The sequence below is a fragment of the Streptomyces sp. GQ60 genome, from assembly GCF_059758875.1.
The window spans coordinates 334,954-390,982 of record NZ_JCAXEG010000001.1 but is presented as its reverse complement, the minus strand read 5'-3'; the positions used below and the strand labels follow the sequence as shown (position 1 = coordinate 390,982).

Sequence of the window (56,029 nt, the reverse complement as noted above, 5' to 3'; positions counted from 1 at the left end):
GACACCTCACCGGTGCTGGAGCTCGGGCTGGCCTCCGACGGGTCGGTCCAGGTGCCCTCCGTAACGGACGGGGACAAGATCGGCTGGTACACCAAGGGCGTCACTCCCGGCGAGACCGGCCCGGCCGTGCTGATCGGCCACTTCGACACCGCGCGCGGCCCGGCCGTGCTGCGCAACGTCTCGCGCGTCCGCACCGGCGACGAGATCAGGGTGACCAGGACGGACGGCACCGAAGCCGTCTTCCGCGTGCGCGAGCTGGAGCAGGTGGACAAGAAGGACTTCCCCACCGCGAAGGTCTACGGGGACACCCCGCGCCCCGAGCTGCGCGTGATCACCTGCGGCGGTGAAATCACCGACGGTCACCGCCCCGACAACATCATCCTGTACGCCGATCTCGTGGGGTGAGACGGCTTGAGGCAGAATCTGCCGCATGAGCAGCGATCAGCCCACCGAAGAGCCGGCGTACGACGACCGGGTCTACCGCTCCCCCATGGCCACCGTCACCGGGGTGGTCATGCTCGCGCTCCTCGCGTGGCTCTGCGGGGACGCCGTGGTGCGGGGCTACGGAAACGTTCCGTGGATCGCCCTCGCCGTCGCGCTCTGCCTGGCCCCGCTCATCGTCGCGTTCACGGTCCGCCCGGCCGTCTTCGCCAACGACGACCGGCTGCGCGTGCGCAACCCCTTCCGGATCATCGAGCTGCCCTGGGCCGCCGTCGACACCGTGCGGGCGCGGTTCTCCGCCGAGGTGCTGGCGCAGGGGACGACGTACCAGCTGTGGTCCGTTCCGGTCTCCCTGCGGGAACGCAAGAAGGCCAACCGCCGCCAGGCGAGCCGGCTCGGCACGGCCACCGGCCAGGGCAAGACCCCGGACGAGGAAGTCCGTCGCGCCTCCGCCGACCAGACGGTGGACGAGCTGCGGAAACTGCACGAGCGCGGCGCCTCGCGGGCCGGCGCCCAGGGCCCCGTACAGGTCTCCTGGTCGTACGAGATCATCGCGCCAGCCGTGCTCGGCGCGCTGATCCTGATTGTGCTGCTCGCCACCGGCTGACCGGCGGTTTCCCCGGAACCGCGGGCACCGGAACCCGCGTCTCCACTGGCGTGCACCGTCTCAAGGGCAAGCGTGTCAAGGGCAGCGGCAGCGCCACCGTACAGCTGTGGATCCGGCTTCTCGCCGGGGTCCTGCTGACCGCCCACCTCCTCCTCGTCGGCTGGCTGATGCTGCGCCCGCTGGACGTGCCCTGGGCGGCGGCGGCCAATCTGAGCCCATTGGAGGGCATCAGGGCGGACCTCTCCTACGGGCCTCTGGAGGCCGCCCGCCGGATCGGCGGCGGGCTGGCGCTGCTGGCCCCGCTCGGGGTGCTACTGCCGCTGATCAGCGGTCGTGTGGAGCTTTCGCCGCTGGCCACGTGGTCCTCGCCGGCCCGGACGGCCGCCGCGGGCGTGCTGGTCTCGGTCGGCATCGAGATGCTCCAGACGGCGGTTCCGGGGCAGGTGGTCGACGTGGATTCGGTGCTGTTGAACACCCTCGGCGTGGTGCTCGCGCACCTGGCCGTCGTCCCGGCCCTGCGGGCCCGGCTGCGTCGGTCTCAGGGGGCGACCCCGAGAATTACCAGGGTCGGGCTCGGCCCTTGGACCGACGTTCTGTCCTCTGTTCAGCGGGAGTATTGAGGCATCGCGGGAAAACATCCCGCGGACCGCACGACGACCGAGGAGAGACCATGAGCGCCCTTGCCCGCCCCCGTGACGGACGATGGATCGGCGGAGTCTGTGCCGGTCTTGCGCGCCGGTTCGGAATATCCGCGAACACGATGCGGACCATCTTCGTCGTCTCGTGCCTGCTGCCCGGCCCGCAGTTCCTCCTTTACCTGGCGCTGTGGGTGCTCCTGCCGAACGAGAAGTCGGGCACCGCTTCCGCCGCCACCGGCTGGTAGCCCGCCGGACGGGGAATTCAGCGCGCGGCGCGGACCTTCTGGAGCTGCTTGTCCGTGACCTCGTGCGGGACCTGCGGGGCCTGCCGGCCGCCCGCGACGTTGAGGGCCATGAGGCGCGTGACGGTGTCCCCTTGGCGTACGACGACCAGGTGCACCTGGGCGGTGACGCCTTCGGCGGCCGCCGTCGTGGTCCAGCTGACGGTCTCGTCGCCGGCCGTCTTGTAGTCGGCCGCCTTCACGTCGCGGTACGAGCCGCTCTGCTTCTCGACGGTGGCGGTGAAGCCGCCGGCGCAGGCGGCCACGGCGTTCCTCAGCCGGGCGATCAGCGCCTTGGCGTCGGACTCGGCGTAGGAGCTGACGGAGGAGGAGACGGCCAGGCCCATCTGCTTCTGGGAGCCGACGCCCCGGTTGACGGTCTCGCGCGCCGCCGGGTCGGGCTTGTCGCCCATGATGTCGGCGAGCGGCTGGCAGGCCTTGCGGTCCGCCTGCGGCTGACCGCCGGGGGCGTTCGGGTTCTTGCCGTTCGCGGAGATCTGGTAGCCGGGCAGGTCGCCCTGTGCCAGGGCGGAGCGCTCCAGCCGGCCGGCGCCCTGCCGGGGAGCGCCCGTGCCACCCGCATCACCGGCTCCGCCGGTGCCCGCGGAGCCGGGGGATCCCGCCTCGCCGGACGCGCCGGCCGAGCCCGCCGACGCGGACTGCCCGGGTGCGCTCGCTGAGCCCTTCGGGTCCGGTCCCTTGCCGGAGGCGGGGGTGTTCGTACTGCCGCATCCCACCATCGCGGACAGCAGGGCGGGGAGCAGCACGGCCGTGGCCGTTCGTGCCTTCATTCGCATGATCGAAACCTCATACCCATGGTTTTGGCGGGCAGTTGGCGGTGATCCTGGCACATGCCGCGACGCGGCACACACCTGGTCGAAGAGGTGTGCGCCGCGTGGGCGTGCGTGCGAATCGCGTACGGGTCGCGTACGAATCCGACAGGGGATCCGAAGTGGATCAGGCGCCGAGGCCGCTGGTCGGCAGACCGCCGAGCAGGCCGGTCACCGTGCCCAGCGCGGCGGCCGGGTCGGTCGCCTCGGGGGCCTGCTGACCCTCCTCGGCGGCCACGTGCTGCTGGCTGGTCGCACCCTGGACCGCGCCCGTGACGGTGCCCAGCGCGTCACCGAGGCCGACGGCGGGGACGGCCGAGGCGGTACCGGCGGCGACGGCGGCGAAGGCGGCGCCGAGAGCGGCGACACCGAGGGTCTTGGCAGCTGACTGCTTCATGAGGAATCGTCCTTGCGACGGGGAAATGAGCGGCTCCGCAAACTAGTCACTTCAAACCCCCTCCCGCAAACATCATTAAATACGAGAAAGCGCCCGGGAATTGCCCCTCCCGGGCGCTTTCAGTCCGTCACGCCGTGGCCTAGGCCGAGACGGAACCGCTGGTGGAAGCAGTTTGACGGAACAGCCATTCCGACTTCAGCTCCGCATAACCGGGCTTGATCACGTCGTTGATCATGGCCAGCCGTTCATCGAAAGGAATGAACGCGGACTTCATCGCATTGACGGTGAACCACTGCATGTCCTCAAGCGAGTAGCCGAAGGTGTCGACCAGGTGCTCGAATTCGCGGCTCATGCTGGTACCGCTCATCAGCCGGTTGTCGGTGTTGACGGTCAGCCTGAAGTGCAGTTTCCGCAGCAGGCCGATCGGGTGCTCGGCGTAGGAGAGCGCCGCGCCCGTCTGCAGGTTCGACGTCGGGCACATCTCCAGCGGGATGCGCTTGTCCCGGACGTACGAGGCCAGGCGGCCCAGCGTCACGGAGCCGTCGGCGGCGACCTCGATGTCATCGATGATCTTCACGCCGTGCCCGAGCCGGTCGGCGCCGCACCACTGCAGAGCCTGCCAGATCGACGGCAGACCGAAGGCCTCGCCCGCGTGGATGGTGAAGTGGTTGTTCTCGCGCTTGAGGTACTCGAAGGCGTCGAGGTGGCGGGTGGGAGGGAACCCGGCCTCGGCGCCGGCGATGTCGAAGCCGACGACGCCGTTGTCGCGGTAGCGGTTGGCCAGTTCCGCGATCTCCAGCGCACGGGCCGCGTGCCGCATCGCGGTCAGCAGCGCGCCGACGCGGATCCGGTGGCCGTTGGCCTTCGCGCGGCGCTCGCCCTCGCGGAAGCCCTCGTTGACGGTCTCGACGACCTCTTCGAGGGTCAGGCCGGCTTCCAGGTGCTGCTCGGGCGCGTAGCGGATCTCCGCGTAGACGACGCCGTCCTCGGCGAGGTCTTCGGCACACTCGGCGGCCACCCGGAAGAGGGCCGCCTTCGTCTGCATGACCGCGCAGGTGTGGGCGAACGTCTCCAGGTAGCGCGGGAGGGAACCGGAGTCGGCGGCTTCCCGGAACCAGATGCCGAGCTTGTCGGCGTCGGTCTCGGGAAGGTTCTCGTAACCGACCTCGCGGGCCAGCTCGATGATGGTCCCGGGGCGCAGTCCACCGTCGAGGTGATCGTGCAGGAGCACCTTCGGGGAGCGGCGGATCTGATCCGGGGTGGGCAGGTTGGGGGTCTCGCTCGTCATCTGGGCACTCTAGCTCCTACGCGCGTAGAGCGGTGAGACGGTGTCCACTGCCGATATGTAACAGTGACCGCGCGGACGGGTGGCGTACACCTCGGCGTCTGAGACTGTTCCGTCATGGCACAGCATGCGCCGCCGGCGCGCGGGGCCCGCCTGGGGCGGGCGGCCGGCGCGACCGGCTCGGTCTCAACGGTTAGTGGTGTGGTGCTCCTTCTCCCCGGAGCGTCCAGGTTCTCCCCCGGTCCCGTGCGTCCGCTGGCCCGGGCGCTGGCCCGTGCGGGTGCCGGGGACGGGCTGGTCACGCACCAGGTCATCCACGGCGCGGGCACCCGCGAGGGGGACGCCGAGTGGGCAGCCGACGAGGTGGTCCGGCGGTACGGGGACGTTCCCGTATGCCTGGCCGGGTACGACGCGGGCGGCCGGGCGGCGCTCGCCGCGGCCGGCCACGAAGCCGTCAACTCCGTTCTGGCACTGGCCCCTTCGTTCCCCCGGCAGTCCGACACGGACTCCCCCGAACCGGTGAAGCAGCTCTCGGGCCGCCGGGTCCTGATCGTGCACGGCACCAACGACGCGCGGAGCGATCCGGAGTTGTCGTACCGGCTGGCGGCCCGGGCGAAGAAGGCGAACCGCACGACGTGCCGCTTCGAGGTGCATTCCGACGGGCACGGACTGCGCGATCACCAGGACGAAGTCGTGGCCCTGTCCGTGGACTTCGTCCTCGGCTCCGTGTTCTCGGGGTCCTACTCGCGGCCGGTCACCGACGCGCTGGCGGCTCCCCCGCCGCTGGGCCTGCGGATGCCGCTGGCCTCCGGCTACGGGCGGTCCCTGCGCGGCTGACGGCGCGACGAAGCGGGGCGGCACCGGACGGCGGCGCGGCGCGGCGAAGCGGGGCGGCACCGGACGGCGGCGCGGTGAGGAGCCGCGGGCGGCAAGCGCCCGCGGGTGCGGTGGTCGCGCGGGGCCGTCCGTGCAGGCCGCGCCGTCCCCTCCCGGCCGGATGACACGGGCGGGCCCGGCGCGACCACCTTGAGGCACACGCCCGCGCGAGGGCGCGGTGCCGGTTCGGCGAAGCGCGGACTCAGGATGCCCGCGCCCTCCCCCGAGAACGCCGTGGTACCACTGTGCCGGTTCGGCCTATCCTCACGAAGATCGGAGGGCATCGTCTTGGTGCCTTGCGGGAACACGAGGGGTTTACAGATCGGCACAGGCCGGGACGAATATGTATATGCCATCGGATGAAACGGACCAACTGAGCTCCGTGGCCCGGCGTCTTTACGGGTACGCGGCCGAGCGGCACGCCTTCTCCGAGACGGAGGCCGGCGAGGCGCTCGGCGTGTCCGTCGACGCCGCCGTCGCCGAACTCGCGGCGGCCCACCTGATCCAGCCCCGCCCCCACCCGGCCTCCGCCGCGGACGGAAGCCCCGACGGACCGGCGCCGGCGCACTGGAGCGCCGTGTCCCCGCAGGCCGCCGTGGCCCGGACGCTGGCCCCGCTGGCCCTGCGGGTGCGCGAGACACATGACGAGATGGACCGGCTGCGCGTCCGGCTGGAGGAGTTGCTCCCCGCGTACGAGGCGGGGACCGACCTGCGCGCCCGCGGCGGGGCGAACGCCCTGGAACTGGTCACCGACCCGGCCGCGCTGCAGGACCTGATCGGGGAGCTCGTCGCATCGGCCGGATCCGAGGTGCTCACCTGCCACCCGGGCGGCGGCCGCAGCCCGGAAACCCTGGAGGGGGCGGTGGTCCGGGACGAGGCGATGCTGGCCCGGGGCGTGCGGATGCGCACCCTCTACCAGCACACCGCCCGCTACTCCCGCCCGACGGCCGCCTACGTCGAGCGGGTGACCGCGCTCGGCTCCCAGGTCCGTACCGTCGGCGACGGGCTGATGCGGATGATCCTCGTCGACCGGCACACCGGGCTGATGGAGGTTCAGGGCGACATCAAGGCGGCGCTGGTGGTGCGCGAGCCCAACATCGTCCACTTCATGGCGGAGACCTTCGAGCGCTGCTGGGCGGAGGCCGAGCCGTTCAGCACCACCGTCGGGCCGGACCAGGCCCGTTCCATCTCCGACGAGCTGCGCCAGACCATCGTGCGGCTCCTGGCGGAGGGGCTGGAGGACAAGGTCATCGCCCGGCGCCTCGGCATGTCGGAGCGCACCTGTCAGCGCCACATCGCCGAGATCATGCGGGCGGTGGGGGCCAAGTCCCGTTTCCAGGCCGGGTTCCTGCTGTCCGCGACGGCGGCGGCCGCCTCGGCCGCTTCCGCTGCTTCCGCCGCTTCCGCCGCCTCGGCGGCCTCGGCGGCCTCCCGCGCCCCGATCACGCCTCCGGCTGGAGCTCCGGGATCAGCCGCCCCCGACGGGACAGCAGAAACTTCTTGAACTCCGCCACCGGCGGAGTGTCCGGGTGCCCGTCGAGCCAGGCCACCCCGATCTCGCGGACCGCGCGCGGGGCGGTGACCGTCAGCTCGACGACCCCGGGCCGGGCCACCGCGGGCGGCGGCAGCAGCGCCACGCCGAGACCGGCGGCGACGAGCCCGCGCAGGGTCTCGGCCTCCTCGCCCTCGAAGGCCACCCGCGGCGTGAACCCGGCCGCCGCGCACAGGTCGTCGGTGATGCGCCGCAGCCCGTAACCGGGCTCCAGGGTGACGAAGGTTTCCTCGGCGGCCTCCGCGAGGCGGATCCGCTTGCGCGTGGCGAGCCGGTGGTCGTCCGGGACCACGAGCCGCAGCCGCTGCTCGTCGAGCCGACGGGCCACCAGGTCCGGGGCGTCGGGCAGCGGCGAGGTCAGGCAGAGGTCGAGCTCCCCGGCGCGCAGCTTCTCCAGCATGGCCTCGCCGTAGTTCTGGACCAGGGAGAACCGTACGCCGGGGTGGTCGGCCCGGAAGGCCCGGATCAGGCCGGGCACGGTCTCGGGGCCCAGGGTGTGCAGGAAGCCGAAGGCGACCTTGCCGAAGGACGGGTCGGCGTCCTGCTGGACGGAGCCCGCCGCGCGGGCGATCTCGGCCAGCGAGCGTTCCGCCGAGGCGAGGAAGGTGCGGCCGGCGGTGGTGAGCGCGACCGTACGGCCCTTGCGGGCGAACAGCGTGACGCCCAGGTCCTGTTCGAGGCGGACCATGGCCCGCGACAGGGTGGACTGCGGGACGCCCAGCTCGTGTGCGGCGCGGGTGACGTGCTCGTGCCGGGCGACGGCGGCGAAGTACGCGAGGCGCGGGGCCAGCGCATGTGTCACGGCCATGTCTTCTTCGTAACGACTCATCGATAGGCACCCATCTGACCTGCGCTGATGCATGGATGGATTGATTATCGCGATTTCGTGCATTGGACGCATGAAAAAGACGGATCTACGGTCGTACACATGCCTCCCGCTCATACCGGGGCACCCGTCATCCCGGGTGCCTCCACCGCGTCGTTCCCCGCCTCCGCACCCGAGGCGCACGAGCCCGGCCGTCCCGGCTACCGCCGCCTCAGCCTCGCGCTCTTCGCCGCCGGACTGGCCACCTTCGCCCTCCTCTACTCCACCCAGGCGCTGCTGCCCGCGATCTCCGACGGCTTCGGCGTGACGGCGGGCCAGGCCAGCTGGACGGTCTCCGCGGCCACCGGCGCGCTCGCCCTGTTCGTCCTGCCGCTCAGCGCGCTCTCGGAGCGCTTCGGGCGGACCCGGATGATGGCCTGGTCGATGGTGGTCGCGGTCGGCGTCGGCCTCCTCGTGCCCTTCGCGCCGAACCTGGAGTGGCTGATCGCGCTGCGTGCCGTCCAGGGCGCGGCTATCGCCGGCATCCCGGCCTCCGCGATGGCGTACCTGGCGGAAGAGGTCAAGCCGAAGGCGCTGGTCGCCGCGATCGGCCTGTTCGTGGCGGGCAACTCCATCGGCGGCATGAGCGGCCGCCTCGTCACGGGCTGGGCGGCCCAGGTGTGGGGCTGGCGCGGCGGGCTGCTGACCGTGGGCCTGATGTCGCTGGCCTGCGCGGCGGCGTTCCTGGTCCTCCTCCCCCGGGCCCGGTTCTTCCGGGCGGCCTCGCTGAAGCCGCGCGCGGTGGGACGTACCGTCTCGGGGCACCTGCGCGATCCGCTGCTGATGCGGCTGTACGGGATCGGCGCGCTGTTCATGACGGTGTTCGGGGCGGTGTACACGGTCATCGGCTACCGCCTGGTGGACGAGCCGTTCTCGCTCGGGCAGGGCCTCATCGGCTCGATCTTCCTGGTCTACCTGGTCGGTACGGTCTCCTCGGCGGCGGCCGGGCAGCTGGTGGCCCGGATGGGCCGGCGCGGGGCGCTGTACCTGGCGGTGACCACGACGGCGGTGGGCCTGTTCCTCTCCCTCGCGGAGTCGCTCACGGCGATCCTGCTGGGCCTGATCCTCATCACGGCGGGCTTCTTCGCGGGCCACGCGGTGGCCTCCGCGGCGGTGAGCCGTACGGCGAAGACCGGCCGCGCGCAGGCCTCGGCGCTCTACCAGTCGGCGTACTACGCCGGCTCCAGCGCCGGCGGCACGCTGGGCGCCCTCGCCTACCACTCGGCGGGCTGGGCGGCGACGGTCACGCTCGCGCTCATCGCGGTCGCCGGGGTCGTCACGATCACCCTGTACGGGTCCCACGCGGCCCGGTCGGCCCGGATCGCGGCGGCGACGGCGCGCTGAGGGGCCGGCACGCTGAGGCGACGGCACGCTGAGGGGACGGCACGCTGAGGGGACGGCGCGGGCCGGCGCACCGGGGCCCGCGTGGGCTCGGGCGGGACACCCGGGGACCGCTCCGTACGGCACCGGGGCGAGCGGGCGTACGGTCAGGTGTACCCGGTCACGCTGGAGGACCGGGCGGGCGAGGCCGTCCTGCGGTGGGCCGTGCCGCCGCACGAAGCGCCGTGACCGTGCACCGGTGTGCCGCCGCGTGCCGGGCTGCGGTTGTCAGTGACCTCCGGTAGTTTCCGAAGTATCGGGAACTAACAGAGGGATCAAGGGACATGACGGAAACGACCGACCTTGGGCCCGAGCTGGACGCGGCGCTCGACCGGTACCGCGTCGAGCTCACCGGGTACTGCTACCGCATGCTCGGCTCGGCCTTCGACGCCGAGGACGCGGTACAGGACACGTACATCCGTGCCTGGCGGAGCTTCGAGAAGTTCGAGGGGCGTTCCTCCCTGCGGTCGTGGCTGTACCGGATCGCCACCAACGTCTGCCTGGACCTGCTGAACGCGGGGAACAAGCGGGCCCGGCCGATGGACCTGAGCGCTCCGCAGCACCAGGCGTCCGCCGTGCTGAGCGAGCGGCCCGAGGTGACCTGGCTGGAGCCGGTGCCCGACGGGCGGGTGCTGCCGCAGACCGCCGATCCGGCGGAGATGGCGCTGGCGAAGGAGTCCGTACGGCTCGCGTTCGTCGCCGCGCTGCAGCACCTGCCCGCCAAGCAGCGGGCCGTGCTGATCCTGCGCGAGGTGCTGGCCTGGAAGGCCGACGAGGTGGCCACCCTGCTGGACACCACCGTCGCGTCGGTGAACAGCGCCCTGCAGCGGGCCCGCGCCACGCTCGCGGCCGGCCGGGGGCGCGAGAGCGAGGCCCTCGACCCGCTGGACGGCGACCAGGCCAAGCTGCTGGAGCAGTACCTCTCCGCCTTCGAGGCGTACGACATCTCCCGGCTGACCTCCCTCCTCCACGAGGACGCCGTGCTGTCGATGCCGCCGTTCGACCTGTGGCTCCAGGGCCACGAGGACATAGCGGCCTGGCACCTGAACCAGGGCATCGGCTGCAAGGGCTCGCGGCTGCTCCCGACCACGGCGAACGGCATGCCCGCCTTCGGCCAGTACCGGCCGCGCGAGGACGGGCAGCCGGGCTGGACCCCGTGGGCGCTGCAGGTGCTGGAGGTGTCAGACGGGAAGATCACCGGCCTGAACGCCTTCCTGGACACCGCCCGGTGGTTCCCGCTCTTCGGGCTCCCCGAGCAGCTCGACGAGTCCTACGAGGTGCAGGAGGGCGCGTAGCGGGGGCGGGGCGCCGGTGACCCGGAAGGGGACGCCGAGGCGCCGGGCGGTCAGCGCCGCACGTGCGAGGGCCTCAATGGTCGCGAGGGTGGGTGCGGCGACCGCGGTCACGTCGCACACCACGCCGTCGGGCCCGTCCCTGCACAGTGCGCGCAAGCGGCCGCACAGCTCGGCGGTGTCCGGCTCGGGCCCCTCCAGGGCCAAGGTTCTGATCTCCACAGGAGGGCAGACCCCTGGCCCCGCCCGAACTCATCGGCGAGGGAGGGGGAAGTCCGACGTGTCCAGCGTGTAGTCGAACGCTCCTCAAGCTGTTGGCACCGACCCCGGCACGCGGAACGGGACCGGTGGGCGTCCACCGGTCCCGTTCGACCGTACGAGTGAGCGTGCGGGACTACGCGATGCGGTCCAGCACGATCGGCGTGGCGCTGAAGGCCGTGCCCGCCGCGGCGATGTCGAAGGTGCCGTCCAGCGCCGCCAGGGCGTAGTCGAACTTCTCCGGGGTGTCCGTGTGCAGGGTCATCAGGGGCTGGCCCGCCACCACCGTGTCGCCCGGCTTCGCGTGCAGCTCGATGCCCGCGCCCGCCTGGACCGGGTCCTCCTTGCGCGCGCGGCCGGCGCCCAGGCGCCAGGCGCCCACGCCCACCCCGTACGCGTCCAGCCGCGTCAGCACGCCCGAGGACGGGGCCGTGACCACGTGCTGGTCCCGCGCGACGGGCAGCGCCGCGTCGGGGTCGCCGCCCTGCGCCGCGATCATCCGGCGCCAGACGTCCATCGCGGAGCCGTCGGCCAGTGCCTTCGCCGGGTCGGCGTCCTTGATGCCCGCGGCGTCCAGCATCTCCCGGGCCAGGGCCAGGGTCAGCTCGACCACGTCCGAGGGGCCGCCGCCGGCCAGGACCTCGACCGACTCGCGGATCTCCAGGGCGTTGCCGGCGGTGAGGCCGAGCGGGGTGGACATGTCGGTGAGCAGGGCGACGGTCTTGACGCCCGAGTCGGTGCCCAGGCCCACCATGGTGCGGGCCAGCTCGCGCGCGTCCTCGATGTTCTTCATGAAGGCGCCGGTGCCGACCTTCACGTCGAGGACGAGGGAGCCGGTGCCCTCGGCGATCTTCTTGGACATGATCGAGGAGGCGATCAGCGGGATCGCCTCGACGGTGCCCGTCACGTCGCGCAGCGCGTAGAGCTTCTTGTCGGCCGGGGCCAGGCCGTCGCCGGCCGCGCAGATGACGGCGCCGGTGGTGTCCAGGACGTGCAGCATCTCCTCGTTGGAGAGCAGGGCGCGCCAGCCGGGGATGGACTCCAGCTTGTCGAGGGTGCCGCCGGTGTGGCCGAGGCCGCGGCCCGAGAGCTGCGGCACGGCCGCGCCGCAGGCGGCGACGAGCGGGGCCAGCGGCAGGGTGATCTTGTCGCCGACGCCGCCCGTGGAGTGCTTGTCCGCGGTCGGGCGGGAGAGGGAGTCGAAGTTCATCCGCTCGCCGCTCGCGATCATCGCGGCGGTCCAGCGGGCGATCTCGGTCCGGTTCATGCCGTTGAGCAGGATGGCCATCGCCAGCGCCGACATCTGCTCGTCGGCGACCACGCCGCGCGTGTACGCGTCGATGACCCAGTCGATCTGCTCGGGGCTCAGTTCACCGCGGTCGCGCTTGGTGCGGATGACGGAGATGACGTCCATGGAAGTGCTTCCTTCTACGCGCATAGAGAGAGGAGAGGGGTACTGCGTGGGAAAGGACGGCGGCCCCCCGCCCGGCGGGGGCGGAGGGCCGTCGCGCGGCTATCTCAGATGGTCCGGCCCGAAGGCCTGCGGCAGCATCGCGGAGAGCGGCAGGACGCCTTCCGGCGTCTCCACCTGGAGCTCGGCGCCACCGAACTCGAAGAGGAGCTGGCGGCAGCGACCACAGGGGACGAGGATCTCGCCCTTGCCGTCCACGCAGGTGAAGTGCGTCAGACGGCCGCCGCCCGTGGCCTGGAGGGAGGACACCAGCCCGCATTCGGCGCACAGGCCGAGCCCGTAGCTGGCGTTCTCCACGTTGCAGCCCACGACGGTGCGACCGTCGTCGACCAGCGCCGCGACGCCGACCGGGAAGCCCGAGTACGGGGCGTAGGCCCGGGACATCGCCTCCCGGGCGGCCTCGCGCAGGGCCTCCCAGTCGGGAGCGGCCGTCACTTGCCCTGGCCCTTGCGGTACGGCATGCCGTCCGCCTTCGGCATCCGCAGGCGCTGTGCGGACAGCGCGAGCACCAGCAGCGTGGTCAGGTACGGGGCGGCGTCCACGAACTGGCTGGGCACCTGGTCGGTCAGCGCGTACCAGAGGAACAGCAGCACGGCGAAGACCGCCGAGATGCCGGCCGGGACGTAGCGCTTCTTGTAGAGCTGCCAGGCCACGACCAGGACGAGCAGGATCGCGATGAGCAGCAGCATCGCGTGGACGTTCTCGGCTCCGCCGCGCAGCTTGAGGCTGTCGGTGAAGCCGAACAGGCCGGCGCCCAGTGCCATGCCGCCCGGCATCCAGTTGCCGAAGATCATGGCGGCGAGGCCGATGTAGCCGCGGCCGCCGGTCTGGCCCTCCTGGTAGATCGGGCTGGCCACGATCGAGAGGAAGGCGCCGCCCAGGCCCGCCAGGGCGCCCGAGACGATCACGGCGATGTACTTGTACTTGTAGACGTTGACGCCGAGCGATTCGGCGGCGATGGGGTTCTCGCCGCAGGATCGCAGCCGCAGGCCGAAGGTGGTGCGCCACAGCACCCACCAGGTGCCGGGGATCAGCAGCAGCGCGACGACCGTCAGCAGCGACAGCCCGGTGACCAGGCCGCCGACGACGCCCGCGACGTCGGAGACGAAGAACCAGTGCTTGCCCTGGAGGGTCGCCATCCAGTCCGACAACCCCGGCACGGTGATCTCGTAGATCGGCTCGACGCGCGGGGACTGCTTGGAGGAGCCGCCGGGCGCCTCGGCGAACGTGAAGTTCGACAGGTACTGGGTGAAGCCCAGCGCCAGGATGTTGATGGCCACACCGGAGACGATGTGGTTCACGTTGAAGGTGACCGTGATGATCGCGTGCAGCAGGCCGCCGATGGCGCCGCCGACCAGGCCGGCGATCACGCCGGTCCACGGGCCCCACTGGTAGCCGGCCCAGGCACCGAACCAGGTGCCGAGGATCATCATGCCTTCGAGGCCGATGTTGACGACGCCCGCGCGCTCGGCCCACAGGCCGCCGAGTCCGGCGAGGCCGATCGGCACGGCGAGGGAGAGCGCCCCGGAGACCTGGCCGATGGAGGTCAGGTCGTCCGCGCCGCTGATCACGCGGACCAGCGAGACGAGCGCGAGGCCGCCCGCGATGATCAGCATGATCCACGGGAGCGTGAGCTTGGTGCGGCCGCCCTGCTTCTTGGGCGCGGCGCTGGTGGCGGAAACGGTGCTGGTACTCACGCCGAGACCTCCTTCTCGGTCGGAATGGCGTGGCCCGCGGCCAGCTCCTCGCCGACCTTCTGCTGCTGGCGTCGGATCCCGTAACGGCGGACGAGCTCGTAGGAGACGACGACCGCGATCACGATCAGGCCCTTCATGATCGTGCCGATCTCCTTCGCGTAGCCCTCCGTGTCGAGCGAGGCCGAGGACTTGTCGATGAAGGCCATCAGCAGGGCGGCGAAGAAGATGCCGACCGGGTGGTTGCGGCCGAGCAGCGCGATGGTGATGCCGGTGAAGCCGACACCGACCGGGAAGGACAGGCTGTACGTGTGGCTCTCGCCCAGCAGCACCGGCATGCCGGCGAGGCCGGCGACGGCGCCGGAGATGAGCATCGAGGTGATGATCATCTTCTTGGCGTCCACACCGGAGGCCTGCGCGGCGGACTCGCTGGCGCCGGTGGCGCGCAGGTCGAAGCCGAAGCGGGTGCGGCCCAGCACGAACCAGTAGACGATGCCCAGCGCGAAGGCGATGAAGGTGAAGCCGTAGATCTCCAGGCCGTCACCGAGGGAGACCGCCGGGAACCAGCCCGAATTCGCGATCTCGCCGGTGGTCAGGTCGTTGGAGCCCTTCGGCTGGACGCCGAGGTTCTTCGGGAGGATCAGCCAGGCGATCAGGCTGGTGGCGATCGCGTTCAGCATGATCGTGGAGACGACCTCGCTGACTCCGCGCTTGGCCTTCAGGACGCCCGCGATGCCGGCCCAGAAGGCGCCGACCAGCATGGCGACGACCACGATCATCAGGATGTGCAGCGGGCCGGGCAGCGCGACCGCCGCGCCGACGACCGCCGACACCATCGCCGCGAGCCGGTACTGGCCGTCGACGCCGATGTTGAAGAGGTTCATCCGGAAGCCGATGGCCACGGCCAGGGCCGCCAGGTAGTACGTACCGGCCTGGTTCACGATGAGGACCTGGACGTCCTCGTAGCTCGCGTTCTCCACCATGAGCCGCAGCGGTTCGATCGGGTCCACGCCCGTCGCCGCCAGTACGGCCATGGTCAGCAGGAAGGCGGTGACCAGCGCGAGCGCGGGCCCGGCGAAGCCGAGGAGCAGCCGGTCCTTGTCGAGTTTCTTCATCGGGCCTCGTCCTCCGGGGAGTCGGTACGGGCGTCCGTGCCGGCGTCGGAGCGGTTGTCGGTGGCTTCCAGGTGCCCGGAGGCGGCGCCCGTCATGGCGGTGCCGAGCTCCTCCGGGGTGACGGTCGCGGGGTCGGCGTCGGCGACCAGGCGGCCGCGGTAGATGACGCGCAGGGTGTCGGACAGGCCGATCAGCTCGTCCAGGTCGGCGGAGATCAGCAGGACCGCCAGTCCTTCGCGGCGGGCCTCGCGGATCGCGTCCCAGATCTGCGCCTGCGCGCCGACGTCCACACCGCGGGTGGGGTGGGCGGCGATGAGGAACTTGGGGTTGTGGCTCATCTCGCGGCCGACGATCAGCTTCTGCTGGTTGCCGCCGGAGAGCGAGGCCGCGGTGACCTCGATGCCGGGCGTGCGGACGTCGTACTCGCGCACGATCCGCTCGGTGTCCTTGCGGGCGGCCTTCGGGTCGAGGATGCCGCGCTTGGAGTTGGGGGCTTCGGTGACGTGGCCGAGGATGCGGTTCTCCCAGAGGGAGGACTCCAGCAGCAGGCCGTGCCGGTGGCGGTCCTCGGGGATGTAGCCGATGCCGCCCTCGCGGCGCTTGCGCACCGGGGCCTTGGTGATGTCCTTGCCGTCGAGGGTGATGGCGCCCGCGTCGGGGGTCATCATGCCCATGAGGGCCTCGATCAGCTCGGTCTGGCCGTTGCCCTCGACGCCCGCGATGCCGAGGATCTCGCCCTTGTGGATCGTGAAGCTGATCCCGTCGAGCAGCAGGCGTCCGGCGACCGGGGTCTCGCGCAGGTTGGCGTCCGACAGGCCCGGCGTGCGCGCGGTGTCCTCCATGAGGACGGGCGCGCCCCCCTCGGCGACGGTCAGGCTCTCGACCCGGAGCATCGGGGTGGTGGTCACCGTGGACTCGCGGGTCTCCGGGGACGGCAGCTCGGAGCCGACCATCAGCTCGGCGAGCTGCTTGGTCGTGGTGGTGCGGGGGTCGGCGGTGCCGACGGTGGTGCCGCGCCGGATGACGGTGATGTCGTCGGCGACCTTCAGGACCTCGCCCAGCTTGTGCGAGATGAAGATGACGGTCAGGCCCTCGGACTTGAGCTCGCGCAGGTTGTCGAAGAGCGCGTCGACCTCCTGCGGCACGAGCACGGCGGTCGGCTCGTCGAGGATGAGGATCTTCGCGCCGCGGTAGAGGACCTTGAGGATCTCCACGCGCTGGCGGTCGGCGACCCCGAGGTCCTCGACCAGGGCGTCGGGACGTACGCCGAGGCCGTACGCGTCCGAGATCTCCCGGATCTTCTTACGGGCCTTCGCGCCGATGCCGTAGAGCTTCTCGCCGCCGAGGACCACGTTCTCCAGGACGGTGAGGTTGTCGGCGAGCATGAAGTGCTGGTGCACCATGCCGATGCCGCGGGCGATGGCATCGCCGGGGCTGGTGAAGGAGACCTGCTCCCCGTCGATGGCGATGGTGCCCTCGTCCGGCTTCTGCATGCCGTAGAGGATCTTCATCAGCGTCGACTTGCCGGCGCCGTTCTCACCGACGAGGGCGTGGACCGTGCCCTTGCGGACGGTGATCGCGATGTCCTTGTTGGCGACGACGCCGGGGAAGCGCTTGGTGATGCCGTGCAGTTCTACGGCGGGGGGCGGGCTGGACGCGTTGATGACGCACTCTCCTTGGCGCGGAAGGAGCTGAAGGCAGGGAGGGGACAGGGCGGGGGGAGAAAGTATCGCGTCCACGATGCTTCTACGCGCGTAGCACTGTCGAAAGTGAAAACTTGCGGCCAACCGGCCACAAGATCACATGAAACCACGTGACACGGGCCGGGGCCCGGGAGCGATGAGACCGCTTCCCGGACCCCGGGTATCACGCGTACAGCGGGTCCGACCAGGCCTTACGGCGCGGTCTTGACCTCGATCTTCTTGGCGATGATGTCGGCCTTGGCCTTCTCGACCGCGGCGACGACGTCCGTCATCTCCTTGTACTTCGGGTTGGAGTCGGCCAGGCCGACGCCGTCCTTGTCGAGGCCGTAGCGGACCTCACCGGACTCCGGCTTGCCGTCCTTGACCGACTTGATCAGGTTATAGACGGAGTCGGCGACATCCTTGGTGACCGAGGTCAGGATGAAGTCCTTGTACTTCGCCAGACCGGCCTGGTTGTACTGGTCCGAGTCGACGCCGATGGACCACTTGCCCTTGGCGGCGGCGGCCTCGATGGCACCGGAGCCGGCCAGACCGGCGGCCGAGTAGATCACGTCGGCGCCCTTGTCGAGCTGGCCCTCGGCCGCGGCCTTGCCCAGGTCGGGCTTGGCGAAGCCGTCGAAGTTCGGCGGCTGGGTCAGGTACTGGGTGAGCACCTTGGCGTTCGGGTTGGTGTCCTTGACGCCCTGGGCGAAGCCCGCCTCGAACTTCTTGATCAGCGGAACCTCGACACCGCCGATGAAGCCGACCGTGCCGGTCTTGGAGGCCTTGGCGGCGGCGACGCCGGCCAGGTAGGAGCCCTGCTCCTCGTTGAAGACGAGGTTGGCGATGTTCGCCGCGGTCACCGAGGTGTCGTCGATGATGCCGAACGTGGTGTTCGGGAAGTTCGCGGCGACCTTCTTGATGGCCGGCGCGTAGGCGAAGCCGACGCCGATGACCGGGTTGTTGCCCTTGCGGGCAAGCTCGGTGAGGCGCTGGACCTTGTCGGCCTCGCCCTCTCCATCGGTGGGCTCCGCCTCGGCGCCCTTGATCTGGAGGTCCTTCTCCGCCTTCGAGAGGCCCGCGTAGGCGGCGTCGTTGAACGACTGGTCGCCGCGGCCACCGATGTCGTACGCGATGGCGGCGGACTTCTCCGCGGAGGAGGACGGGGACGAGGAGTCCGAGGACTTCTTACCGCCACAGGCGGTAGCGGAGAGTGCCAGCGCTGCGGACGCGATGCCCACGGTGGCGATCCTGGTGATCCGGCGCAAGGGAAGGCTCCTTCAAAACCTGACCGAAGCGCCACGACCGGCGCTGGTTTCGCCGAGATCGTAACGCGCGTAGATGTCAGTTAAAGGCCCGTTCATGAGTCGTTATCGGATCGTCGCGAACCAGACAGTGACCGACCGGTAACTCCCGACTCGCCCAGCCCTTTCGTACCAAGGGCTGGACGCTCCCGCCGGATCCTCCGCCGATGCTGTAGCGATTTCTAGCCAGCGGACCCGGCGAGCCCGGCGCGTCGCCCCTCGATCGGCCGTCCGTCGAGCAGGGCCGCGGCCGTGAAGAACTCGACGCCGACCCCGATCGCGGCCTCGTCCACGTCGAAGTCACCCCGGTGCAGATCCCGCTTGGCCGTGTCCCCGGGCGCACGGACGCCCAGGCGCGCCATGGCTCCGGGGACGTGCTCCAGGTACCAGGAGAAGTCCTCGCCGCCCAGGCTCTGCTCGGTGTCCTCGACCGAGCCGGCCCCGCACCGGGCGCTCATCGCCTCGCGCAGCAGCTCGGTGATCACCGGGTCGTTGACGACCGGGGGCACTCCGCGCACGTAGGTGATCTCCGATTTGGCCCGGTGCATCGACGCGATCTCGTCGATGACCGCGTGGATCTGGTCGGGGGCCTCGTGCCAGGAGGCCAGGTCCAGGCACCGAACGGTTCCGGACAGTTCCGCGTGCATCGGGATGACGTTGCAGGCGTGCCCGGCCTCGATCCGGCCCCAGGTGACCGACATGCCCGAGCGGGCGTCCATCCGCTTGGCCAGCACGGCGGGCAGGTCGAGGGCGAGCCGGGCGGCCGCCGTCACCAGGTCGGTGGTCAGGTGCGGACGGGCGGTGTGCCCGCCGGGGCCGTCGAGGGTGACCTCCAGCCGGTCGCAGGCCGAGGTGATGGGCCCGGCGCGCAGGCCGATCCGGCCGGCGTCGACGCGGGGGTCGCAGTGCAGGGCGATGATCTTGCCGACGCCGTCCAGCACCCCGGAGTCGATGGCCTCGGTCGCACCGCCGGGCAGCACCTCCTCGGCGGGCTGGAAGAGCAGCCGCACCGGGCGGGGCAGCTCGCCCCGGCGGTCGAGCTCGGCGAGGACGAGGCCCGCGCCGAGGACCACGGCGGTGTGCACGTCGTGGCCGCAGGCGTGGGCGCGGTCCGGGACGGTCGAGCGGTACGAGACGTGCGTCTTGGCATCCGGGATGGGCAGGGCGTCGATGTCCGCGCGCAGGGCCAGCATCGGCCGTACCCCCTCCCACGTGCCCACGTCGCAGATGAGTCCGGTCCCCGACTTCAGCACCCGCGGGCGCAGGCCCGCTTTCTCCAGTCGGGCCTTGATCGCCGCCGTGGTGCGGAACTCCTGGTGTCCTAGCTCGGGATGCATGTGCAAGTCCCGGCGGAAGGCGATCAGTTCGGCACGCAGGTGGTCCGGAAGCTTGCCGGGCAGCTCGGGCCGGTCGGGCGTGCCGGGCAGGGCGGTCTGGGACTCGCGGGACATCAACTGGTTCACCCGTTTAAGGGTAGGCCCACCCATGGGTCAACTGGCTGGAGATCACCAAAAGTTCATGCCGTTAGGGGAAAGAAACCCGGCCTCTGGACGCATGACCGGATGAAGGCGCGGGTAAACTCGCGCGCTCACTCATGCACTCATCCGGCCGCCTGAGCCGTCTGAGCAGGAAGTCTGTGCACATCACGGGCGGTGTCGGTGACTCCGGCGAGGAAACCGCGCGCCCGCTCCGAGGCCGACGCGGTCAGCCAGCTCGGATCGACATCGCATACGGCCACGGTCACGCCGGTGCCGATCAGCGCGTAGGGCAGCGTGTGGACCACCGTGGAAGGAAAGCTGACGATCGTTCGGCCGACCGGGCCCCGCCGGGCGATCAGCTCCAGCGGCAGGTCCGGACGTACGATCTCCAGCCCGGTCGCCTCGCTCAGGGTGCGCAGCTTCTCCGGGGATTCCCGGCGGTGGGCGAAGTAGCGGGTGGCCCCGTGCTCCAGGGTCAGGGCGCGCACCGCCTCCAGGTAGCGGTCCGGGTCAACCACGCCGGTCTCCACGAGCGAGGTCCCGACCAGGTCGGTGCCCTTGGTCAGGCGGGGCGGGCCGAACCGGGCCCGGGTCCACGCGAAGTCGTTGAGCCGGACGGTCATCCCGCCGTGCCCGGTGACCGGCATCGAGCTGAACACCTCGACGCGCCGGCGGCCGTCCGGACCGGGGGTGAACCGCCGCCGGGCCGTCGCCGAGACCGGCGCGTACGCCAGCTCGCGCAGCCGGGCCGGGAGGCCTCCGCCCCCGACCCGGTGCCAGCGTACGAGGCGCTCGCCGCGGGCCGTCTGGGCGACGAACTCCATGGTCGCGGTGCCGTCGTCGACCACGACGAGCTCCTCGGCCCGGACCAGGGTGAGCAGGAGCTGCACGTAGCGGGAGAACGGATCCCCTATCACCACCCGCTCGGCCGCCCGCACCTCCCGGGCGAGCGCGGCGAACGCCTTGAACGGCGCGAACCGGCCGCCGCGGGCCTCCTGCCACCGCACCTCGTGCCCCTCGTCCCGGGCCAGCCCCGCCATCCGGCGGAGCTGGCCCCGGGACATGGGGTCGGTGGGCGGGAGCACCACGATCCGCAGGCGGGGACCGGGGTCGGTCCCCGTCTCGGTCCCGGCCCCCCCGCCGCGGCCCGGCTGGGGCGGCACGGCTCCGAGGAGCCGGCCGACGCCCCGGGCGTACGCCCACTCCAGGACGTTGAGGAGCTGGACCGGGCTCTCTACGAAAGCCAGGGTGCGGTCAGGGTCTGAGGGGGTCACCAGGTACTCCTCGTCAGAGGGAGGAAGGAAACGGCTCACGGTCCGTACGAGCCCGCCGCGCCGCTCACACGGTGGCGAGCTCCCCCTGGACGCGGCGGAGCTTCTTCATCGGGCCGAGCTCGGACGCGTAGACCCGCTTGATGCCGTCGCCCAGCGCGGTCTCGATGGTGCGGATGTCGCGGACCAGGCGGGTCAGGCCGCCGGGCTCGACGGAGGCGGCCTGGTCGGAGCCCCACATCGCGCGGTCGAGGGTGATGTGGCGTTCCACGAAGGCGGCGCCGAGGGCTACGGCGGCCAGGGTGGTCTGCAGGCCCGTCTCGTGGCCGGAGTAACCGATCGGGACGTTGGGGTACTCCTCCCGCAGGGTGTTGATGACCCGCAGGTTGAGCTCCTCGGCCTTGGCCGGGTACGTCGAAGTGGCGTGGCAGAGCAGGATGTTGTCGCTGCCGAGCACCTCCACCGCGTGCCGGATCTGCTTCGGGGTGGACATGCCGGTGGAGAGGACGACGGTGCGGCCGGTGGCGCGCAGCGCGCGCAGCAGCTCGTCGTCGGTCAGCGAGGCGGAGGCGACCTTGTGGGCGGGGACGTCGAACTTCTCCAGGAAGGCGACGGCCTCGGTGTCCCACGGGGAGGCGAACCAGTCGATCCCGCGCTCGGCGCAGTGCTCGTCGATGGCGCGGTACTCGGTCTCGCCGAACTCCACGCGGTGGCGGTAGTCGATGTACGTCATCCGGCCCCAGGGGGTGTCGCGCTCGATGTCCCACTGGTCGCGGGGGGTGCAGATCTCGGGGGTGCGCTTCTGGAACTTCACGGCGTCGCAGCCGGCTTCGGCGGCGGCGTCGATGAGGGCGAGGGCGTTGCCGAGCTCGCCGTTGTGGTTGATGCCGATCTCGCCGACGACGTAGACGGGGTGGCCGGGGCCGGCGGCGCGGGAGCCGAAGGTCCGGAGGCGGGGGGCGGGGGTGACCGTCATGGCAGGGCTGTCCTTCGGAGCGTGGGGTGTACGAGGAGGTGCGGGCACGGGTGCGGGCACCGGGGTGTGGAGTGCGGAGGTGGAGAGGGGCGCGGGGGCCGGTGTGGCCGCGGGCGTGAGGACGGGTACGAGGGCGCGGGCGCGGGCCAGGTCGTGGGGGTCGTCGATCTCCAGCACCCGTGCGGGGTCGGTGGCGACCGGGAGGGTCCGCCCGAAGAAGCGGTGGCGGGCGGTCCGGAAGCCGGCGGCGTCCATGGCGTAGGCGGCGCCGGTCTCCAGGAGGTCCTGGGGGCGGTCCTGGCGGCGGGGGCGGTACGAGGTGTCGTGGTTGACCCCGGTCCCGGAGCCGTCGGGGGCCGCCCGCCAGAGGAAACCGTGGAAGGGGGCCGCGGTGAGCGCGGAGTCGGCGGCGCCGGACGCGACGGCGGCGGCGACGGACTCCACGTCGGAGGCGGTGACGAACGGGCTGGTGCACTGGACGAGGAGGACCACGTCGACGGTGACGGAGTGCAGTTCCTCGAAGGAGTCGAGCGCGTGCAGCAGGGCGGCCTCGCTGGTGGCGGTGTCCCCGGAGATTCCGGCGGGCCGCCGCAGCACCACGGCCCCGGCCCCCCGGGCGGCGGCGCCGATGGCCTCGGAGTCGGTGGAGACGAGGACGTCGGTGACGGTGCCGGCCCCCAGGCAGGCCCGGACGGCCCGGACCACGAGCGGCATCCCGCCGACGTCGGCCAGGTTCTTCCCGGGCACGCCCTTGGACCCCCCGCGTGCGGGGATCACGGCGAGCACCCTGGGCACGGCGCGGGGCTCGCGGGGGGATCCCCCGGCGGCCGGGGCGGGGACGGCGGCGAAGGCGGCGGCGGTGGCGAAGGCGGCGGCGGTGTCGACGGTGGCGGCGGTGGCGGCGGTGGCGGTGGTGGCGGCGGTGGCGGTGGCAGCGGTGGCGGCCGTACCGGATCCGGCCGGGCGGGTGCTCACAGCTCTCCCAGGCGGCGGATCACCGGCGCGACGCGCTGGACGCCGTGGCGGTAGGCGCCCCGGGCTGCCTCGCGCAGGTGGGCGCGGAGCCGGCGGCGCAGCCGGGAACTTCCGGCGCCGGGCCGGGCCGCACCGGGCAACGGGTGCCCGTCGGGGCCGAGATGGTGCCTGGCCAGGATCCCGGGCAGGTATCCCGGCGCGGTGTCCCGCGTGTAGTAGGGCTCCACGGCCGGGAGCGGGCCACCGTCCAGCAGCTTCGTGAGCCGTGCCCGCGCGGCGGCGTAGGGGTCGGGTCCGCCGGGGGAACCGGCCGGTCCGGCCGCCGGGGTGCCCACGCCCTGGGCGGCCAGCCAGTCCGGATCGGCCCGCGGGAGCAGGCCCGCGTCGAGCTGGGTCCACGAGGCCAGGCAGCCGGAGCCCAGGAAGTGGTGGTTGCCGAGGGCCTCGCGGACGCCGAGGTCGGTCAGGACGGCCGTCGGGATGCCCCGGTGGAGGGATTCCAGGGCCGCCGTGGAGGAGACGGTGACCAGCAGGTCCGTGGTGTCCAGGACCTCGCCCATGTGCCCGTAGACCAGCCGGCAGTTGGCGGGGAGGCCGCCGGGGAGCTGCTCGGCGAGGCGCTGGTACGGGAGCTCCTCCAGGTGCGTGGTGTGCTCGCCCGGGCGGCTGCGCAGTTTGATCAGCACCTCGCGCCCGGGGTGCAGCCGGGCGTGTTCCGCGGCGCGGCGCAGCAGGTACGCGCGGTCCGCGCGGGTGTCCGGCACGGACGGCTGGACCGCGAAGACCACCCGGTGGGCCGTGGTGCTCACGGGCTCGTACGGCCGCCCGCCGAGGAAGGGGAGGGCGGTCTCCACGACGGATTCGGCGTCCGCGCCGACTCCCTCGTAGACCGCCCGGAACCGCCCGGCGTCGTGGCGGGAGTTGGCGAGGACCAGGTCGGCCCCGTGGCGCAGCAGCAGGCCGTCGGCGAGTTTCTCGTAGACGACTCCGACGTACCCGGTGACGAACGCCGGCCGGGCGGCCGGCTCCGGCCACAGGGCCCGGGCCCCGTGCAGGACGGCCTGGACGGCGCCGCCGACCAGGGCGAGGACGATCACGTCGTACGGCTCCCGGTCCGGCGCCGACAGGTCGGCGAGGAACTCCGCGCAGGTGACCTCGGTCAGCCGGTCCGCCCGGACCCCGACCTCGCCGAGCTGGCGCGCGGTGGGCGTGGCCCGGCCGCGGAGCAGGTATCCGGTCAGGTGGACGGAGTCGGGCTCCGGGGCGAGACGGCGCGCGGTGAGCGCTCCCCATTTCCAGCGGGTGTCGGAATCGGCGAGTACGGCCACACGGAGGGCGGCCCGATGGGCCGCGCGGTTGCTTGCTGGCACCCGGCAGAAGTTATTCCGGCTTTTCGGTGATCGGCCCAACGAACGCACAACAGCGGGTTAACAACCCGTCGATTCAATGCGAAAGCGTCCGGGTTAACGTTCCCGCCGTTCGTCGTTCACATGGAATCCGCGTCCGGGCCACAGTGAATGACGAACGGCGCTCTAATGTCTCGCGAGTGCTCAAGCTCTCTGTTGTCGTGCCGTTCTTCAACGTGCAGACGTATGCGCCGGACGCCCTGAAAAGCCTCGAACTCAACGCTCGGGACGATTTCGAGTTCCTGCTCGTCGACGACCGCTCGACGGACGGGACGCCCGCGCTCCTGGAGCGGGCGGCCCGCGAACTGCCCGGCGCCGTGCACCTCAGACACGAGCGCAACGGCGGCCTGGCGACGGCGCGGAACACCGGTCTGGACGCGGCGCGCGGCGAGTACATCGCCTTCCTGGACGGGGACGACTGGCTGGCTCCGGGCCACCTGGCCCGCACCCTGACTGCCATCGAGGCCCTGAGCTGCGATTTCGTCCGGACCGACCATGTCCAGTGCACGGGCAGGACGCGCAGTGTCCAGCGCGTCCCCTACGGGCCGGAGTCGGTGGTGGCCGATCCGCGGACCGGGATCCTGCCCGTGGCCCGCGCGACCTCGGTCGACTATCCGTACGCCTGGGCGGGGATGTACCACCGGCGGCTGCTGGACCGCGGGCTGCTGCACTTCACGGACGGGCTGCGGACGGCGGAGGACCGGCCGTGGATCTGGCGGCTGCACCGGGAGGCGGAGTCCTTCGCGCCGGTCGGTCTGCCCGGAATCTTCTACCGTCGCGGGATTTCCACCTCGCTGACACAAATCGGCGACGAGCGCCAGCTCGATTTCATTCGGGCATTCGATCAAGTTCTGTCAGAAACAGCCGCCGACCGGGAATCCGACCTCCTCCTCCCGAAGGCCGTCCGAACATATTGCGCAATTATCGCGCACCATGTCGGGTCCATCGAAAGGTTCGAAGCACCCGTGGCCAGAAAACTCCGCTCGATGAGCGCGGCCGCACTCGGCAGAATGCCCCAGCAGGTCCTGGACCAGACCCTGGACGCGATGGACGGCGACCGCGCGGCCCTGCTCCGTCGGCTGCGCCGCCGCGCCACGGCCGGATCCGCCCCCTCGGCCGCCTCGGCCCCCGCCGGGGTGACGGCGTGAACGTCACCCAGATCTTCCTGGCCTCCACCCTCTACGGCACGGCCACCCTCGCCGCCGCCCTCGACGCGGGCCTCTTCCCGCCCGCCGTCCGCCGGATCCTGCTGACCAGCAACCACTCCCTCACCGCCGAGATCGCCCCCGGCCTGACCTCCGCGCCCGGCTTCGAGACCCTGAGCACCCGTTTCGACGCGGTCCTCGACTGGAACGCCGTCATCGCCCCGCAGCACCCCAGCACCTGGAGCCCGCGCGCCGACGACGTCCCGCTGTGGGAGCGCCAGTTGCGCTCCTCCTGGGGCCTGGGCGACGACCGCGTCGAGCTGGTCGTGGAATCGCTCCAGGTGCCGCCCGCCCAGAGCCTGTGCCGGCTCTTCCCCGGGGCGGCCATAGAGGTCTACGCCGACGGGCTGATGAGCTACGGTCCCACCCGCTTCCGACTCGATCCCGGGCTCGGGATGCGCGTACGGCGGGTGCTGCACCTGGACCTCGTACCGGGCTTGGAGCCGCTGCTGCTGACCGAGTTCGGCGTACGCGCCGAGGCGGTCCCGGCCGCCGCCTTCCTGAAGGTCATCGGCGAACTCGAAGCGGCGGTGGAGGCACCGATGCCGCCGGCTGCGCCGGCCCGCGCGGCGGACGAGGCCCCCGCGCTCCTCCTCGGCCAGTACCTCTCCGCCCTCGACCTGGTGCCGGCCGCCGAGGAGGAGGAACTGCACGTGGAGATGGTCCGCGGCGCGCACGCGCTGGGCCACCGCGAGATGGTCTTCAAACCGCACCCCAGCGCCCCCGCCGCCTACTCCCGCCGGGCGGAGGAGGAGGCCGAGCGGCTCGGCGTCCGGCTCACCGTACTGAGTGCCCCGGTGCTCGCCGAGACCCTCTACGAGCGGCTGCGCCCGGCCCTGGTCGTCGGCTGCTTCTCCACGGGCCTGCTGACCGCCGCCACCCTGTACGGGCTCCCGGTGGCCCGGACCGGCACGGGAGCCGTACTGGCGCGGCTGTCCCCGTACCCGAACAGCAACCGGATCCCGCTCGTACTGGCCGACGCCCTGCTGCCCGACCTCGCGGACCCCGCGGCCGTACGCGCCTGGACCCCGCCGGGGCCCGAACGGGTGGCGGCCGAGCTGGCGGGCCTGGTCACGGCGGTGGGCTTCACCATGCAGCCCAAGATCCTTGCGGAGCGCCGCGCGGAGGCCGAGCGCTGGCTGACCGCGCACCTGACCCCGGAGACCTGGCGCTACGTCACCCGCCGCCGGCTGACCGCCCTGGGCCTGCCGGGCGGCATCCCGGCGCAGCTGTCCTTCCTGCCCCGCAGCCGCGCGGCCCGCCGGGTCGCCCGGCTGCTGCGCCGGGCGGTCGGCTAGCGCCTGTGCCGGCCGGACCGAGGAACACGAACCTAGACCCGTTCCAGCGGGCGGTGAGGGGGTGGCGGGGGCTCGACCCGGACGGAATCGCCGGGGCGGACGATCCCTCCACGGCGGACCACAGCCATGACGCCGCACTTGAACGTGAACTCGCCGGACGAGGGGTCGATGGCGAAGACCTCGCCGAGCAGACCCGTGCGGAAGTCGTTGATCTTCGAGCACGGGTTGCGCCCTCCGCGTGTCGTCGTTCTGCGGCCGGTCGATCATAGAGGCGGTGCGAGCAGCCGGCGCCGCGGGCTACGGGGTGACCACGACCTCGTCCACGCGGCTCGCCGCCCGGAAGTCGGCCGCGTCGGCGGGTAGGTACCGGGCCTCCCAGAAGCCGGTCCGGTCGGCCGGGAACTCCTCGCCGAAGGTGCCGTCGGCGGCGGTCTGCGAGGTGCCCATGAGCTTCCAGGCCGTTTCGCCGGCCGGCAGGAAGTAGTAGTGCACCGGCCGGTTCGCGAAGGGCTCCCAGGCCTGTCCGTGCCGGGTCAGCTTTCCGGCGACCGCGATCGGCCGGCCCTTTCCGACCGTCTTGGGCGCGGCGTCGAAGACCGGGATGGCCGTCACGGTCCGCACGGCCCGGACGGCGGGCGTCGCGGAGCCGTGGACGGTAGGGGTGCCCGCGTACCGCATCCGTACGAAGCCCGGGCCCGGGTAGTGCAGCGTGGCCGCCACCTGCGCCGGGGCGTTGTCTCCGGGCCCGGTGGCCACGTCCACGCTCTGGCGGGTCGTCCATCCGGTCGCGCCGTCGGCGGAGTACTCCACGTCCACCGTCAGCGAGGTGACGCCGGCCGGGATCCCACGGCGGTCGAAGCGTGCCGTGACCCGCACGTTCTTGGACGCGTCCGCCTCGGCCGCGAACTCGGCGAAGGCGGTGCCCGCCGTGGTGTCCACGGTGACGTTCATGTTGTTCGTGCTCAGCCAGGGCGTGTTGTCCTGGGTCTTCCACGTGGTGTCCCCGCGGAACTGCCGGACCACGGTGAACCGGCCGGCGTCGTCGGTACGGGCGGACGCCCCGCCCGCGCTGATCGCCGCTCCGGCGGGGACCGGCTTCCACGTGCCGTCGGCCGACTCCCAGGTGACGGTGCCGCTGACCTCGGCGTCCGTTCCGTAGGGGCCGGTGAGGCTCGGGGAGTCCAAGGCGATGCGCGCGCTCACGGCCCCCACGGGGACCGGCACCGATTCCTCGCCCCTGACCCCGTCCACCTCGGCCGCGAGGTGGAGGAACGTCCGGTAGAAGTCTTCGCCGTCACCGTTCTCGGCACCGGAGACCGTCACCTTCGATTCGAAGCGCCCCCGCGCGTCGGTGGCCAGCGGCGTCGTGACGGAGCCGGTCCTGACCGTGAACGTGCCCGTGAACGGCTTGGTCGAGCCGGTGCGGGGGTCGTGGACCTTGATGTACCCGGACACCACGGTGTCCGGGTAGGCGAGGGACACCACGTTCGCGGCCTGTACGTGGTCGAAGTACGGCCGCGCCCGCTGGTCCGGAGCCGCCCCGTCCTCGTGGCGGACGGCCGGTGCCGAGGAGTCGGCGGCCTGGGCGGCCGTGGTCACGGTCAGTACGGCCAACGAGGCGGTCACCGCGCAGAGCAGGGCGCGGACGCGCTTCTTCATGGGTCCCCCGGGATTGATTCTCTGATCAATGAGGGGACCGCCCGGCGCGCCGGATGGTTGTACGGCGAAACGGTCGAATCGGGCGGATCAGCTCACGGCGAGCTTCGCGGCGAACCCCAGGAACAGCACGCCCGCCGCCGAGCTGGCCCCGGCGGCGAGCCGCTTGCGGCGCCGGAAGGCGGCCGCCAGGCGGTTCCCGCCGAAGATCAGCGTGGTCAGGTAGACGAAGCTGCCGAGCTGCATCAGGCCGCCCAGCAGCAGGAAGGACAGCGCCGGGTAGGAGTAGGCGGGGTCCACGAACTGCACGAAGAAGGACATCAGGAAGAGGATGGCCTTCGGGTTGAACACGCTGATCAGCAGCGCCCGCCGGTAGGGCCGCTCCGTGTCGCCGGCCTTCACCTCGGCGGCCGCCGCGGGGGCCGCCGGGGCGCCCGCTCCCGCACCCGCACCCGCACCCGCCCCGGCGCGCTCGCGGCGGGCGCGCCACATCGTCCACGCGCCCCGCAGCATGCCGAAGGCGAGCCAGGTCAGGTACCCGGCGCCGAGCAGTTTGACGATGCCGAACAGCATCGGGCTGGTCTGCAGCAGCGCCCCGGCGCCGACCGCGGCCAGGGTCATGAGCAGGGCGTCTCCGGTGAACACGCCCGCGGCGGCCCGGTACCCCTGGCGGACCCCGCCGCGCGCGGCGACGGAGAGCACGTAGAGCGAGTTCGGCCCCGGCAGCAAAATGATCAGCACCAGGCCGGCGAGATACGTCGGAAGATCTGTGACACCCAGCATGCGCAGGAGTGTCCCATGGGGACGCACCTGTCGCGCCACTCCGTTCCACGGATCGGGACCGAACCGGAACGCGCCGCGCTCACCAGCCGGAATCAGCCGGCACGTACGTCCCCCACACCTCCCGCAGCGCCCCGCACACCTCCCCCACCGTGGCCCTGGCCCGCAGCGCCTCCCGCATCGGATGGAGCACGTTCTCCGTGCCCGCCGCCGCTTCCCGGAGCGCCGCCAGGGCCTCGTCCACGGCCGGCCCGTCGCGCCCCGCCCGCAGCGCGGCCAGGCCCGCCCGCTGCCGGTCCTCGATCCCCGGGTCCACCCTCAGCGGCTCGTACGGCTCCTCCTCGTCCAGCGCGAAGCGGTTGACCCCGACCACCACCCGCTCGCCGCTCTCGGTCTCCCGGGCGATCCGGTACGCGTTCCGCTCGATCTCCGCCTTCTGGAAGCCCGCCTCGATCGCGGCCACCGCCCCGCCCATCGCCTCGACCCGTGCCATCAGGTCGAGCGCCGCCGCCTCCACCTCGTCCGTCATCCGCTCCACCGCGTAGGACCCCGCGAAGGGGTCGACGGTGTGCGGCACGTCCGTCTCGTACGCCAGCACCTGCTGGGTCCGCAGCGCGAGGCGGGCCGACTTCTCGGTGGGCAGCGCGATCGCCTCGTCGAAGGAGTTGGTGTGCAGCGACTGGGTGCCGCCCAGCACCGCGGCCAGGCCCTGCACGGCGACGCGCACCAGGTTGAGCTCCGGCTGCTGCGCCGTCAGCTGCACCCCGGCGGTCTGGGTGTGGAAGCGCAGCATCAGCGATCTGGGGTCCCGGGCCCCGAACTCCTCGCGCATGACGCGGGCCCAGATCCGCCGGGCCGCGCGGAACTTCGCGACCTCCTCCAGGAGGGTGGTGCGGGCGACGAAGAAGAACGACAGCCGGGGCGCGAACGCGTCGACCTCCATCCCGGCGGCCAGCGCGGTCCGTACGTACGCGATCGCGTCGGCCAGCGTGAAGGCGATCTCCTGCGCGGGCGAGGCCCCGGCCTCGGCCATGTGGTAGCCGGAGATGGAGATGGTGTTCCACTTGGGGAGCTCGGCCCGGCAGTAGCGGAAGGTGTCGGCCGTCAACCTCAGGGAGGGGCCGGGCGGGAAGATGTACGTCCCCCGTGCGATGTACTCCTTCAGCACGTCGTTCTGGACCGTGCCGGTCAGCAGGGCGGGCTCGATCCCCTGCTCTTCGGCGACCAGTTGGTAGAGCAGGAGCAGCGGTGCGGCCGGCGCGTTGATCGTCATCGACGTGGACACCCGGTCGAGCGGGATCCCGTCGAACAGCACCCGCATGTCCTCGACCGAGTCGATCGCGACGCCCACCTTCCCGACCTCGCCGTGCGCGAGCGGGGCGTCGGAGTCGTGACCCATCTGGGTGGGCAGGTCGAAGGCCACGGACAGCCCCGCGGCGCCGCCCGCGATGAGCTGCCGGTAGCGGGCGTTGGACTCGGCGGCGGTGCCGAACCCGGCGTACTGGCGCATGGTCCAGGGCCGTCCGGTGTACATCGTCGGGTAGACGCCCCGGGTGTACGGGTACCCGCCCGGCTCCCCCAACTCGGTCCCGGGGTCCCAGCCGGCGAGGTCGTCCGGCCGGTAAACGGGCGCGATCGGGATCCCGCTCTCGGTGTGCCGCTCCATGTGACGCGCTCCTTCGTGGCTCCGAGGGGCCCGGGGCTGATAAAACGTCTCCGCGGCGGCCGCGCGGCGGCCGCTGGTCACAATGGCGCAACATCGCGGCCGTCTCTGCAACTGTCCACGCCCGCGAGGCATCACCTAGATACACACGTAGAAATCGGGGGACCGCAATGCACCGCCAGAGAGCAATAGTTCGCGCACTGGGCCTGGCCACCGCCGTCGCGCTTGCCGCGACCGCCTGTGGGCCGCAGAAGACGGAGTCCACGGGCTCCGGTTCTTCGGCGCCCGCATCGCCCACGGCGGCCGCCTCTCCCGACGCCTCTCCGTCCACGGACGGCAAGCCGGGCGACCCCTCGCCGTCCGCGTCCCCGTCGACGTCCGCGTCCGCGTCGCCCTCGCCCTCCGCGTCGCCCTCGCCGACCGTCAAGCAGGTCATGGCGAACGGCGACGACAGCGAGCTGGTCCGCGAACTGCAGGCCCGGCTGCGCCAGCTCAAGCTGATGACGGTCGCGCCGACCGGCTTCTACGGTTCGAAGACGACCGCGGCGGTCAAGTCCTTCCAGTCGAAGAACGGCCTGGCGGCCACCGGCGGCGTGGACGAGCCCACCTGGAAGAAGATCCAGAAGGCCAGCAAGAAGCCGACGGCCGACGAGCTGCGCCCGCCGACCGTCAACGAGCCGGACGCGCCCGACGCGCGCTGCATGACGGGCCAGGTGATGTGCATCAGCAAGGAGAGCCGCACCCTCTCCTGGATGATCGACGGGAAGGTCGTCTCCACGCTGGACGTGCGCTTCGGCTCGGAGAACACCCCGACCCGCGAGGGCCAGTTCAAGGTGGAGTGGAAGGCCAAGGACTGGACGTCGACGCTCTACCACACGCCGATGCCGTACTCGATGTTCTTCAGCGGCGGCCAGGCGGTGCACTACTCGGCGGACTTCGCCGCCCGCGGCTACGCCGGCGCCTCGCACGGCTGTGTGAACGTCCGGGACAAGGCCAAGCTGGCGAAGATGTTCGACGCGATGAAGGTCGGCGACAAGGTCGTCGTCTACTGGTAACCCGCCGGGGGCCCGGCGCGAGGGCGTCCGGGCCCGGGGCCGACGGTCGGAAGTCGAGGGCGCGGGCGGGATCGGGGGAACGAATCCCGCCCGCGCCGGTTGCGCAGAGCCCAGGGGTACGGGGGGAACCCCGGCTCATGCGCGGCCGATGACCAGTCGGCTCATTACGTACTGCGCCACCGGTTCGAAAAGTGTTACAGCCGGGGTGCGAACCGTTTCAGGCCAATGTCCGATACCCGGTCCCGGGCCGGTTTCCGGGCGGTTTCCAGGGCCCGTTCCCGCATCCCGTCCCGTCCTCGGACGGGACCCGTCTCACCGGCGGTCGCCCGCGTCCGGGGGCGCCGGCGAGGCGGTCCGGGCCGGCGCCAGCTCCAGGGAGCGCGACGGGGAGCTCGGCGTATCGCCGCGCGAGCCGCCGTCCGGGGACATGCCGAGCGTCACCTCGCAGTAGCGCGGAACCCGCAGCAGGCCCTTGGCCAGGCGCACGAGCCGCTCGCGGCCGGCGTCGTCGAGCCGCCCCGACCGGTAGTCCCGGCACAGCTCCACCGCTCCGGTGCGGCTCTCCCGTTCCCGGTCGGCCGTCCCGGCCGTCGCGCCGTCGGTGCCGCCCTGGAGGGACCGGTCGTGGCCGTCCCCGCCTGCGGTCGAGCCGCTCGCGGACGGTCCCGTACCGGTGCCGCCGCTCGCCCCGGTGGCGGCGCCGGGTCCCGTCGGCGTACGTCCTTCCGTGCCCGGGGTGCCGCTCGGGCTCGGGCTGCCGCTCTGGCCCTCGCCGCCGGGCGGCGCGGTGGTGGGGGGCGGTGCGAAGGGTGTCGCGTACCCGCTGTCCGCCAGGGGCGCCGAGGAGGATCCGACCGACACCGAGACGGCCGGCAGCCGGCCGGCGGCGTCCCGGGTGTCCCGGTCCAGCAGTCCGGTGCCGGCGGCGGCCGCCAGGCCGCCCACGGCGACGCTCGCCACCGCGGCCGCGAGGACGAAGCGGACCGGCCGGCCGCGCCGGGAGCGGGTTCCGGCCGGGCCGGAAGACGGGGCGAGCTCGACCACCGTGCCCGCGGAGCCGAACAGCTCGGCGTCCGGAGCCCGGGTCTGGAGATCCGCCCGGAGTACGGAGCCGCGCGCGCGGAACGCCGCCACGGCGGCGGCCTCTCCGCGCAGTTCCCCGGGCAGCCCGCCGACGGCCGCGGGCGGCGGCTCGGCCAGCGCGTCGAGGGCGGCGCGCAGCCGCTCGGCCCGCACCCGGGCGTGGTGCTCGGCGCCAGGTGCGGCCGGTTCTCCGCGCAGCAGTCTGTCCGCCGCGGCTTTGTCCAGCCACCTGTCGCGCTCGTCGGCCATCACATGTCCTTCTGCGTCCGCCAACGTGAATGCGTCACACCGGTTTGCTCTACGAGGCCCGCGGCGCGGGCCCGCTGCGCCGGTACGGCGTCCAGGTCCCGCCCGCCCCCGGCGCCCCGTGCGCGACTCCCGTCATTATCGCCGAGGCCGCGCCCCCCTCCGGAGCCGACGCCGACGGCGGGGCCGGGGCCGAGGGCGGAGCCGGGGCCGATGCCGGACTCGGGGTCGCCGTCGGGGTCGAAGCCTTCGTCGGCGCCGAGCAGCTCGGCCAGCTTCTTCAGGCCCCGGTGCGCGGCGGTGCGTACGGCGCCCGGGCGCTTGCCCAGGGTCTCGGCCGCGCTCTTGGCGTCCAGGCCGACGACCACCCGCAGGACGACGGCCTCGGCCTGGTCCTGCGGGAGCTGGGCTATGAGTTCCATCGTGCGGCAGGTGGAGAGGGACTCCATGGCCTCGCCGGCGGTGTCCGATTCGGCGGCGTGGCCCGTCAGCTCGGTCTCGTCCCCGCCGACGGCGGGCCGGCGCCCGCGCATCCGGATGTGGTCGAGGGCGCGGTTGCGGGCGATGCGGGCCGCCCAGCCGCGGAAGCGGTCGGCGTCGCCGGTGAAGGAGTCGAGGTCGCGGGCGATCTGCAGCCAGGCCTCGGAGGTGACGTCCTCCGCGTCGCCGTCACCGACGAGCGTACGGACGTATCCGAGCAGGCGCGGGTGCACGGAGCGGTACACAGAACGGAACGCGAGCTCGTCGCCGTCTTGTGCCGCGAGCACCGCGGTGGTCAGCTCCGCGTCGTCCCCCAGCAAAATCCCCAACCCGTTCACAGTCCCGTGTGTGTGGCGCAAATCAGCACGTTACGGCCTTCAAGCACCTTCGTCCACGAGTTGTACAACGCGCAACCATCCCTGCGCGGAGCGAGGTGTGACACAAAACGCACCGAAGACGCTGACAGGGGTGCGGGCTTGTCGCACGAGTCCGCGACGGATGGCGGCCGGGGCCTCTCCTGTGGGGGGTGGCGGCCTCGGTCGCCCTCCCCTTTCCCGCCGCCTCCGCGGCCATCATGCCCCGGCCTCCCGAGGGCGCCCCGAGCGGCCCCGCAGCCGGTCCGACAGGCGGGCCCGTCATCCTTTCGGCTCACTTCCGAGTGAAATCCCGGAATGGGTACGACACACCCGGCTCCGCGTCGATAGCGTGGCGGGACACCCGCGCCACGCCACGAGGAGCCCCCCGCTGTCCAGCCACCTTCCGGCACAGGCCCGCGGAGGCTCCGACCCGTCCCACGGCTCCCACCCCGTGCACGGCGCCACCCCCTTCGACGGCTCCAGCCCTTTCGACGACTGCGGTCTCACACGGTTCAACGCGCTGTCCCCCGAGGTCGCCCACTCCGCCCTGCTGCACTGCTGCGGCAGCGGGCGCTGGGCCCACCGGGTGGCCGCCCACCGCCCTTACCCCGACTTCGGCGCGCTACTCGCCGCCGCGGACGAAGCTTCGTACGACCTCTCCCAGACCGACCTCTCCGAGGCGCTGGCCTGCGAGTTCCCGCCGGAGCTGGAGCACGGGGCCGCGTACGCCGCGCTCCTGGCGCTCGACGCGGCGCACGCGGAGTACGAGCGCACCTTCGGCCACGCCTTCGTGATCTGCCTCGACGGGACCACCCCGGCGGAGCAGGCGGACCAGCTGCTGGCCGCGATCCGGCGGCGGATGGAGCTGGACGTGGACGAAGAGCGCGCGATCTCCGCGGACGAGCTCCGTCGCGTCGCGCAGGTCCGGCTCGCCGACCTGACACACTGGCTGACCTCGGCGGATGGGGTATCTGCCGCCGAATTCGGGCTATTCGCCCCTGTGGGATAGTCCGTCCGTGCCTGTTTGATCACACCGATGGCCCCCGCGCGAGGGAACCGACAAAGCGTCGCTACGATGTCCGGGGCCGGAGGACCGTACCCGGCCGGGCCCGACCGACAAAGAAGCCGGCTGGCCCCCGCCCCGCTTCCGGAGGGTTTTCCGTGCCGGCTGGAACGTTGTACCGCGGCCGGGAAGGAATGTGGTCCTGGGTGGCTCATCGAGTCACCGGCGTCCTCATTTTCTTCTTCCTGTTCGTACACGTCCTCGACACCGCTCTCGTCCGCGTCTCTCCTGAGGCGTACGACGATGTCGTGGCTACCTACAAGACTCCGATCGTCGCGCTGCTGGAGTACGGCCTCGTCGCCGCAATCCTGTTCCACGCGCTCAACGGTCTCCGTGTCATCGCCGTGGACTTCTGGTCCAAGGGCCCCCGCTACCAGAAGCAGATGCTCTGGACCGTGGTGGGCATCTGGGTCGTGCTGATGGTCGGGGCCCTGTACCCCGTCCTCGGACACGCGTACCTCGAACTGTTCGGGAAGTGACACTCATGTCTTCTGACACTTCTTTCGAAAAGGCCGTCGGTGACGTGGAGGGCGTGTCCCTCTACGACGTCGACAACCCGGCGCCGTACATCGAGGCCCCGCGCAAGCGCACCAGCAAGACCCCGCGCTCGACCCGGGGCAACTTCGAGATGGTCGCGTGGCTCTTCATGCGCCTCTCGGGCATCGTGCTCGTCGTCCTGGTCCTCGGCCACCTGCTGATCCAGCTCGTCCTCGACGGCGGAGTCTCCAAGATCGGCTTCGCCTTCGTGGCCGGCCGCTGGGCCTCCCCGTTCTGGCAGGGCTGGGACCTGCTGATGCTGTGGCTCGCGATGCTGCACGGCGCGAACGGTCTGCGGACCGTCATCAACGACTACGCGGAGCGCGCCAATACGCGTCTGTGGCTCAAGGGCCTGCTCTACACCGCCACGGTGTTCACCATTCTTCTGGGCACGCTGGTGATCTTCACCTTCGACCCGAACATCCGCTAGGCAACGGGGCTGAGGCGAAACCAATGAAGATCCACAAGTACGACACCGTCATCGTCGGGGCGGGCGGCGCAGGCATGCGCGCCGCCATCGAATCGACGAAGCGCAGCCGCACCGCCGTGCTGACCAAGCTCTACCCCACCCGCTCCCACACGGGCGCCGCGCAGGGCGGCATGGCCGCCGCGCTCGCCAACGTGGAGGACGACAACTGGGAGTGGCACACCTTCGACACGGTCAAGGGCGGTGACTACCTGGTCGACCAGGACGCCGCCGAGATCCTGGCGAAGGAGGCCATCGACGCGGTCCTCGACCTGGAGAAGATGGGCCTGCCGTTCAACCGCACCCCGGACGGCACCATCGACCAGCGCCGCTTCGGCGGGCACTCCCGCAACCACGGCGAGGCACCGGTCCGCCGGTCCTGCTACGCCGCGGACCGCACCGGTCACATGATCCTCCAGACCCTCTACCAGAACTGTGTCAAGGAGGGCGTGGAGTTCTTCAACGAGTTCTACGTCCTGGACCAGCTCCTGGTCGAGGAGGACGGCGTCAAGAAGTCGGCCGGCGTGGTCGCGTACGAGCTCGCCACCGGCGAGATCCACGTGTTCCAGGCGAAGTCCGTCATCTACGCCTCCGGCGGCACCGGCAAGTTCTTCAAGGTGACCTCCAACGCGCACACCCTCACGGGTGACGGCCAGGCGGCCTGCTACCGCCGCGGCCTGCCGCTGGAGGACATGGAGTTCTTCCAGTTCCACCCGACGGGCATCTGGCGCATGGGCATCCTGCTGACGGAGGGCGCCCGCGGTGAGGGCGGCATCCTCCGCAACAAGGACGGCGAGCGCTTCATGGAGAAGTACGCGCCGGTCATGAAGGACCTCGCGTCCCGTGACGTCGTCTCGCGCTCCATCTACACCGAGATCCGTGAGGGCCGCGGCTGCGGTCCCGCCGGTGACCACGTGTACCTGGACCTGACGCACCTGCCGCCGGAGCAGCTCGACGCGAAGCTCCCGGACATCACCGAGTTCGCGCGCACGTACCTGGGCATCGAGCCGTACACGGACCCGATCCCGATCCAGCCCACCGCGCACTACGCCATGGGCGGCATCCCGACGAACGTCGAGGGTGAGGTCCTGATGGACAACACCACCGTCGTCCCGGGCCTGTACGCGGCCGGCGAGGTCGCGTGCGTGTCGGTGCACGGCGCGAACCGCCTGGGCACCAACTCGCTGCTGGACATCAACGTCTTCGGCAAGCGCTCGGGCATCGCGGCGGCCGCGTACGCCCACGCCAACGACTACGTCGAGCTGCCCGAGAACCCGGCGCAGCAGGTCATCGACCTGGTCGAGCACCTGCGGTCCTCCACGGGCAACGAGCGGGTCGCGGACCTGCGCCTGGAGCTCCAGGAGACGATGGACGCCTGCGTGATGGTGTTCCGCACCGAGCAGACGATCAAGACCGCGGTCGAGAAGATCGCGGAGCTGCGCGCGCGCTACAAGAACGTGTCCGTCCAGGACAAGGGCAAGCGCTTCAACACGGACCTGCTGGAAGCCATCGAGCTGGGCAACCTGCTCGACCTGGCGGAGGTCATGGCCGTGTCCGCGCTGGCGCGCAAGGAGTCCCGCGGCGGTCACTACCGCGAGGACTACCCGAACCGCGACGACGTCAACTTCATGCGCCACACCATGGCGTACCGCGAGGTGGACGACAACGGCCAGGACTCGGTCCGCCTGGACTACAAGCCGGTCGTCGTCACCCGCTACCAGCCGATGGAGCGTAAGTACTGATGGCCACCCCGACCCTCAGCAAGACGGACCAGATGGAGGCGGCGGCCGCCGCCTCGCCCTTCATCACGGTCACGTTCCGGATCCGCCGGTTCAACCCGGAGATCTCGGAGGAATCGACCTGGCAGGACTTCCAGATCGAGATCGACCCGAAGGAGCGCGTGCTCGACGGTCTCCACAAGATCAAGTGGGACCTCGACGGCACGCTGACCTTCCGCCGCTCGTGCGCGCACGGCATCTGCGGCTCCGACGCGATGCGGATCAACGGCAAGAACAGGCTCGCCTGCAAGACGCTGATCAAGGACATCAACCCGGAGAAGCCGATCACGGTCGAGGCCATCAAGGGCCTGACGGTGATGAAGGACCTCGTCGTCGACATGGAGCCCTTCTTCCAGGCGTACCGGGACGTCATGCCGTTCCTGGTCACCAAGGGCAACGAGCCGACGCGCGAGCGCCTGCAGTCCGCCGAGGACCGCGAGCGCTTCGACGACACCACGAAGTGCATCCTGTGCGCCGCGTGCACCTCCTCGTGCCCGGTGTTCTGGAACGACGGCCAGTACTTCGGCCCGGCGGCGATCGTCAACGCGCACCGCTTCATCTTCGACTCGCGCGACGAGGCCGGCGAGCAGCGGCTGGAGATCCTGAACGACAAGGACGGCGTGTGGCGTTGCCGCACGACCTTCAACTGCACCGACGCCTGCCCGCGAGGCATCGAGGTCACGAAGGCGATCCAGGAAGTGAAGCGCGCCCTCATCACGCGCCGCTTCTGATTTCTTGACGGACTCCGTCCGTCGGCGGCCGAGGCCGTTCTCCGTACGAGGGCCCCGCGCCCGGTGTTCGCACCGGGCGCGGGGCCCTCGGCATGCCGGCACCGGGTCCGCCAACGCGCTTCCCGCGCACGGCGGTTGGAGGCACGCGGCGGCAAGCGCCCTATGGAGGCGGTGGAGCCTGTGAAATCATCGGGACCATGAGCGAGCAGCAGCCGAATCCGTACGCGAGCGACCCGGGCCAGGGCGACGACTACAAGTGGGGCCCGGGAACCCCGAGTTACGGCTACCCGCAGCCCTATCCCCAGCCCCCGGCCTACCAGCCGACCATCGGCGGAGCGGGCATCCCGGCCCAGATGCCGCCCATGCCCGCCATGGGGTACCCGGCCGCCGGACTCTCCCTGGGCGACATCACGATCGCCGGCGACCAGATCATCACCCCGTCGGGCCCGATGCCGCTCAGGGGCGCGATGTGGAACGCCACGGACTTCTCGCGGACGGAGGAGAAGATCCCGGCGCACGCGATCGTGCTGGCCGTCATCTTCTTCCTGTTCTGCCTGCTCGGCCTGCTCTTCCTCCTGATGAAGGAGCGCCGCACGACGGGGTACATCCAGATCACCGTCAACAGCGCCGGCCGCCACCACTCCACGATGATCCCCGCGGTGGACCCCGGCACGTACATGTGGGTCATGAGCCAGCTCAACCAGGCGCGTGCGCTGAGCATGTGAGCCCGGCCGGGCGGGAATCCGGTGGCGGGACGGGAACCGGTGCCCGAGGATCACCGGATGATCCTTTCTCATGATGTGGACGGCCCCGCGGATGCCCCGGCCGTCGTACTGCTCCATTCCTCCGTGTGCGACCGGCGGATGTGGGAGCCCCAGTGGCCGCCGCTGCTCGCGGCCGGGTTCCGGGTGGTCCGGCCGGACTTCCGGACCTGCGGGGACTCCCCCGCCGCCGAGGCCCCGTACAGCGACCACGGGGACGTACGGGAGCTGCTGGACCACCTGGGCATCCGGCGGGCCGCGTTCGTCGGCAGCTCCTACGGCGGGCGGGTGGCGCTGACGCTGGCCGCGCTGCGTCCGGAGCTGGTGAGCGCGCTGGCGCTGCTCTGCCCCGCCCGGCCCGCGCAGCGGCGCGGCCCCGCACTGCTCGCCTTCAACGCCGCCGAGGCCGCCCTGGTGGACGCCGGCGACCTGGAGGGCGCGGCCGGGCTCAACGCCCGCCAGTGGCTCGGCCCGGACGCCGACGAGGCGGCGCACGCCCTCGTACGGGCCATGCAGCTCGGGAACCTTCGGGGCTCCCTGACCGCCGGGGACCACGAGCTCCCCGAGCCCGCCTTCGAGCCGGCCGCCCTCACCGCCCCCGTCCTCGCCGTCGGCGGCGCGCACGACATCCCCGACTTCCGGGACGTGCCCGCAGAGCTCGCCTCCCTCCTGCCCCGCGCCGTCCACGTGGAACTGCCCTGGGCCGGCCACCTGCCGAACCTGGAACGCCCGGCGGAGGTCACCCGGTTGCTGCTGGACTTCCTTCCCGGCCGCTGACCGGACCCCCTCCGCCCATTGCCTTGAACCTGTTCAAAAAGAGGTCTACAGTCAGTGCCGTCAGCAGTTGAACACGTTCAAGGGGGCTGAGGGCAATGGACCTCACCGTGGTCGCGTACGTCATCTACCTGCTCATCAGCATCGGACTCACCGTCTGGGTGGCCCGCACGCTCAGCCGCAACGGCCGCGTCTTCATCGGAGACGTCCTCCAGGGGAACGAGAAGCTCGCGGACGCCGTCAACCAGCTCCTGGTGGTCGGCTTCTACCTCGTCAACATCGGCTTCGTGACCCTCTACCTGCGGTCGGCCGAGGAGATCGTGGCGGCCCGCGGCCTCTTCGAGGCGCTGTCGGTCAAGCTCGGAGTCGTCCTCCTGGTCCTCGGCTTCATGCACCTCGGGAACGTCTGGGTGCTGAACAAGATGCGCCGCCGCGGAATCATGGAGCGTCAGCAGATTCCGCCGGTCGCCCCCCAGGGGTGGACCGCGCCCGCCGGGGCCTGATCCCGGTGGCCACCGCCGTGACCCGGCACCTGACGGTGCTCTACGACGCGAACTGCCCGCTCTGCGTCCACATCCGGCACTGGCTGCTCGGCCGGCGTTGGCTGGTGCCGCTCCGGCTCGTCCCCGCGGCCTCCTTCGAGGCGCAGCGGCTGTACCCGCGGCTCGACCACGCCTCGACGCTGAGGGAGATCACCGTCATCGGCGACACCGGCCAGGTGTGGACCGGTACGGACGCCTTCATCGTCTGCCTGTGGGCGCTGGCCGAGCACCGGCCGAAGGCGAACTGGCTGGCCACCCCGGCCGGCCGGCCCTTCGCCAGGGCGGCCATGTACACCGCCTCAACCTGGCGCGAAGCGGTACGGGACGGCTCGGCGGCCGTCGGGGCGCCGGCCGGGGAACCGGCTGGGGCCCCGGCCTGTGACGACCACTGCTCCGCGCCCGGATAGGCTCGTGCACCGTGACTGATCAGAAGGCTCCCAAGAGCGAGCAGACCCGCACGCTCATCCTCGAAACCGCGCTCCGCCTCTTCCAGGAGCGCGGCTTCGACAAGACGACGATGCGCGGTATCGCCAAGGAGGCCGGAGTATCGGTCGGCAACGCCTACTACTACTTCGAGTCCAAGGAACACCTGGTCCAGGGGTTCTACGACCGGATCGGCGCCGCCCATCTGGCGGCGGTCCGGCCGATCCTGGACAACGAGACCGATCTGCAGAAGCGGCTCGCGGGCGTACTGACCAGCTGGCTGGACATCGCCGCGCCGTACCACGAGTTCGCCTCGCAGTTCTTCAAGAACGCCGCGGACCCGGAGAGCCCGCTCAGCCCGTTCTCCCCGGAGTCGGAGGCGGCCCGCAAGCAGGCGATCGACATGCACCGCGAGGTGCTGGCCGGGGCGAAGACGAAGGTGCCCGACGAACTGGCCGACGTACTGCCGGAGCTGATGTGGCTCTCGCAGATGGGCCTGGTCCTCTACTGGGTCTTCGACCGCTCCCCGGACAGCGAGAAGACCCGGCGGCTCGCACAGCGCGGCGCGCAGCTCACGACGCGGGGCATCATCCTGGCCCGGTTCCGGGTGCTGCGGCCGCTGGTGCGGGAGGTGCACGAGCTGTTCACGGACTTCCTGCCGGGCATGGCCCAGACGGCCGTGTCCCGTCCGGGCCGCAAGCGGGCCTCCGACCCGGACGCGGGCCCGGAGGAGGGGCCGGAGGAAGGCCCGGCCGCGTGACCCGGTCCTACAGCCAGTCGAGCTCCCACAGCCGCCACACGCCGGTGCCGTCCGAGAGGTACTGGGCGCCCGTGACGGCCTCGCGGGACATCACGTAGTCCTTCTTCTGCCAGATCGGCAGCATCGGGACCTGCTGGGCGACCAGCTTCTGCAGGTCGCGGAAGTCGTTGGCGGCGGCGCCGCGGTCCGAGAAGGACTGGGTGCGCGTGATGAGGTCGTCGACGGCCTTGTCGGAGTAGCCGTTGTTCATCGAGTTGTCGGCGCCGACGAGCGGGGCGAGGAAGTTGTCCGCGTCCGGGAAGTCGGCGATCCAGCCGATGGTGTAGGCGTCGAACTCGCCCGCCGCGTAGGCCTTCTGGAAGTCGCTCCACTTCTCGACCGGCTTGATGGTCAGGTGGAACAGACCGGTGGACTCCAGCTGCGCCTTCAGCTCCTCGGCCTCGGCGACGCTCGAGCCGCGCACGTTGACCCCGAGGGTGATCGCGACGGGGCCGGTGATCCCGGCGTCCTTGAGCAGCTTCTTCGCGGTGAGCCCGTTCGGCGAGGGATAGGCGTCGAAGAACGGCGTGCTGTGGCCGGAGATGCCCGCCGGGACGAGGGAGTAGAGCGGGGTGACGGTGCCCTTGTAGACCTCGGTCGCGACCTTGGCCCGGTCCACGATCGCCGCGACGGCCTGACGGATGGCCGGCTGGGCCACCGGGGAGCCGGGACGGAGGTCGAAGACCATGCTGCGGATCTCCGTACCGCCCGAGGCCTGGTACCGGGTGTCCTCCAGGCCCGGGTTCAGGCCGGCCAGGACCGCCGGGGGCATGTCGCGGTGGGCGACCTCGATGCCGCGGTCGGTCCAGGCCTGTTCGAGCTGGGCGGAGTCCTTGAAGTACCTGACGGTGACCGCGCTCTCGGAGACCTTGCCCTGACCCTTGTACGAGGTGTTGGGCTCGAGCTCGGCGCTCGCGCCGGCCGTGTAGCCGGCGAGGGTGAAGGGGCCCGAGCCGTCGACCTTCTCGCCCTCGCGCAGGGCCTTGGCCGGGTACTTGTCCTTGTCCACGATCGAGGCGGCGCCCGTCGCGATCTTGAACGGGAAGGTGGCGTCCCCGGCGGAGAGGTTGAAGGTGACGGTGCGGCCCTCGGCCTTGACCGACTCCAGGGTGTTGAACAGCGGCGCCGGACCCTGGTCGGAGTTGATCGCCTTGATCCGGTCGAAGGAGTACTTGACGTCCTCGGCGGTGATCGCGCGGCCGGAGGAGAACGTCACGTCCTCGCGCAGCTCGCACTGGTACGTGGTGAGCTTGTCGCCGATGAAATTGCAGGCGGAGGCCGCGTCGGGCACCGGGGTGTCCGAACCGGGCTTCATGGTCAGAAGCGACTGGTAGACGTTGCTGAACAGCGCCCAGGATCCCGCGTCGTACGCCCCGGCGGGGTCGAGGGAGGAGACCACGTCGCTCGTGCCGACGCGGATCGGCTCCCCGCCCCCGGCCTGCGGCAGCAACTGCCAGGCGGCGACGGATCCCACGCCGAGGACCAGCCCGGCCGCGATGACTTTCGAGCGGACAGACCGCAACATCCTTGACTCCACCCCGTGCGGCCGCACACCGAAGTGTGCGACCAGTTATCCGATTATCGGTCACATCCCATCATGGAAAACCGGCCTCGGGAAGGCCGGTTCCGTGCGTGGCGCAGAGGGTTCGGGCGGTTCAGGCCTGATATGAGGCGAGTTCGACGACTGTGATGTCCGACGGCGCGCCGACCCGGACCGGCGGCCCCCAGGCGCCCGCGCCGCGCGAGACGTACAGCTGGGTGTCCCCGTAGCGTTCCAGCCCGGCGACGGTGGGGTTGGCGAGCTCGGCGACGTACTCGCCGGGCCAGAGCTGGCCCCCGTGGGTGTGGCCGGACAGCTGGAGGTCGACGCCGTGCCGGACGGCCTCGTCGATGACCACGGGCTGGTGGGCGAGGAGTACGGAGCTGCGGGCGCGGTCCCGGTCGCCCAGGGCCGCCTGGAAGTCCGGGCCGTTGCCCTCGCTCTCGCCCGCGATGTCGTTGACCCCGGCGAGGTCGAAGTACGGGAGCTCGCGGCGGGCGTTCTCCAGCGGGGTGAGGCCGAGCTCGCGGACGTGGTCGACCCACTGCTGGGCGCCGGAGAAGTACTCGTGGTTGCCGGTGACGAAGTACGAGCCGTGGCGCGCGCGGAGGCCGCGCAGCGGTTCGGCGGCGGGGGCGAGGTCGTGGACGCTGCCGTCGACGAGGTCGCCCACGATGGCGATGAGGTCGGGCTGAGTGCGGTTGATGGTGTCGACGATGCGGGCGCTGTGGGCCCGGCCCAGGATCGGGCCGAGGTGGATGTCGCTGACGACGGCGATGCGGAAGCCGTGGGCCGCGCGGGGCAGCTTGGCCAGCGGGACCTGGACCCGCTTGACGCGGGGGCCGCGGAGGACTCCGTACGTGCCGTAGCCGACGGTGCCGGCCGTCGCGGCGGCGGCCGTGCCGGCCACGATCCGCGCGAAGCGTCGGCGGCTGACGCCGGACGGGGTGGGCTCTGCCGGGGTGGCCGCCGCGGGGTCCGCCTCCGCGGGGGTGGCTTCCGCCGTGTTGGCCCCCGCCGGGTTGGCCTCCGCCGGGTGCTGCCCGGCCGGGGCTGTGGGTCCGGCGGTGGTTTCGAGGGTGGCCTGCGGCGAGGTTCCCCTGCCCGCCCCTTCCCGCCGCGCCGCATCGTGCGGCTCCGCCGCGTGGCGGCGCTCCGCCCCGGGCCCCGGAGCGGACACGCCTTCGGCGGCCGGGGTGCCGGCGGGCCGGGCCCCGGAGTCCGCCCGGACGGTGTCCGCGGGGGCGGTCCGGGTCGCGGCCCTCGTGCGGCGGCGGAGCCATACCGCCCGGACGGGCTCGGCCACGAGCATCGCCAGGGTGAGGTAGAGGAGGACGGCGAGCCAGAGGTAGCCGGGCCAGGCGACCGTGCGCTCCAGCCAGAAGGGGGCTCCCGCGCGGCCCGCGACGAGGGCGGCCAAGGCAAGGAGCGGGAGGGCGAAGGCGAGGGCGGTGCCCGCGCGGCGGATGCCGCCGCCGGGTGCCGTGGTGTCGCGGACCAGCCGGATCCAGAGCCAGCGGTGCACCAGGACCAGGAGGGTCACGACCAGCAGCGCCACGGCCGCGACGAGGACGATCGTCATGCTCCCGCCTCCGTACGTGATTCACGCCGCAGAGCCCGCACCCCGCGCAACCCGATCACTCCGACGGCCGTCCCCAGGAGAAAGGACACCACCGCCAGGAGAAGGTGGACCCAGAAGTACCCGGTCGGGTCCCCCGCGTCGTCGAAGGCCAGACCACCGCCGTCCTTCCACAGGTTCCGGACGAAAGACACCCAGATGAACCAGCTCCACACCCCGAAGGCGAGCAGGAACCAGGAAGCGGCGCGGCTGAGTCTCATGACCTCAGTATCGGTTTCGTCCCCGGGACGGACGCGCCGGGGTGGGCTGTCCCGGCGGTGGTTGCGGCGGGTTGGCCGGTCCGTGACGCTAAGCACAGCATCGGGATGTACTTTCACCTGCGTGTCTGCCAAGAAGACCGCGTTGACGGTCCTTTCCGCCGCGCTTCCCGCCCTGCTCGTCCCGGCGCTGCTGGCCTCGCCCGCGTACGCCGCGCCGACGCCGCCGGCGGACGGGAAGGGGCAGCCGCCGAAGGCGCCCGCGCCGCCCGCCTCCATGTCCACGGTCGGCGGCGCGTCGCTCGGGCAGCCCGGTACGCAGGTCAACCTGCTGCCCGGCGCGCCCGCTCTGCCGACGAGCCTGACGGGCCGTTCGTGGATCGTGGCCGACGCCGAGACCGGCGAGGTCCTCGCCTCGCACAACGCGCACTGGCGGCTGCCGCCCGCGTCGACCATGAAGATGCTCTTCGCCGACACCGTGCTGCCCGGTCTGCCCAAGGACCAGGTCCACAAGGTCAGCCAGGAGGAGCTGGAGGGGGTCGGCTCCGGCTCCAGCCTGGTGGGCATCAAGGAGGACGCCGAGTACAGCGTCCACGACCTGTGGCTCGGCGTGTTCCTGCGCTCCGGGAACGACGCCGTGCACGTGCTTTCGGCCATGAACGGCGGCGTCGAGAAGACCGTCAAGGACATGCAGGCGCACGCCGAGGAACTCCAGGCCCTGGACACGCACGTGGTGTCCCCGGACGGCTACGACGCTCCGGGCCAGGTCTCCAGCGCCTACGACCTCACCCTCATCGCCCGCTCCGGTCTGCAGAAGCAGGACTTCCGGGAGTACTGCGGCACGGCCAGCGCGAAGTTCCCCGGCCGGCAGGAGGCGGGGAAGCCGCGCGAGACCTTCGAGATCCAGAACACCAACCGGCTGATGACCGGCGCCGGCGGCCTCTCCCCCTACAAGGGGATCGCCGGGGTGAAGAACGGCAACACCACGATGGCCGGCTCCACCTTCACCGGCGCCGCCCAGCGGGGCGACAAGAAGCTCCTGGTCACGGTGATGAACCCGGGGACCGGTGGCGCCAACTCCGTGTACCAGGAGACGGCCGACCTGCTCGACTGGGGGTTCGCGGCGAGCGGGAAGGTCAAGCCGGTGGGCGAGCTGGTGCCGCCGAAGAGCGCGGACACCACCTCCCACGGCTCCCCCGCCCAGTCCCACGAGAACAACCCGTCGGCGTCCGGAGCGGACTCCGGCGGCGGGGTCGGTACCGCCTTCGGCGTGGCGGGCGGGGTGCTGGCCGTGGTGGCCGGCGGGGCCTACGCGGTCAACCGGCGCTGGCCGCGGGGGCACGGCCGCCGGGCTCGCGGCCGGGTTTAGCGGAGCCGCCGGGCTCCGGGCCCGGCTCCGGGTCCTCCACGCCGTCCCCGTCCGCGTCGTCCCGGCTCGCGGTCCACGCCGCGCAGAACAGCAGCAGCTTCGCCGTGAGGTTGATCCAGATCAGCAGCGCGATCGGCACGCCGAAGGCCCCGTACATGCTCTTCGTGGCGACCTCCCGCATGTAGCCGCTGATCAGCAGCTTCAGCAGCTCGAAGCCGGCCGCGCCGAGGAGGGCCGCCTGGATCAGGCGGCGCCGGGGCGGCTCGACGCCCGGGAGCAGGGTCAGCACGTAGAGCAGGAGGAGGAAGGCGGCCAGCACTCCGACGAGGAAGGCCCCGCCCCTCAGCAGGCCGCCGCCCGCGCCGTCGCGCGGTACGCCCAGCCACGCCCCGGCCTTGCCGACCGCGCTGGAGCCGAAGATCGAGGCGGCGGCCGAGCACAGGACGACGCCGCCCAGGCCGATGAGGACGAGCGCGTCCTTGCCCTTGCGGACGAAGGGGTTGCCCTCGTCCTCGTCGTCCTTGTCCCACACCGCCCGCAGGCAGTCCCGCATCGAGCCGACCCAGCCGATGCCGGTGAAGAGGAGCAGCCCGGCGGCGACCAGGCCGACCGTGCCGGCGTTCGCGACGAGGGCGTTGATGTCGAGCTGGTCGGAGATGCCGGGGACCTGCTCGGCGAGGCTCTTCTGGAGCCGGTCGAGCTGGTCCTGGGTGAGCAGTCCGGCGCCGATCGCGGCGGCCACGGTGATCAGCGGGAAGAGGGCCAGGAAGCTGATGAAGGTGATGGCCGCGGCGAGCCGGCTCCAGTGCACGCGGTCGAGCCGCTGGTACGAACGCCACAGGTGGGTCCGCATCAGGGCGGACACCAAGGGCCCGATCAGCGGGAGTTTCGTCAGCCAGTCCATACGGTCACCGTAAATGAGCTGTCGTAAATAGCCGGGATTGCCGCTTTTTGGGACTACGGTCGTCGATTGTGACTTTTCGCCCGACGGCTCGGCCGTTCCACGCCCTGGTCCTGCGAAGGATCAGCTTCCGGTTCCGGTTCCTGCGTCAGGAACGGCGTACGGTCGCCTCGCCCGCGGCAGCCGCCGCACTGTTGTCGGTGGCCGATCCGAGCTGCGCCGGCACACCGCTCGCCCCACCGCTTGCCCCGTTGCCGAACGGATATTCCCGCAGCTTGCGCCAGACTCCGTCCGAGCCCTGCTCGTAGAGGGCGAACCCGGAGCAGGTCCACTCCGCCGCGTACTCGGCGAGGCTGCCGAACGCCAGGTCCATCGCCTCCTCGGAGATCCCGTGGGCGACCGTGACGTGCGGGTGGTACGGGAACGAGAGCTCCCGGCTGAGCGGCCCGTCCGGGTCGCGGATCTGGCCCTGGAGACGGGTGCAGTCGGAGCCGCCCTCGACGACCTGGACGAAGACCACCGGCGAGAGGGGGCGGAAGGTGCCCGTGCCGGCCAGCCGCATCACGAAGGGGCGGCCGACGGCCGCGACCTCGGCCAGGTGGGCGCGGATCCCGGGAAGCCGGTCCCCGGACACCTCCGTCGGCGGTACGAGGGTGACGTGCGTGGGAATGCCGTGCGCGGCGGCGTCCCCGAAGCCGGCTCGCAGCTCCTGAAGGCTGCTGCCGTACGGCTCCGGGACCGCGATCGAAACGCCGAGCGTTACGGTCCCCACGTAGCTCTCCTCCGCCTGTAGTCCTGTGCGTGGTCCCTGCGACGCGTGTGCGTCGCACGAGTGCTGCCGCCCCAGTGTGGCGGCAGCACCCCCCAGATCGCCAGGGCCCTCTTTCTCTTCCGTCCCCGTCAGTGCTTCGCGGGGAGGAAACCGAGGTGGTCGTACGCCTGCGCCAGGGTCTCGGCGGCGACCGCCCTGGCCTTCTCCGCGCCCTTGGCCAGCAGGGAATCCAGGGTCTCCGGATCGTCCAGGTACTCCTGGGTGCGCTGCTTGAAGGGTGTGACGAAATCGACCATCACGCCGGCCAGATCGGTCTTGAGCGCGCCGTAGCCCTTGCCCTCGTACGAGGCCTCCAGAGCCGGGATGGACTCCCCCGTGAGAGTGGAGTAGATCGTGAGCAGGTTGCTGACGCCGGGCTTGTTCACCGCGTCGAAGCGGACCACGGCCTCGGTGTCGGTGACCGCGCTCTTGATCTTCTTCTCGGTGGCCTTGGGCTCGTCGAGGAGGTTGATCAGGCCCTTGGGCGACGAAGCCGACTTCGACATCTTGATCGCCGGGTCCTGGAGGTCGTAGATCTTCGCGACCTCCTTGACGATGTGCGCGGAGGGGAGGGTGAAGGTCTTCCCGAAGCGCTGGTTGAAGCGCTCGGCCAGGTCGCGGGTCAGCTCGATGTGCTGGCGCTGGTCCTCGCCGACGGGGACGGCGTTCGCCTGGTAGAGCAGGATGTCCGCGACCTGGAGGATCGGGTACGTGAACAGGCCGACGGTGGCGTTGTTGGCGCCCGACTTCGCGGACTTGTCCTTGAACTGGGTCATCCGGCTGGCCTCGCCGAAACCGGTGATGCAGTTCATGACCCAGCCGAGCTGCGCGTGCTCGGGCACGTGGCTCTGGATGAAGAGCGTGCAGCGCTCGGGGTCGAGACCGGCGGCGAGGAGCTGCGCGGCGGAGAGCCTGGTGTTCGCGCGGAGATCCTTGGGATCCTGCGGCATGGTGATCGCGTGCAGGTCGACGACCATGTAGAAGGCGTCGTGCGTCTCCTGCAGGGCGACGTACTGGCGGATGGCTCCGAGGTAGTTCCCGAGGTGGAACGAACCGGAGGTGGGCTGGATGCCGGAGAGCGCGCGAGGACGATCAAAAGCCATGGCCCCATTCTCTCAGGTGTGACACCGGGCTCGGCCCCGCCGCTGGCCGGAACCGGGCGGGTCGCTCCGGGCCCGCCCGGCCCCGGCACGGGTACCGGGCGGTAGCGGCCCGTCCGGATCTTGCCTCGGCCGAGCGACCGCTTTCCGTTGCGGACCGGGGGGACACCGCTGCGCGGGGCTTCGCGGGCGCCGCCCACACCCGCGCCTCAAACGCCGGCGGGGCTGGATGTGGCCGGCGTTTGAGGCGCGGGTCAGGGCGGAGCCCTGGGAACGGTGGAAGGGCGGGTAGGGGACTTCGCCCCGCGGCGAGCGGCCCCCTACCCGAGGGTCAGGCGACGGGCAGGCCCGGGGCCGGGAAGGCGGCCATCAGGTCGGCCACCGCGGAGCGGATCGCGCCGAGGGCGGCTTCGTCACCCTTGGCGGCCGCGGCGACGGCCCCCGCGATCCAGTCGGCGACCGCCGGCATGTGCTCGGCCCGGAGCCCCCGCGAGGTGAGCGACGGCGTGCCGATCCGGATCCCCGACGGGTCGAACGGCTTGCGCGGGTCGAACGGCACCGTGTTGTAGTTCACGACGATCCCCGCCCGGTCCAGCGCCTTCGCCGCGATCTTGCCGGAGACCCCCTTGCCCGTGAGGTCGATCAGGATCAGGTGGTTGTCCGTACCGCCCGAGACCAGGTCGAAGCCCCGCTCCAGCAGAGCCGCGGCCAGCGCCTTCGCGTTGGCCACGACCGCGTGCGCGTACGACACGAACGAAGGCTGCGCCGCCTCGTGGAGGGCCACGGCGATACCGGCCGTCGTCTGGTTGTGCGGGCCGCCCTGGAGGCCCGGGAAGACCGCCTTGTCGATGGCCTTCGCGTGCTCCTCGCGGCACATCAGCATCGCGCCGCGCGGACCGCGCAGGGTCTTGTGGGTGGTCGTCGAGATCACGTCCACGTGACCCGCCGGCGACGGGTGGGCCCCGCCCGCGATCAGGCCCGCGATGTGCGCCACGTCGGCGACCAGCACCGAGCCCGCCTCCTTCGCGATCGACGCGAAGGCCTCGAAGTCGATCGTGCGCGGGAGCGCCGTACCGCCGCAGAAGATCAGCTTGGGGCGCTCCGCCAGCGCGAGGTCCCGTACCGCGTCGTAGTCGATGAGACCGGTCTCGGCCCGGACTCCGTACTGGACGCCCCGGAACCAGGAGCCCGTCGCCGAGACCCCCCAGCCGTGCGTCAGGTGCCCGCCCATCGGCAGCGCCATGCCCATGACCGTGTCGCCGGGCTCGGCGAAGGCCAGGTACACCGCGAGGTTGGCGGGCGAGCCGGAGTACGGCTGCACGTTGGCGTGGTCGACTCCGAAGAGGCCCTTCGCCCGCTCCACGGCCAGCGCCTCGATGCGGTCGATGTTCTGCTGGCCCTCGTAGTAGCGGCGGCCCGGGTAGCCCTCGCTGTACTTGTTCTGCAGCACCGTGCCGGAGGCCTCCAGCACGGCCGCGGACACGTAGTTCTCGCTCGGGATGAGGCGGAGGGTCTCCGCCTGGAGGGTTTCCTCGGCGGCGACGAAGGACGCCAGCTCGGGGTCGGTGGCCCAAAGGGAAGGGTGGCTGCGGGCGGGGTGGCGGTACGGGTGGTGGTGGTTCGCGCTCATGGCGGCTCCTCCGGGGTCGATGTCAGATCTCGTCCCCGCGAGGCCCAGGCGAGCGGCCCTGTATGCGGTCGTGCGCGCACGGCTCCCCCGGAGTTGGTTCTCCGTGCGCCAGTCGCCGTGCGTATCCGACACCCTAGCGGGCACGCCCCTAGAAAGGTTTCTCCGTCCGGTATTCGAGCGAGGATGGACAGTGACGCCACCCTCGTCACCGGCTTGACGGACGATCGGAGACCCCGTGTCGACAACTGCTGATGCCATCCGCTCCGCCGACGCGCACAGCGCGCACAACTACCACCCCCTGCCCGTCGTCGTCGCCACGGCGGAGGGCGCGTGGATGACCGACGTGGAGGGCCGCCGCTACCTCGACATGCTCGCGGGCTACTCCGCCCTGAACTTCGGCCACGGCAACCGCCGCCTGCTCGACGCCGCCCGCGCCCAGCTGGAGCGGGTCACCCTGACCTCCCGCGCCTTCCACCACGACCGCTTCGCGGACTTCTGCACCCAGCTCGCGGCGCTGTGCGGCAAGGAGGCGGTCCTGCCCATGAACACGGGCGCGGAGGCCGTGGAGACGGCGGTGAAGACCGCCCGCAAGTGGGGGTACGAGGTCAAGGGCGTACCGGACGGCCACGCCAAGATCGTGGTGGCGGCCGACAACTTCCACGGCCGCACGACGACCATCGTGTCGTTCTCCACCGACCACGAGGCCCGCGACCACTTCGGCCCGTACACCCCGGGCTTCGAGATCGTCCCGTACGGGGACCTCACCGCGCTCGCCGGCGCCGTCACGTCCAACACCGTCGCCGTGCTCCTGGAACCGATCCAGGGCGAGGCCGGCGTCCTCGTACCGCCCGCCGGATACCTGCGGGGCGTACGGGAACTGACGCGCGAGCGGAACGTCCTGTTCATGGCGGACGAGATCCAGTCGGGCCTGGGCCGCACCGGCAAGACCTTCGCGTGCGAGCACGAGGACGTCGTCCCGGACGTGTACATCCTCGGCAAGGCGCTGGGCGGCGGGGTCGTGCCCGTGTCGGCGGTGGTGGCCGACCTCGACGTGCTGGGCGTGTTCAAGCCGGGCGAGCACGGCTCCACCTTCGGCGGCAACCCGCTGGCCTGCGCCGTCGCCCTGGAGGTCGTCGCGATGCTCCGCACCGGCGAGTACCAGCAGCGCGCCACCGAGCTCGGCGACCACCTGCACCGGGAGCTGAACCTGCTGGTCGGCGGCGGTGCGGTGACCGCCGTACGGGGCCGCGGACTGTGGGCCGGCGTGGACATCGACCCGTCGCGCGGCACCGGCCGCGAGATCTCCGAGAAGCTGATGGGGCTCGGGGTGCTGGTCAAGGACACCCACGGGTCCACGATCCGGATCGCGCCGCCGCTGGTGATCTCCAAGGAGGACCTGGACTGGGGGCTGGACCAGCTCAGGTCGGCCCTCGGCGAGACGGGCTAGGCCGGGCGGCCTCCTGGCCGTCGGGCCGGGTTTCGAGGGTGATCTCCATGCCGCGGATGGTGAAGTGGCGGGCGGGCCGCAGGCCGGCGGCCCGCATCGCCCGTTCCTGAGCGGCGGCGGCCCGCTCGGCGGCCGGCCGGGCCCCGGCGGACAGACGGGTGCACGCCACGTGCCACACGCGGGGCGCGCCTTCGAGGCGCCGGGCGAGGGTGGCCGGGTCGGCGGGCGGGTTGTCCAGTACGCCGGCCTCGGCGGCGGTCCGGGACCGGCCGAGGTCGGGCCGCCACGCGAAGGCCTCCTGGTAGGCAGTGGAGATCAGGCCGCAGCGGGCGCCGCTGAAGAGCACCGTGTCGCCGGGGGCTTCGTGGGCGCGGAGGATCCTGACGGCGGCGAGGCTGTCCCAGGACCGGCTCTCCTCCAGCCGGATCGCGCGGTGGGTGAAGGCCAGGGGTGCGGCCATCGCCAGCAGCAGTGCCGTCCGGGCCCACCACGGCAGGGTGAGGATTCCGGCGGCGAGCAGCAGGGCCAGCGCGGGCAGGCAGAAGACCAGGTAGCGGTAGGCGAACACGGGCTGCGCCACCGCGGCCAGGGCGAGCAGCGCCGGCGGGACGGCCAGCCACGGCACGGCGACCGCCCGGATCAGGGGCGGGCTCGCCCGCCGCCGTACGGCGAGCGCTCCCAGGGCGGTCACGGCCGCACCGAGGAGCAGCAGCTTGAGCGCGTCCAGGAGGGTGTCCTGGCCGGGGAACAGGAGCCAGGAGAAGAGGGCCACGGGGGTGGCGGCGGTGACCGGCGGGGACTCCCCCACGGCGGAGTGCTGGGTCAGGGCCAGGTACAGCAGGGGTGCCACGGCCGCGACGCCCGCCGCCTGGGCGACGGCCACGCGCAGTGCCGTGCGTCGCCCGGGGCGGATCCGGGCCACGGTGACGGCGTGTGCGGCGAGCAGCAGCAGCCCCATGACGTTGAACCAGCCCAGTACCGCGACCAGTACGGCGTAGGCGACCGGCCACCGTCGCCGGCCGTCGCCGGCCAGTGCCTTGGCCAGGGCGCCGGTGGCCAGGACGGCCGCCGCCATGACGAAGGCGAACGAACGCCCCTCCTGCGCGTACCGGGAGGCCGTCGGCGCCACCGCGAGGGCCAGCCCCGCGCCCGTGCCGAGGCGGGGACCGTCGAGGGTACGGCCCAGCCACACCACGGCGGCCACGGCGACGGCGACGGCCGCCGCGGACGGGACCCGCATCGTGAACTCGGTCACCGAGGTGGCCTGTCCGACGAGGTGCATGAGCACGTAGTGCAGTCCGTGCACCGCGTCGACCCGGCCGAGCAGCGCGAACAGCTCCGGCCACGAGCGCCGCGCCACGTCCATGGTGACGATCTCGTCCGTCCACGGCGCCGGGCCCGTGGTGCCCCACACCCCCAGCGCGAACGCGAGGACCGGCATCGCCCAGCCGGCCGCGCGCGTCGACGGGAGGGCGCGCGAAGCGGTCCGCCCGCGGGGGACGGCGGACGCGGACGGGGACGGAGACCGGGACGCGGCCGGGGACGGGGACGGGGACGGGAGGACCGTCACGGGGTTCCGTTCCTCACGGGTACACGGCGGGCCAGGGCCACGGGACGTCCTCTGCACGATCGGCGCGAGCCGGAGCGGGAACGAGCCCGGACGGCACGTCCGTGCGCCTCGGTCGCCCTCCGGCGGGACCGTCCAGGGTGCCGCACCCTGCACGGGCCGCGCCTCGTCCGAACGGCCGACCCCGCGCCGGCGCGGCCGCTAGAGGATGACGTGGGGCAGGAAGCGGGCGTACTCGTCCGTGACCGGCCCGGCCGATTCGCGGATGCCGAGGCCCGCCGACTCGTCCTCGACGACCCACGCGCCGAGGACCACCCGGTTGCCGTCGAAGTCGGGCAGCGGGGCGAGGCCCTGGAACACGTACGTCTCGTCCTGCTCCGGTGCGAACGGCTCGCCGCCGGCCGGGTGCAGGGTGACGCCCGCGCCCTCGCGCCCCAGCAGCGGCTTCGCCGCGTAGCCGGTGGTCGTGGCGAGCTCGCGCGGGCCGTCCAGGTAGGCGGGAAGCAGGTTCGGGTGCTCGGGGAAGAGCTCCCACAGGACCGCCAGCAGCGCCTTGTTGGAGAGCAGCATCTTCCACAGCGGCTCGATCCATGCGGTGGTGCCGGAGCCGCCGCCGTGGTCGTACGTGCCGAGGACCTGCGGGGCGAACTCGTCGGTGGCCAGCCACTCCCACGGGTAGAGCTTGAAGATCGCGCGGATGAAGCCGAGCTTCTCGTCGACGAACCGGCCCGACAGGGAGTCCCAGCCGATCGCCTCCACCGACAGCTCCCGCGTGTCGATGCCGGCCTGCTCGGCGGTCTCCTGGAGGTAGGCGACCGTCATCAGGTCCTCGCCGAGCTCGTCGGTCTCGGAATGCGCGAAGTGCACCGGGCCGGGCGGCAGCAGCTCCGCCTGGCGGCGCCAGGCGTCGACGAGCCGCTCGTGGAGGGAGTTCCACTGGTCGGCGCCGGGGAAGCGCTCCTCCATCCAGAACCACTGCGGACTGGCCGCCTCCACGAGGGAGGTGGGGGTGTCGGCGTTGTACTCCAGCATCTTGGCGGGGCTGCCGGTGCCGTCGTAGCGCAGGTCGAAGCGGCCGTAGAGCGAGGGCTGTTCGGCGCGGCGCCGCCAGGACTCGGCGATCAGTGCGGCGAGCTTCGGGTCGGTGATGCCGAGGTCGGCGAAGCGGTCGTGGTCGACGATGTGCTGGGCCGCCGCCAGGCACATGGCGTGCAGTTCCTCGACGACGTTCTCCAGCGCCTCGACCTCGGGGAGGGTGAAGGAGTAGTACGCGCTCTCGTCCCAGTAGGGGCGCAGGGAGTCGTCGGGGTAGCGGGTCAGGGGGTAGATCAGCCCCTGCTCCTCGACGGTCTTCTGCCAGTCGGGGCGGGGCTCGATGGTGTGGCGCTTCACGCTGGATCAGCCGCCCGAGGAGCTCTTGTGGCTGCCGCCGATGCCGCCGCGGGTGACGGCGGACTTGTCGAAGCTGCCTCCGCTGACCTTGTTCTTCGCGACGGTGCCGCCGTAGTAGTAGGCGCCGCGGCCGCCGCTCTTGCACTCCTTGGAGTTCAGCTTCTCCAGGGTGGCGCGGTCCGCGCAGCGCTTGTCGGGCTCGTTGCTGCTTCCGCAGGCCACGAGGGCCGCGGCGAGCAGGCCCATGCCGCCGAGGGCGACGGTTCCGGAGCGCATGCGGCGCTTGGTGCGCGTGGTGTCGGTGCTGCTGCTGTCCATGGACTGTTCGCTCCCCCTGGGTGGCCGGCTGCGGACAGACTAGAACGGCCGCCCGCGCCGACGGAATCCGGCCGACGCGAGATCCGTGACCTAGAGTCGGTTCGTGCTCATTGGGATGATTTGCGCGCTCGGTGCGGCGGTCTGCTTCGGCACGGCGTCGGTCCTGCAAGCAGTGGCGACGCGGGCGGCGGTGCCGGGAACGGGCTCCGGGGTCGACACCGCGCTCTTCCTGCGGGCGGTGCGCCAGTGGCGCTATCTCGCCGGACTCTGCCTGGACGGGATCGGCTTCGTCCTCCAGATCATCGCGCTGCGGCACATCCCGATCTACGCGGTGGGCGCGGCCCTCGC

Annotated in this window: 53 protein-coding genes, 2 pseudogenes and 1 riboswitch (2 of these 56 running past the window's edge); of the genes and pseudogenes, 24 read left to right on the top strand and 31 right to left on the bottom strand. The window is 71.7% G+C overall.

Annotated features, from left to right (window positions below):
* From AC6CKD_RS01915 to AC6CKD_RS01900, 4 genes are all read left to right on the top strand, one after another.
* Window positions 1–405: the 3' portion of a class F sortase gene (locus AC6CKD_RS01915; protein ID WP_498324688.1), read on the top strand. Its footprint begins 258 nt before the window's first position; the window shows 405 of its 663 coding nt (coding positions 259–663); its start codon lies beyond the left edge, outside the window; its stop codon occupies window positions 403–405.
* A 25-nt stretch (window positions 406–430) separates the two neighbouring features.
* Window positions 431–1,048 (top strand): PH domain-containing protein, encoded by a 618-nt coding sequence (locus AC6CKD_RS01910; protein WP_498324687.1) that lies wholly within the window; start codon window positions 431–433, stop codon window positions 1,046–1,048.
* A gap of 104 nt (window positions 1,049–1,152) precedes the next feature.
* On the top strand, window positions 1,153–1,668 hold the full coding sequence (locus tag AC6CKD_RS01905) for a VanZ family protein (protein WP_498325399.1): 516 nt from the start codon (window positions 1,153–1,155) through the stop codon (window positions 1,666–1,668).
* A gap of 50 nt (window positions 1,669–1,718) precedes the next feature.
* Window positions 1,719–1,931, top strand: coding sequence for a PspC domain-containing protein (locus tag AC6CKD_RS01900; protein ID WP_498324686.1), 213 nt, complete (start codon window positions 1,719–1,721; stop codon window positions 1,929–1,931).
* A gap of 17 nt (window positions 1,932–1,948) precedes the next feature.
* Here AC6CKD_RS01900 and AC6CKD_RS01895 read toward each other — a convergent pair whose 3' ends face one another.
* From AC6CKD_RS01895 to AC6CKD_RS01885, 3 genes are all read right to left on the bottom strand, one after another.
* A complete protein-coding gene (locus AC6CKD_RS01895; protein WP_498324685.1) occupies window positions 1,949–2,758 on the bottom strand; it encodes a hypothetical protein in 810 nt (269 codons plus the stop codon).
* Between the two features lie 166 nt (window positions 2,759–2,924).
* Complete coding sequence (locus AC6CKD_RS01890; RefSeq protein ID WP_498324684.1) at window positions 2,925–3,194, bottom strand: hypothetical protein; 270 nt, start codon at window positions 3,192–3,194, stop codon at window positions 2,925–2,927.
* A 139-nt stretch (window positions 3,195–3,333) separates the two neighbouring features.
* Window positions 3,334–4,482 (bottom strand): adenosine deaminase, encoded by a 1,149-nt coding sequence (locus AC6CKD_RS01885; protein ID WP_498324683.1) that lies wholly within the window; start codon window positions 4,480–4,482, stop codon window positions 3,334–3,336.
* Window positions 4,483–4,596: 114 nt separating this feature from the next.
* Here AC6CKD_RS01885 and AC6CKD_RS01880 point away from each other — a divergent pair, with 114 nt between their 5' ends.
* Window positions 4,597–5,316, top strand: a complete 720-nt coding sequence (locus tag AC6CKD_RS01880) for an alpha/beta hydrolase (RefSeq protein WP_498324682.1) — start codon at window positions 4,597–4,599, stop codon at window positions 5,314–5,316.
* A 421-nt stretch (window positions 5,317–5,737) separates the two neighbouring features.
* Window positions 5,738–6,859: a helix-turn-helix transcriptional regulator gene (locus tag AC6CKD_RS01875; protein WP_498324681.1), complete on the top strand. Its 1,122-nt coding sequence runs from the start codon at window positions 5,738–5,740 to the stop codon at window positions 6,857–6,859.
* Here the strand turns inward: AC6CKD_RS01875 and AC6CKD_RS01870 are convergent.
* Complete coding sequence (locus tag AC6CKD_RS01870; protein ID WP_498324680.1) at window positions 6,798–7,736, bottom strand: LysR family transcriptional regulator; 939 nt, start codon at window positions 7,734–7,736, stop codon at window positions 6,798–6,800. The two genes, AC6CKD_RS01875 and AC6CKD_RS01870, sit on opposite strands and share 62 nt — an antisense overlap.
* Before the next feature lie 99 nt (window positions 7,737–7,835).
* Between AC6CKD_RS01870 and AC6CKD_RS01865 the strand changes: the two genes are divergently transcribed.
* Window positions 7,836–9,116 (top strand): MFS transporter, encoded by a 1,281-nt coding sequence (locus AC6CKD_RS01865; RefSeq protein WP_498324679.1) that lies wholly within the window; start codon window positions 7,836–7,838, stop codon window positions 9,114–9,116.
* A 320-nt stretch (window positions 9,117–9,436) separates the two neighbouring features.
* Window positions 9,437–10,447, top strand: coding sequence for a sigma-70 family RNA polymerase sigma factor (locus AC6CKD_RS01860; RefSeq protein WP_498324678.1), 1,011 nt, complete (start codon window positions 9,437–9,439; stop codon window positions 10,445–10,447).
* Between the two features lie 391 nt (window positions 10,448–10,838).
* On the opposite strand, the gene AC6CKD_RS01855 is transcribed toward AC6CKD_RS01860, so the two are convergent.
* The 11 genes and pseudogenes from AC6CKD_RS01855 to AC6CKD_RS01805 all read right to left on the bottom strand — a co-directional run bounded on the left by AC6CKD_RS01855 (window position 10,839) and on the right by AC6CKD_RS01805 (window position 24,038).
* The gene (locus AC6CKD_RS01855; protein ID WP_407837595.1) at window positions 10,839–12,116 is read right to left on the bottom strand and encodes a thymidine phosphorylase; all 1,278 of its coding nucleotides are present in this window, start codon (window positions 12,114–12,116) and stop codon (window positions 10,839–10,841) included.
* Window positions 12,117–12,215: 99 nt separating this feature from the next.
* Window positions 12,216–12,608, bottom strand: coding sequence for a cytidine deaminase (locus AC6CKD_RS01850; protein WP_243333749.1), 393 nt, complete (start codon window positions 12,606–12,608; stop codon window positions 12,216–12,218).
* Window positions 12,605–13,870, bottom strand: coding sequence for an ABC transporter permease (locus AC6CKD_RS01845; protein WP_498324677.1), 1,266 nt, complete (start codon window positions 13,868–13,870; stop codon window positions 12,605–12,607). Before AC6CKD_RS01845 ends, AC6CKD_RS01850 begins: the two co-directional genes overlap by 4 nt.
* Complete coding sequence (locus AC6CKD_RS01840; RefSeq protein WP_498324676.1) at window positions 13,867–14,982, bottom strand: ABC transporter permease; 1,116 nt, start codon at window positions 14,980–14,982, stop codon at window positions 13,867–13,869. Before AC6CKD_RS01840 ends, AC6CKD_RS01845 begins: the two co-directional genes overlap by 4 nt.
* A complete protein-coding gene (locus AC6CKD_RS01835; protein ID WP_498325398.1) occupies window positions 14,979–16,613 on the bottom strand; it encodes an ABC transporter ATP-binding protein in 1,635 nt (544 codons plus the stop codon). The genes AC6CKD_RS01840 and AC6CKD_RS01835 overlap by 4 nt, the downstream gene beginning before the upstream one ends.
* A gap of 263 nt (window positions 16,614–16,876) precedes the next feature.
* Window positions 16,877–17,932, bottom strand: coding sequence for a BMP family lipoprotein (locus AC6CKD_RS01830; protein WP_498324675.1), 1,056 nt, complete (start codon window positions 17,930–17,932; stop codon window positions 16,877–16,879).
* Between the two features lie 218 nt (window positions 17,933–18,150).
* The gene (locus AC6CKD_RS01825; protein ID WP_498325396.1) at window positions 18,151–19,419 is read right to left on the bottom strand and encodes an amidohydrolase; all 1,269 of its coding nucleotides are present in this window, start codon (window positions 19,417–19,419) and stop codon (window positions 18,151–18,153) included.
* A 149-nt stretch (window positions 19,420–19,568) separates the two neighbouring features.
* On the bottom strand, window positions 19,569–20,720 hold the full coding sequence (locus AC6CKD_RS01820; protein ID WP_498324674.1) for a hypothetical protein: 1,152 nt from the start codon (window positions 20,718–20,720) through the stop codon (window positions 19,569–19,571).
* Between the two features lie 64 nt (window positions 20,721–20,784).
* Entirely contained in the window at window positions 20,785–21,693 is a 909-nt protein-coding gene (locus tag AC6CKD_RS01815; protein ID WP_498325394.1) for an N-acetylneuraminate synthase family protein, read from the bottom strand.
* A gap of 423 nt (window positions 21,694–22,116) precedes the next feature.
* Window positions 22,117–22,470, bottom strand: a pseudogene (locus AC6CKD_RS01810) (acylneuraminate cytidylyltransferase family protein); the annotation flags it as partial.
* A 194-nt stretch (window positions 22,471–22,664) separates the two neighbouring features.
* Complete coding sequence (locus tag AC6CKD_RS01805; RefSeq protein WP_498324673.1) at window positions 22,665–24,038, bottom strand: DUF6716 putative glycosyltransferase; 1,374 nt, start codon at window positions 24,036–24,038, stop codon at window positions 22,665–22,667.
* Window positions 24,039–24,214: 176 nt separating this feature from the next.
* Between AC6CKD_RS01805 and AC6CKD_RS01800 the strand changes: the two genes are divergently transcribed.
* Window positions 24,215–25,222 carry a glycosyltransferase family 2 protein gene (locus AC6CKD_RS01800; protein ID WP_498324672.1) on the top strand — a complete coding sequence of 336 codons (1,008 nt, stop codon included), beginning with the start codon at window positions 24,215–24,217 and terminating at the stop codon, window positions 25,220–25,222.
* A complete protein-coding gene (locus AC6CKD_RS01795; protein ID WP_498324671.1) occupies window positions 25,219–26,577 on the top strand; it encodes a polysialyltransferase family glycosyltransferase in 1,359 nt (452 codons plus the stop codon). Before AC6CKD_RS01800 ends, AC6CKD_RS01795 begins: the two co-directional genes overlap by 4 nt.
* 32 nt (window positions 26,578–26,609) lie before the next feature.
* On the opposite strand, the pseudogene AC6CKD_RS01790 reads toward AC6CKD_RS01795, so the two are convergent.
* The 4 genes and pseudogenes from AC6CKD_RS01790 to AC6CKD_RS01775 form a co-directional block, all read right to left on the bottom strand.
* A pseudogene (locus AC6CKD_RS01790) lies at window positions 26,610–26,813 on the bottom strand (MOSC domain-containing protein); the annotation flags it as partial.
* Between the two features lie 61 nt (window positions 26,814–26,874).
* Complete coding sequence (locus tag AC6CKD_RS01785; protein ID WP_498324670.1) at window positions 26,875–28,236, bottom strand: hypothetical protein; 1,362 nt, start codon at window positions 28,234–28,236, stop codon at window positions 26,875–26,877.
* Between the two features lie 87 nt (window positions 28,237–28,323).
* Complete coding sequence (gene leuE / locus AC6CKD_RS01780; protein WP_498324669.1) at window positions 28,324–29,016, bottom strand: leucine efflux protein LeuE; 693 nt, start codon at window positions 29,014–29,016, stop codon at window positions 28,324–28,326.
* A 79-nt stretch (window positions 29,017–29,095) separates the two neighbouring features.
* The gene (locus AC6CKD_RS01775; protein WP_498324668.1) at window positions 29,096–30,679 is read right to left on the bottom strand and encodes an acyl-CoA mutase large subunit family protein; all 1,584 of its coding nucleotides are present in this window, start codon (window positions 30,677–30,679) and stop codon (window positions 29,096–29,098) included.
* A 167-nt stretch (window positions 30,680–30,846) separates the two neighbouring features.
* On the opposite strand from AC6CKD_RS01775, the gene AC6CKD_RS01770 reads away from it, so the two are divergent.
* Window positions 30,847–31,731 carry a L,D-transpeptidase family protein gene (locus tag AC6CKD_RS01770; protein ID WP_498324667.1) on the top strand — a complete coding sequence of 295 codons (885 nt, stop codon included), beginning with the start codon at window positions 30,847–30,849 and terminating at the stop codon, window positions 31,729–31,731.
* 312 nt (window positions 31,732–32,043) lie between these two features.
* On the opposite strand, the gene AC6CKD_RS01765 is transcribed toward AC6CKD_RS01770, so the two are convergent.
* Together AC6CKD_RS01765 and AC6CKD_RS01760 are read right to left on the bottom strand one after the other, a co-directional pair.
* The gene (locus AC6CKD_RS01765; protein ID WP_498324666.1) at window positions 32,044–33,063 is read right to left on the bottom strand and encodes a hypothetical protein; all 1,020 of its coding nucleotides are present in this window, start codon (window positions 33,061–33,063) and stop codon (window positions 32,044–32,046) included.
* Complete coding sequence (locus AC6CKD_RS01760) at window positions 33,063–33,860, bottom strand: RNA polymerase sigma factor (RefSeq protein WP_498325393.1); 798 nt, start codon at window positions 33,858–33,860, stop codon at window positions 33,063–33,065. Before AC6CKD_RS01760 ends, AC6CKD_RS01765 begins: the two co-directional genes overlap by 1 nt.
* Window positions 33,861–34,245: 385 nt before the next feature.
* Between AC6CKD_RS01760 and AC6CKD_RS01755 the strand changes: the two genes are divergently transcribed.
* The 10 genes from AC6CKD_RS01755 to AC6CKD_RS01710 all read left to right on the top strand — a co-directional run bounded on the left by AC6CKD_RS01755 (window position 34,246) and on the right by AC6CKD_RS01710 (window position 41,731).
* Window positions 34,246–34,905, top strand: a complete 660-nt coding sequence (locus tag AC6CKD_RS01755) for a 2-oxo-4-hydroxy-4-carboxy-5-ureidoimidazoline decarboxylase (protein WP_498324665.1) — start codon at window positions 34,246–34,248, stop codon at window positions 34,903–34,905.
* 152 nt (window positions 34,906–35,057) lie between these two features.
* The gene (gene sdhC / locus AC6CKD_RS01750) at window positions 35,058–35,438 is read left to right on the top strand and encodes a succinate dehydrogenase, cytochrome b556 subunit (RefSeq protein ID WP_266880720.1); all 381 of its coding nucleotides are present in this window, start codon (window positions 35,058–35,060) and stop codon (window positions 35,436–35,438) included.
* Between the two features lie 5 nt (window positions 35,439–35,443).
* Window positions 35,444–35,926, top strand: coding sequence for a succinate dehydrogenase hydrophobic membrane anchor subunit (locus AC6CKD_RS01745; protein WP_498324664.1), 483 nt, complete (start codon window positions 35,444–35,446; stop codon window positions 35,924–35,926).
* Window positions 35,927–35,949: 23 nt separating this feature from the next.
* Complete coding sequence (gene sdhA / locus AC6CKD_RS01740; RefSeq protein WP_498324663.1) at window positions 35,950–37,704, top strand: succinate dehydrogenase flavoprotein subunit; 1,755 nt, start codon at window positions 35,950–35,952, stop codon at window positions 37,702–37,704.
* Window positions 37,704–38,471 carry a succinate dehydrogenase iron-sulfur subunit gene (locus AC6CKD_RS01735; protein WP_266905268.1) on the top strand — a complete coding sequence of 256 codons (768 nt, stop codon included), beginning with the start codon at window positions 37,704–37,706 and terminating at the stop codon, window positions 38,469–38,471. The genes sdhA and AC6CKD_RS01735 overlap by 1 nt, the downstream gene beginning before the upstream one ends.
* A 197-nt stretch (window positions 38,472–38,668) precedes the next feature.
* Window positions 38,669–39,196 (top strand): hypothetical protein, encoded by a 528-nt coding sequence (locus AC6CKD_RS01730; protein WP_498324662.1) that lies wholly within the window; start codon window positions 38,669–38,671, stop codon window positions 39,194–39,196.
* A 57-nt stretch (window positions 39,197–39,253) separates the two neighbouring features.
* Entirely contained in the window at window positions 39,254–40,009 is a 756-nt protein-coding gene (locus AC6CKD_RS01725; RefSeq protein WP_498324661.1) for an alpha/beta fold hydrolase, read from the top strand.
* Window positions 40,010–40,104: 95 nt separating this feature from the next.
* Complete coding sequence (locus AC6CKD_RS01720; protein WP_498324660.1) at window positions 40,105–40,509, top strand: hypothetical protein; 405 nt, start codon at window positions 40,105–40,107, stop codon at window positions 40,507–40,509.
* Window positions 40,485–40,955, top strand: a complete 471-nt coding sequence (locus AC6CKD_RS01715) for a thiol-disulfide oxidoreductase DCC family protein (protein WP_498324659.1) — start codon at window positions 40,485–40,487, stop codon at window positions 40,953–40,955. Before AC6CKD_RS01720 ends, AC6CKD_RS01715 begins: the two co-directional genes overlap by 25 nt.
* 11 nt (window positions 40,956–40,966) lie before the next feature.
* Window positions 40,967–41,731 carry a TetR family transcriptional regulator gene (locus tag AC6CKD_RS01710; protein ID WP_478687129.1) on the top strand — a complete coding sequence of 255 codons (765 nt, stop codon included), beginning with the start codon at window positions 40,967–40,969 and terminating at the stop codon, window positions 41,729–41,731.
* Between the two features lie 7 nt (window positions 41,732–41,738).
* On the opposite strand, the gene AC6CKD_RS01705 is transcribed toward AC6CKD_RS01710, so the two are convergent.
* The 3 genes from AC6CKD_RS01705 to AC6CKD_RS01695 form a co-directional block, all read right to left on the bottom strand.
* Complete coding sequence (locus AC6CKD_RS01705) at window positions 41,739–43,292, bottom strand: ABC transporter substrate-binding protein (RefSeq protein ID WP_498325392.1); 1,554 nt, start codon at window positions 43,290–43,292, stop codon at window positions 41,739–41,741.
* Window positions 43,293–43,425: 133 nt separating this feature from the next.
* Complete coding sequence (locus tag AC6CKD_RS01700) at window positions 43,426–44,892, bottom strand: metallophosphoesterase (RefSeq protein ID WP_498324658.1); 1,467 nt, start codon at window positions 44,890–44,892, stop codon at window positions 43,426–43,428.
* Window positions 44,889–45,149, bottom strand: a complete 261-nt coding sequence (locus AC6CKD_RS01695) for an SCO4848 family membrane protein (protein WP_478687131.1) — start codon at window positions 45,147–45,149, stop codon at window positions 44,889–44,891. Before AC6CKD_RS01695 ends, AC6CKD_RS01700 begins: the two co-directional genes overlap by 4 nt.
* Window positions 45,150–45,270: 121 nt before the next feature.
* On the opposite strand from AC6CKD_RS01695, the gene AC6CKD_RS01690 reads away from it, so the two are divergent.
* Window positions 45,271–46,515: a D-alanyl-D-alanine carboxypeptidase family protein gene (locus tag AC6CKD_RS01690; protein WP_498324657.1), complete on the top strand. Its 1,245-nt coding sequence runs from the start codon at window positions 45,271–45,273 to the stop codon at window positions 46,513–46,515.
* Here the strand turns inward: AC6CKD_RS01690 and AC6CKD_RS01685 are convergent.
* The 4 genes from AC6CKD_RS01685 to glyA form a co-directional block, all read right to left on the bottom strand.
* On the bottom strand, window positions 46,463–47,419 hold the full coding sequence (locus AC6CKD_RS01685; protein ID WP_498324656.1) for a YihY/virulence factor BrkB family protein: 957 nt from the start codon (window positions 47,417–47,419) through the stop codon (window positions 46,463–46,465). The genes AC6CKD_RS01690 and AC6CKD_RS01685 overlap by 53 nt on opposite strands.
* 145 nt (window positions 47,420–47,564) lie before the next feature.
* Window positions 47,565–48,188 (bottom strand): 2'-5' RNA ligase family protein, encoded by a 624-nt coding sequence (locus tag AC6CKD_RS01680; protein ID WP_498324655.1) that lies wholly within the window; start codon window positions 48,186–48,188, stop codon window positions 47,565–47,567.
* Between the two features lie 128 nt (window positions 48,189–48,316).
* Window positions 48,317–49,330, bottom strand: a complete 1,014-nt coding sequence (gene trpS, locus AC6CKD_RS01675) for a tryptophan--tRNA ligase (RefSeq protein ID WP_498324654.1) — start codon at window positions 49,328–49,330, stop codon at window positions 48,317–48,319.
* A gap of 328 nt (window positions 49,331–49,658) precedes the next feature.
* Window positions 49,659–50,957, bottom strand: a complete 1,299-nt coding sequence (gene glyA, locus AC6CKD_RS01670) for a serine hydroxymethyltransferase (protein WP_498324653.1) — start codon at window positions 50,955–50,957, stop codon at window positions 49,659–49,661.
* A gap of 35 nt (window positions 50,958–50,992) precedes the next feature.
* A riboswitch (ZMP/ZTP riboswitch) is annotated at window positions 50,993–51,083 on the bottom strand.
* Between the two features lie 109 nt (window positions 51,084–51,192).
* Between glyA and rocD the strand changes: the two genes are divergently transcribed.
* Window positions 51,193–52,404 (top strand): ornithine--oxo-acid transaminase, encoded by a 1,212-nt coding sequence (gene rocD, locus AC6CKD_RS01665; protein ID WP_498324652.1) that lies wholly within the window; start codon window positions 51,193–51,195, stop codon window positions 52,402–52,404.
* Here rocD and AC6CKD_RS01660 read toward each other — a convergent pair.
* The 3 genes from AC6CKD_RS01660 to AC6CKD_RS01650 form a co-directional block, all read right to left on the bottom strand.
* Window positions 52,376–53,974 carry a glycosyltransferase family 39 protein gene (locus AC6CKD_RS01660; protein ID WP_498324651.1) on the bottom strand — a complete coding sequence of 533 codons (1,599 nt, stop codon included), beginning with the start codon at window positions 53,972–53,974 and terminating at the stop codon, window positions 52,376–52,378. The genes rocD and AC6CKD_RS01660 overlap by 29 nt on opposite strands.
* A gap of 198 nt (window positions 53,975–54,172) precedes the next feature.
* On the bottom strand, window positions 54,173–55,363 hold the full coding sequence (locus tag AC6CKD_RS01655) for a glutathionylspermidine synthase family protein (protein WP_498324650.1): 1,191 nt from the start codon (window positions 55,361–55,363) through the stop codon (window positions 54,173–54,175).
* Window positions 55,364–55,369: 6 nt separating this feature from the next.
* Entirely contained in the window at window positions 55,370–55,681 is a 312-nt protein-coding gene (locus AC6CKD_RS01650; protein WP_356512452.1) for a hypothetical protein, read from the bottom strand.
* A gap of 115 nt (window positions 55,682–55,796) precedes the next feature.
* Here AC6CKD_RS01650 and AC6CKD_RS01645 point away from each other — a divergent pair, with 115 nt between their 5' ends.
* Window positions 55,797–56,029, top strand: the 5' end (the start) of a protein-coding gene (locus tag AC6CKD_RS01645) for a DMT family protein (protein ID WP_498325390.1). The gene runs 595 nt beyond the window's last position; only the first 233 of its 828 coding nucleotides appear in the window; the start codon lies at window positions 55,797–55,799; its stop codon lies beyond the right edge, outside the window.

Bases quoted from the DNA above. Each gene is read 5' to 3' on its own strand.
- AC6CKD_RS01860 (WP_498324678.1), top strand. From the start codon at position 9,437: ATGACGGAAACGACCGACCTTGGGCCCGAGCTGGACGCGGCGCTCGAC.
- AC6CKD_RS01890 (WP_498324684.1), bottom strand. From the start codon at position 3,194: ATGAAGCAGTCAGCTGCCAAGACCCTCGGTGTCGCCGCTCTCGGCGCC.
- AC6CKD_RS01900 (WP_498324686.1), top strand. From the start codon at position 1,719: ATGAGCGCCCTTGCCCGCCCCCGTGACGGACGATGGATCGGCGGAGTC.
- AC6CKD_RS01855 (WP_407837595.1), bottom strand. From the start codon at position 12,116: ATGGACGTCATCTCCGTCATCCGCACCAAGCGCGACCGCGGTGAACTG.
- AC6CKD_RS01910 (WP_498324687.1), top strand. From the start codon at position 431: ATGAGCAGCGATCAGCCCACCGAAGAGCCGGCGTACGACGACCGGGTC.
- AC6CKD_RS01815 (WP_498325394.1), bottom strand. From the start codon at position 21,693: ATGACGGTCACCCCCGCCCCCCGCCTCCGGACCTTCGGCTCCCGCGCC.
- AC6CKD_RS01785 (WP_498324670.1), bottom strand. From the start codon at position 28,236: ATGAAGAAGCGCGTCCGCGCCCTGCTCTGCGCGGTGACCGCCTCGTTG.
- AC6CKD_RS01870 (WP_498324680.1), bottom strand. From the start codon at position 7,736: ATGAGTCGTTACGAAGAAGACATGGCCGTGACACATGCGCTGGCCCCG.
- AC6CKD_RS01700 (WP_498324658.1), bottom strand. From the start codon at position 44,892: ATGACGATCGTCCTCGTCGCGGCCGTGGCGCTGCTGGTCGTGACCCTC.
- AC6CKD_RS01865 (WP_498324679.1), top strand. From the start codon at position 7,836: ATGCCTCCCGCTCATACCGGGGCACCCGTCATCCCGGGTGCCTCCACC.
- AC6CKD_RS01695 (WP_478687131.1), bottom strand. From the start codon at position 45,149: ATGAGACTCAGCCGCGCCGCTTCCTGGTTCCTGCTCGCCTTCGGGGTG.
- AC6CKD_RS01730 (WP_498324662.1), top strand. From the start codon at position 38,669: ATGAGCGAGCAGCAGCCGAATCCGTACGCGAGCGACCCGGGCCAGGGC.
- AC6CKD_RS01825 (WP_498325396.1), bottom strand. From the start codon at position 19,419: ATGTCCCGCGAGTCCCAGACCGCCCTGCCCGGCACGCCCGACCGGCCC.
- AC6CKD_RS01895 (WP_498324685.1), bottom strand. From the start codon at position 2,758: ATGAAGGCACGAACGGCCACGGCCGTGCTGCTCCCCGCCCTGCTGTCC.
- leuE (WP_498324669.1), bottom strand. From the start codon at position 29,016: ATGCTGGGTGTCACAGATCTTCCGACGTATCTCGCCGGCCTGGTGCTG.
- AC6CKD_RS01840 (WP_498324676.1), bottom strand. From the start codon at position 14,982: ATGAAGAAACTCGACAAGGACCGGCTGCTCCTCGGCTTCGCCGGGCCC.
- AC6CKD_RS01885 (WP_498324683.1), bottom strand. From the start codon at position 4,482: ATGACGAGCGAGACCCCCAACCTGCCCACCCCGGATCAGATCCGCCGC.
- AC6CKD_RS01775 (WP_498324668.1), bottom strand. From the start codon at position 30,679: ATGGAGCGGCACACCGAGAGCGGGATCCCGATCGCGCCCGTTTACCGG.
- AC6CKD_RS01880 (WP_498324682.1), top strand. From the start codon at position 4,597: ATGGCACAGCATGCGCCGCCGGCGCGCGGGGCCCGCCTGGGGCGGGCG.
- AC6CKD_RS01650 (WP_356512452.1), bottom strand. From the start codon at position 55,681: ATGGACAGCAGCAGCACCGACACCACGCGCACCAAGCGCCGCATGCGC.
- AC6CKD_RS01765 (WP_498324666.1), bottom strand. From the start codon at position 33,063: ATGGCCGACGAGCGCGACAGGTGGCTGGACAAAGCCGCGGCGGACAGA.
- sdhA (WP_498324663.1), top strand. From the start codon at position 35,950: ATGAAGATCCACAAGTACGACACCGTCATCGTCGGGGCGGGCGGCGCA.
- trpS (WP_498324654.1), bottom strand. From the start codon at position 49,330: ATGGCTTTTGATCGTCCTCGCGCGCTCTCCGGCATCCAGCCCACCTCC.
- AC6CKD_RS01735 (WP_266905268.1), top strand. From the start codon at position 37,704: ATGGCCACCCCGACCCTCAGCAAGACGGACCAGATGGAGGCGGCGGCC.
- AC6CKD_RS01685 (WP_498324656.1), bottom strand. From the start codon at position 47,419: ATGGACTGGCTGACGAAACTCCCGCTGATCGGGCCCTTGGTGTCCGCC.
- AC6CKD_RS01745 (WP_498324664.1), top strand. From the start codon at position 35,444: ATGTCTTCTGACACTTCTTTCGAAAAGGCCGTCGGTGACGTGGAGGGC.
- AC6CKD_RS01720 (WP_498324660.1), top strand. From the start codon at position 40,105: ATGGACCTCACCGTGGTCGCGTACGTCATCTACCTGCTCATCAGCATC.
- AC6CKD_RS01770 (WP_498324667.1), top strand. From the start codon at position 30,847: ATGCACCGCCAGAGAGCAATAGTTCGCGCACTGGGCCTGGCCACCGCC.
- AC6CKD_RS01725 (WP_498324661.1), top strand. From the start codon at position 39,254: ATGATCCTTTCTCATGATGTGGACGGCCCCGCGGATGCCCCGGCCGTC.
- glyA (WP_498324653.1), bottom strand. From the start codon at position 50,957: ATGAGCGCGAACCACCACCACCCGTACCGCCACCCCGCCCGCAGCCAC.